We start from the raw sequence: 57671 nt of genomic DNA, 5'->3' as shown, positions 1-57671 counted from the left end.
TTCCTTACGTCGCCGTCCTAGCGGTGTCCTTATCATCCTGATAGCTAACATTCCCCGTTAGCACACATCACTTGTTCCTTGAGCGGTGTCCCTTGCATCTTCCTGACGCTGTCCATAACCTCTATCCTAGAGGGGTCCATTGTCTATCCTTAGTCATCAACATCCTATTGATGATAGTGTCCTTACAATGTCCTACGCTCCATGCTTGATTAATCATCCTGACCAACCAAATCGTCTTCCTGACGATAACCAAATCCTTGGTGCTTTCCTGTTCCATGTCTGCTTCCTGCTGACAACTCTCAATTTACGCCTTTCCTAAAAATTGACAATCTATCCTAGATAAATATTTATACGCCACATTGGTTAAATAGTTGTTAAATCATTATTTATCAATAACTTGATGATTGTAACTTCTATTTTTCCGCTCACGAAATCGTTTTCTCTCACAACCCATGTAAGAGATCTCTCACACCACACATTCCAAATTGCTATTCGCCAAATTAGGGGACTCAACGTATGATGATAGATATATCGTTGTTAAGGATTAAAAATGTTAACTCAAGACGTTACTAAAGAATTAGAAGCGGTAATGGAACAACTGCAACAACAAGGAAAAGAACCAACCGTAGCGTTAGTAAAAGCACGCTTGAAAACGCCCGTCCCAATGCCTGCATTAATCACCGCAATAAAAAGTTGGAAAAGTGCTCAGCGTGTTCCCAAGGTTGAAGTCGCAGCGCAAGCGCATACCGATAATGATCGTCTTGCAGCGCTAGAAAGCACGGTGAAAAAACTAGTCGCTCGTATTGAAGAGCTAGAAGCCAAGCTAAGTGAGAAGTCATCATGAAGTTATGGGTAGATGCAGACGCGTGTCCGAAAGTCATCCGCGAAACCATTGTGCGTGCCGCCGAACGCACGGGGATTGAATGTACGTTTGTCGCCAACCACGTTGTCCCGGTGCCCAAAAGAGACAACATCCACTCGCTGCAAGTTCCAGCTGGATTTGACATCGCTGACAACGAAATCGTTAAGCGTGTGGAGGCCAACGATTTGGTGATCACATCAGATATTCCGCTTGCAGATGAGGTCATCTCTAAAGGCGCTCAAGCCCTCAGTTCACGTGGCGAGCTTTATACGAAAGACACCATCAAAGCACGTCTAAATATCCGCGACTTCATGGAAACCATGCGTTCAAGCGGAATTCAGACTGGTGGTCCCGCTGCGCTTTCCCAAACCGATCGCCGCGAATTTGCGAACCATTTAGATCGTATTTTGGCTAAATTTAGGAAGTAATCCTCACTCTATTCATATTGAGCCAGCAAATCAAAGCCTGGCTCATTCCTGAAAATTCATTTTCAGCATTGCACCCAAAGCGTGCTCTTACTCCCATTTGTTTTGTTCTGTTTATTTTTCATCTCGCTCGCCATAGCTTCAATATGCAACGTGGTTTATTTTGAACGACGTTTTTAATAAATGTATAGAGAATAATGGGCTTTAACATCGTTTCCAGTGGAAGCTACCTGCCAACGAATCAATGGTCAGATCGAGAGATGGATCGCTTCCTAAAATTGGCGCCTGGGACCTGCCGAAATAAATTCGACGTTGAATATCGTCATGTAGCCAATACAAAAGAGACCGCTATTTACATGGCGGTGCAGGCGATAGAGCAGTGTTTAGGAAACATATATACCTTGGGCTCCATTGATCTCCTTATCTACGCCAGCGGCACTCACCACCAGTCTCTGCCCTACGACGCCTCAGCGGTTCTCGCCGCGTTAGACGCTCCAACATGGCTAGAAAGTTTTGATTTGAACAGCACCTGTTTATCATTTCTTTCTGCGCTTGATCTTGCTCAGAGTCTATTCTTCGCAAAACGATACCGTCGGATTCTCATTGTCACCAGCGAACTCGCTACTGGCATCACACTGAATCGAAATTTTACACTCAAACCAGAAGTTGCAACCCTATTCGCAGACGGTGCCGCCGCATTTTTGCTCGAAGAACACAACGGTGATGGATTGCTCACCAGTCACTTTGAAACGCATCATACCGGGTATTCATTTTGTCAAATTAAGGGCGGAGGTAGTCATGTCAACCCTCACACCTCGGAGCATCAAGCCTATTTAAAAAGCTGCCAGTTTGAGATGGAGGGCAAAGCACTCTTTAAACATGTGCGTAAAACCTTACCGGCGTTTCTAAAAAAAGGCTTTGACGCCTCTCCGGTAACACTCAGCGATATTGATTATTTTCTTCCGCATCAAGCCAGTGCGCACGGATTAAAAAAACTGCCATCACTCACCGGGTTACCAACCGAGAAAACAGTTAATCACTTTTCGACTTTGGGAAACCAAGTCGCCGCCTCACTCCCAATTAACTTACACTGGCTGCGTAATCAGCCAGAAACAGCAGGAAAACATGTGTTATTAGCTGGCACCGCCGCAGGGTTGTCACTAGGTATGGGAGTGCTAAAACTATGAAGATATTAGTCACTGGCGGCAGTGGGATGTTGGGTAGCGCAATTCTAAGAATGTTTCACCAGCAGCATGAACTGCATTTTACAGCACGAAACACAGTCATCGCTAAACAACTCGCCGAGCAATTCGATGTTATCCCACATATAGTCGATTTAAGAGACCACTCAGCAGTTCATGCGGTATGCCAAGGTACGGATGCAATCATCCATTGTGCCGCTCTCTCAAGCCCATGGGGAAAGTGGCAGGCGTTTTATCAAGCCAATGTAGATGCCACCAAAAACCTCGTCAATGCGGCTAATACGCATCAAATCTCGCGTTTTATCCATATTTCCTCCACCAGCGTCTATTTTGACCATCAAGACCGTTGGAATATTCGAGAAACCGACGCCATTGCTTCACACTGGTGTAATGATTACGCACACAGCAAATACCTATCTGAACTTGAAGCCGTAAAAGGCCAAAGCAAAGCGATCATTTTAAGACCGCGTGGCATTTTTGGCCCCAACGATCGCGCGATTATCCCAAGAGTGCTTAAGGCGATAAAAAACAACACTCTGCTTCTGCCATCGGGTAGAAACCCAGTGGTTGATCTGACCTATGTCGACAATGTTGCCCATGCGGCGATGCTCGCTTGCACTCAGGCAGACCGGCTTCAGCATGGTGATGTCTTCAATATTTCCAACAACGAACCAATGCCAATTGAGACTGTTCTACAAGCTTTATGTGTGGGGTTGAACCTAAAAGTAACGTTACAATCATTACCATACGGTGTGGTATCACCATTATTAAAGCTCAGTGAGCAAATACGAAGGCGCTTACCACATCAGCCAGAGCCAAGGCTCACCTCATACAGCGCAGGATTGTTTAACTATCATCAAACTCTGGATATCAGCAAGGCGAAACAAACACTGAATTACCAACCGCTTTTTTCAATTCAAGAAGGAATACAGCAGTATGCAAACTGGTCTAAAAATAAAAATCTTTGAGGCTGGACACTGCGTACACCCAGGCTTTGTTGTCAAACCAGGCTCTGGTATAAAGCCTAGAGCATTTCCTGCAGCCGTTGCGTTAATTCAGCACCCGACACAAGGCAACATCCTGTTTGATACGGGATATCACGAGCACTTTTTTAGCGCGACTCGTCCCTTCCCTGAACGTTTTTATGCTTGGACAACACCTTGCCGCTATCAACAAGAACATGGGATTGTTGCGCAGTTAGCAAAAGAAAATCTCAAACCTCATGATATTGAGCATTTAGTGCTCTCCCATTTTCACGCTGATCACATTGCCGCCGTGTCTGAGTTTTCTCACTCTCAATTGCATTGCCAACAAAAAGGGGTAGATGCGATTACTAAAAGTGGTCGAATTGGAGGCGTAAGAAAAGGCTACCTAAAAGCTCTGCTTCCTCCACAAATAGAATCTAACTTCATCATTCATGGTGATTTTTCTGTGCCAATCAGCCAACTTCTTCCTCAGTGCCAAGGGGTTAACTTGCTCTGTAAAGACATGTTCGACGATGGACTTATTTATATGGTTAGCTTGCCAGGCCATGCAGCTGGCCAAGTGGGCTTGCTGGTTAAAAGAGACCAAAGTTGGCTGTTCTTACTCGCCGATGCATGCTGGTTAATCGAGAGCTTGAGTGAAAATATCGATCAGCATTGGCTGGCGAACATGCTTTGCGATGATACAAAAGCCTATAAAAACACCCTCTCCGAGTTGAGAAGTTGCTACCAACAAGCCCACCACGTTGTTCGCTTCGTACCTTCACATTGTCAGGAAACTATCCAGCAGCTAATCAAAGAAGGATGGATGAAGTGAGAACGCTTATCTCAGAATTCTGGCGAACCCGCTACCGCCCTTTCGGCTCAAGGGAACAAGTCGAAACATGGCAGCAACAACACTTAACGCAACACTTGGATTGGGTATGCCGTCATTCACCGTATTACCGCTCTTTTCAAGGTGCACCACTCAATGATTTCCCTATCATGAATAAGCAAACCATGATGGAGAACCTTTCAGAGTTAAATACGAAGGGCTTAGATGCTGAACAGTTAATGCAGCAGGCACTCAAAGCAGAGCAGTCACGCAACTTTGCCGCTTCGAAAGTTGGCGATGTTACGGTTGGGCTTTCTTCGGGCACATCAGGCATGCGCGGGCTGTTTCTTGCTGACAAGCAGGAAACACAACTGTGGGCCGGCAATATATTGGCTCGCCTTTTGCCCAACCTATGGCAAAAGCACCGAATTGCACTAGCCTTGCGAGCCAACAGCCCACTGTATAAATCCGTCGCGAAAGGACCTGTCACATTCTTTTATGCCGATTTAACCAAACCTTACCAAGAATGGATAAAAGAGTTGGATGAGTTCCAACCCACGCTTTTGGTTGGTAGTGCGCAAGCTCTTCAGCTCTGCGCCCAGTTCAGCGGTCAATTTGGTCAACCCGCAATTCAACCACAGCGGATCATTTCTGGGGCAGAGGTTCTAACCGAGAGTGACCGTCACTATATTTCTCAACGGTTCGACAGCGAACTCCATGAAGTCTATCAATGTACTGAAGGTTTTCTTGCATGTACTGATCAGCATGGACAAATGCGCTGGAATCAAGATGTTGTTTACATCCAAAAACATTGGCTGAATACCGAACGTACTCATTACAGCCCAATCATTACCGATTTTCGTCGTAAAACTCAGCCAATTATTCGTTATCAGCTCGACGATATTATTGAGAATAAACAGGATAATGGCGTATTTGAACCTCTTGGCGCAATTGCCGGACGATGTGGTGATCGCCTCACACTAAACGCAAACCACGTCCCAGTGACGGTGTTACCAGATCTCATCTACCGCGCTATAACACTATCAGCCCAAGGTCGCGTGGATTACCGAATCACCCAAACAGGGTCACAAACCATTCAAATTGAAGCGGATGTTCACCACCATAGGGTTATACATCAAGCCTTGATAAGGTTGTTTGACCAATTACGGCTTGATCCTGTCAGATTTAGTTACCGCCCTGCGCCTATTTGGACGCCAATGAATAAACAACGACGTGTGGTGAACATATGCGGGTCTTAATCACCGGAGCCCGAGCACCAGTTGCACTAGAGTGGGCAACCATGTGTATGCATCATGGGCATGAAGTAATTCTCACCGATTCGCTAAAAAAGCCTCTGGGATCATTTTTGCGAGGCATCGAGTCTTATATCCCCACCGCTTCACCTCGATTTGCGTTTCCCACCTACCAACAGCAGATCCTAAAAATCATTACTCAGATGCGTATTGATATGGTGATACCCACTTGTGAAGAAGTTTATTACTTGGCCCATGTTGCCAAGCAATGCCCAGAAGTAGATTTTTTTCTGCCCAATGTGGGACTACTCAATGCCCTGCACAACAAGTTGACCGTTTTTGAACAGCTTCAAGGCTTGCCAGAGATTACACTTCCAAAAACTCGTTTGGTCGCAGATAAAAGTGAGATTGAAATTAATAAGAGAACCGTTCTAAAGCCAGTTTACTCTCGGTTTGGCGGGCAAGTCATACGAGATGTGACTACTCAGTCTATTTCAGCCGCCACGATATCGACCCTTTATCCTTGGGTGCAGCAACAAAAAATCCACGGAACGCCAATGTGTAACTATGCGATTTTTGAACATGGTGACCTTAAAGCACACCAAGCTTATGTGCCGAAATACTGTGTAAACGGATCGGCCGCCAGTGCTTTTCAGCCGATCTCATGCGAACGACTAGATACTTTTATCGCAGCTTTTGGTGAGCGTCATACTTATCATGGGCAGGTGTCGTTTGACTTCATCCAATCACAAAATGATCTCTACGTGATTGAATGCAACCCAAGAGCCACAAGTGGTTTGCACCTACTCTCATCTCGATGCAATCAACTGCTTCCTAATATGGAGTTTACCAGTCCTTCCAAGCAGCGATTGCATCATTTAGGTCCAATAACACTCATCGCTGAAGGTGGATTATCCCTATTTAAGGCTCGAACTTGGCAAGATTGGTGGTCTGGAGTGAATGTAATGCAACAGCATAACTTGCCGGTAGGGAGCCAAATCCGGAGTGTGTTTGAATTACTCCGGTTAGCTAGGCAGAACAAGGCAAAATGGAGCGTCGCTTCTACCGTTGATATTGAGTGGAATGGAGAAGCGTTGCCATCATGACACTTTCCTCTCAAGAATGGCATAAAACCTTTATCACTCTTATGCAATCGAATCCTATTAATGAATGCACAGCAAGCTTTGGTTGCTACTATATCAATGATGTTGCCATTCCCTACTCCGTAACACCAAAAATACCAAACAACTGTTATGCCGTGTCCCCTATGACACTGCTTAGTGGCTACGCCGAAGAAGAGCTTCACAAAGTCAAAAATGTGGCTGTTCGATGGGTATGTAAGCTACTTATTAATATGACTAAACCAATCTTATCATTGGCTGGATTGGATCAAGTCCAAACGCTCAACAATCAGTGCTTGTCCACCAATATGTATAGCGAACAATGGGAATCCTTAAACCTTGATGAGCTGCGCCGCGTGGCACTCGATCAATACCCCACCTTTCCCTTGGTGCTTCGCTCCCTCAACCAACTTCAGCACTCACACTTAATTCAGCGATTAGAACAGCAACAATGGCAAAGCTTGGTAACACGACAAGTGTATTTACTTGAGGATTGGCAAGCATTCAGCTTCAACCGAGATTTAACAAAAGATTTCAAGCTGTTTAATGATAAAGATTGGCAGTTTAAGCCACTGGCTACTGATGAAGAGTTTCAGCGCGCCAAAGTGTTATATGACATGCTTTACCTTGATAAATACAGCCGGAATAACATCCAGTTTTCAACCCAATATTTAAAGCAGGCTAGCCAGAATAACTTAGTGCATTTAGTGGGACTGTTTTATCAAGACGAGATGCTGGCTACGTTAGGCATAGTAGAAATTGATAACGACATGACTTGCCCAATTTTTGGCTACGATACCAATAAGCCGCAGAGTTTTACGCTGTATAGAAGAATATCTGCTTATACCATCCGCCACGCAATGATATGCCAGCGTCGCTTTAATATGAGCTCAGGGGCACCAGCTTTTAAACGCAACCGAAAAGCCCAGCCAGAAATTGAATTTAGCTATGTTTATATTGCGCACTTACCTTGGTACAAACGCGTAATTTGGCAAAGCTTGTGCTGGCTCACTCAGCACTTTTATCGCCCTTTGTTGATGCGTTTTCAGCTATAAAACGACATCGATAGCCAAGCAAGCCTGCGTGCACACAATCTGGATCGATAAAAAAGCCTGCGACGTTCGCAGGCTTTTTATAATGGAGCTGTGTGAGGTAACCGTTTTTTACGGTGTGTAGTATGTTGCTGCGCCAGGGCCTACTGGTAAACCAAATACGAATACCCACAGATAGAACAACACACTCCAACCTACAATGAAGCAGATTGAGTAAGGTAGCATGGTCGCGATCAGCGTACCGATACCTAAGTTCTTCATGTAACGAGTTGCTACCGCTAGGATCAAACCAAAGTAGCTCATCATTGGAGTAATGATGTTTGTCGTCGAGTCACCAATTCGGTAAGCAGCCTGAATCGTTTCCGGTGCATAACCAACAAGCATCAACATAGGAACAAAAATCGGTGCCGTTACTGCCCACTGTGCCGATGCCGAACCAATCATTAGGTTGATAAAGCCACACATCAGAATGAAGGCAAAGAACAACATCGGGCCAGTTAAACCAATTTCTTGCAGGAAGCTTGCACCAGCAACCGCAAATACCTGACCGAAGTTAGTCCATTTAAAGAAAGCAACGAACTGAGCAGCAAAGAAAACCAATACAATGTACATGCCCATAGAAGACATAGATTTCGCCATTGCATCAATCACATCGCGATCCGTCTTCATCGTGCCAACAACTTTACCAAACACAAAGCCTGGGATAGCAAAGAACACAAAGATGAATGCCACGATACTTTTCAGGAATGGAGAGCCTGCAATTGTACCCGCATCAGAACGTAAGATGCCGTCTGCTGGAACAACCGTCCAAGCAAGCAACGCAGAAACAACCAGTACAGCAACACCTGCTAGTTTTAGGCCTTTCTTCTCAATGTCTGTCAAGCCGCCCATTTTGTCGTTAGACAAATCTTCTGAGGCTTCTTCTTCACTATATTTGCCAAGCTTTGGCTCAACAATTTTTTCAGTAACAAACGCACCAGTGATTGCAATGAAGAACGTCGACACAAACATGAAGTACCAGTTAACTTCTGGACCAACAGTGTAAGTTGGGTCAATCATTTGCGCTGCAGTTTCAGTAATACCTGACAGTAGCGGGTCAACCGTACCGATAAGTAGGTTTGCTGAATAACCACCAGATACACCAGCGAATGCTGCAGCAAGGCCTGCAAGTGGGTGACGACCTAGAGAATGGAACAGCATTGCTGCCAGTGGAATAAGTACCACATACCCCAGCTCTGATGCCGTATTTGAAATGATACCAGCGAAAACAACAGTCACTGTTACCATGCGTTGAGATGCGCCCATGACCAAGCCACGCATAGCTGCAGATAGCAAACCAGAGTACTCAGCAATAGCAACACCCAACATCGCAACCAAAACCGTGCCTAAAGGCGCAAAGCCAACAAAGTTTTTCACTAAATTGGTAACGATAAGTTCGAGTCCATCAGCGTTAAGTAAGCTGACGACATGAATCATGCCATCTGCGGCACGACCTTTTGCGCCCTCAGGACGAGGGTCTACAACGGAAACTTCGAAGTATCCTGCAATGCCCGACATCACCAGAATGGCTAAACAGAAAATGGCAAATAGTGTGATCGGGTGAGGTAATAAGTTCCCCAAATATTCGACAGTATCCAAAAAGCGCGTAAACAGCGGCTTCTTAGGCGAGTTTTGTTTAATTGAATCAGATGAACTCATCTGTTCCCTCCTTGTTTTTATTCCTGTGCAAATGTGACAAAAATGTCAAAAAAGCGAGCGAAGGGTACTTGAGTAGAAGGTTAAAGAAAAGCCCTAAATGTTACAAACTGTGACCATTAGAGAGTTTTATAACCAATAATAAACAAAAACGTAGATATTTCATCCATGTAAAACAGTTAAGTCAAAATTATCAATTAAACAAAACCATAAGCCAGAAATATGCAGAACGATTACTTCTGCACTGCTTTAAACCTCGGATTCGCCTTACAAATGACATATAGACGCCCTCTTCGTTTTACGATCTGGCAATCCGGATGACGACTTTTTGCACTTTTTAATGATTTCAATACCTTCATGATTTATTCCTTTTCGCTCTTAAATTGACCAAAACGACGGTTGAAGTTCGCAATACGACCTTCTGTTTGAACCACTCGCTGTTTACCGGTGTAGTACGGATGGGATGCTGACGACACATCTAACGTAAAGTAAGGGTAGGTTTTGCCATCTTTCCATTCGATGGTTCTCTCTGTTTTCAACGTAGAACCAACAACGAAGTATTCATCTACGCTGGTGTCGTGGAACACCACTGGACGATATTCAGGGTGGATTCCTGGTTTCATAATACTTTTCCTCTTAATTAAAATGTTATGTTATAACGTTTAATTAATAATCATTATCAACAAGAAAAGCAAGAGAAATTTGTGATACTTTTCATCTCAATGAATTCTTAAAGACGTCCACCATGTATTCCATTGAACCCATCGGTGTCATTGAGACACCGTACAAAGAAAAGTTTGCAGTACCGCGCCAGCCTCGCTTAGTTCCAACTGCGAAAGCACGCGTAAAACTGTTAGGTGCAGCGAATAGCCCCGAAGCAGTACGCGGGCTAGAACAGTTCTCTCACGTTTGGCTGTTATTTTTGTTTGATCAGAATTTGGGAGCAGGTTGGAAGCCAACCGTCCGTCCGCCACGACTAGGCGGCAATGAACGAATAGGTGTCTTTGCCTCACGCTCGACTTTCCGCCCAAACGGAATCGGAATGTCAGCCGTTGAAGTAAAAGGAGTCACTAAGCAAGGCGATCAAATCTATCTTGATTTAGGCAGTGTAGATCTCGTGGATGGCACACCGATTGTGGACATTAAGCCCTATATACCCTATTCAGATTCTATTCCAGAAGCACAAGGCGGATACGCAGACCAAGAACCAGAAAAGTCACAAGTCAACTTTTCTGCTCAAGCATTAGCAACGATAGAAAATCGATCCGATACTGACTATGTAAGATCAGTCATTGAACAAGTTCTGGCTCAAGATCCTCGTCCTGCATACAAGAAAAACAAGCCGGACGACAAAGAATATGCGGTAAATTTGTTCGACTTGAACGTAAAGTTCACAGCAACAAGCAACTTAATAACGGTTACCGCTATTGAAAGCTTTTGACAAACGCAATTGGCTGATATTATAGACGGCTAACAAATTTCCCTTTAGGGAACTCCCATACTCCAGCTTATTCAAGCTTGAGTATCTAACTTAAATAAACGGATAAATTTAATGCGTACCAGTAATTATCTTCTTTCTACTCTGAAGGAGACTCCAAACGACGCAGAAGTAGTGAGCCACCAGCTCATGCTACGTGCAGGTATGATCCGTAAGCTGGCTTCAGGTTTATACACCTGGCTACCTACTGGTCTACGTGTACTGCGTAAAGTCGAAAACATCGTTCGTCAAGAAATCGACAATGCAGGCGCAGTCGAAACTTTGATGCCCGTTGTTCAGCCGTTTGAACTATGGGAAGAGACAGGCCGCAGCGAAAAGATGGGCCCTGAGCTACTTCGCTTTACTGACCGTCATGTTCGTCCGTTTGTACTTAGCCCAACCGCTGAAGAAGTGATCACTAGCCTTGTTCGCAATGAAGTGAGCTCTTACAAACAGCTTCCGCTAAACCTGTACCAAATCCAAACCAAATTCCGTGACGAACGTCGTCCACGCTTCGGTGTAATGCGTTCACGTGAATTCTCAATGATGGATGCGTACAGCTTTGACATTGATAAAGACGGCCTACAAAAGTCATACGACGCAATGCACGATGCTTACTGCAAAGCATTCGATCGCATGGGTCTGGATTACCGTCCTGTACTAGCAGATAGCGGTGCTATCGGTGGTAGCGGCTCTCAAGAGTTCCACGTACTGGCTGAAAGTGGCGAAGACATCATCGCATTCTCTACCGAGTCAGATTACGCAGCAAACATCGAAAAAGCAGAAGCACTAGCTCCAGCCTCTGAAGCAGCGGCACCAACGCAAGAAATGACGTTGGTAGATACGCCAAACGCAAAAACAATCGCTGAATTGGTTGAACAGTTCGAGCTGCCAATTGAAAAAACAGTGAAAACTTTGTTTGTGAAAGCGTCTGACGAAGTTGATGCACCAATCATCGCGCTTATCATTCGTGGCGATCATGAGCTGAACGAAGTGAAAGCAGAGAACCTTCCTCAGGTTGCAGCTCCACTGGAAATGGCATCTGAAGAAGAAATTCGTGAGCTTATCGGTGCTGGTCCTGGTTCTCTAGGCCCTGTTGGCCTTAAACTGCCGTTCATCGTTGACCGCAGCGTAGCGGTAATGAGTGATTTCGGTGCGGGTGCGAACATCGATGGCAAACACTACTTCGGCATTAACTGGGGTCGTGACGCAGAGCTTGGTCAAGTTGAAGACCTACGCAACGTGGTTGAAGGCGATCCAAGCCCATGTGGTAAAGGCACTATCCAGCTTAAGCGTGGTATCGAAGTTGGCCATATCTTCCAACTTGGCAACGCTTACTCCGCAGCGATGAACTGTGGTGTACTTGGTCCTGATGGTAAGAACGTCATCCTAGAAATGGGCTGTTACGGTATCGGTATCACTCGCGTCGTAGCGGCTGCTATTGAGCAAAACCATGACAAATACGGCATCATCTGGCCAGATGCAATCGCACCATTCCAGGTTGCGATCGTTCCAATGAACATGCACAAGTCAGAAGAAGTAAAAGAAGCCGCTGAGAAGTTGTACGCTGAGCTAACGGCAATGGGCATCGAAGTACTATTTGATGATCGTAAAGAACGCCCAGGTGTAATGTTCTCTGATATGGAGCTTATTGGTGTACCGCATACCATTATTATCGGTGACCGCTCGATGAAAGAAGGCAACTTCGAATACAAGAACCGTGCTACTGGTGAGAAAACGCCAGTCGCAATGACTGATATTATCGAGCACGTAAAAGCTCAACTAAAGTAAGCGCTCGACGAGTTCGCATTTGAAGTAATTTCAAATAATTAGAAAGGGTTGGCTTCGGTCAGCCCTTTTTTATTACTGGGCAACCTTACTACTCCCCTTTAGATCTATTCACTTTGTTAATCTTTGGTTCAGCTTCTTGCTATTAAACTGATTTCATCATCTAAAGGAGGTCAGTTATGGATTTAAAAAGTCTTCTAAACCAAGCACTCAAATCAGACTTACTCAAGCAAGGGGCTGATGCGTTAGGTAAACAAACTAACAACATCAAATCCTCATCAAACTCAAGTAGCCTGAAAACGCTAGGAGCAGGTGCCGTTGGCGGAGGCCTTATCGGTATGCTGATGGGCTCGAAGAAAAGTAAAAAAATTACCAAGAAAATAGGCTCGGGCGCATTAAAAGTCGGTGGCGCTGCTGCGCTTGGAGCATTAGCCTACAAAGTTTATAACGACTGGCAAGCCAAACAGTCCGGTCAAGGTGTTCATGAGACCTTTGACCCCGATGACAGCAAACACAGTGTACTAATTTTAAAAGCAATGATTGGAGCCGCAAAAGCCGATGGCCATGTCGATGAAGAGGAAATGGCCCGCATCGAGCAAGCCCTCGCGGATATGGGCGCAGATGAGCACGTACGTCAACTCGTTCAGCAAGAACTAAACAAACCGCTCGATCCTGCTGAAATTGCTAATCAGGCGACCTCTCCCCAGCAAGCGTCAGAAATTTATCTCGCGTCTTTGATTGTTGCTGATGAGCAAAACTTCATGGAAAAAGCGTATTTGCAAGAACTGGCAAAACAGCTTCAGCTTTCACCAGAAGTCACTCAGCAGTTAGAAGTACAAATGCAGTGATTAAATCTCGCTCAAGCAACTCCTCAACTTGAGCCAAAACAACTCTGCACTTTGAGTTTCAAATCTGCTGTGTGTATATTGAGATAAGTTATCATTTAGTGGAAAGAAAACATGCAAGTATACGGCTGTTGTGAACTGGTGCGTGAGCTTTATGCTCAAATTGGTAGTGGCGATCAAGCTTACATTCCCCAAGCAATTTCATGTGCTGTTAAAGCGCTGAACGATGTTGCGGCGGATGAGTCTCTGCCTAAAGAAGTGCGTGAAAAAGCGGCATTTGCTGCGGCAAACCTACTGATTTCAGATTTTGAGGACAAGTAATGAATCTAGCGAACTTTGAATCCATGGATCCTGTCATGCTCATGAGCATTGTAAATATGAAGCTACGCGACGACTTCGGTGGTGACTTAAATAAACTGGTAGCTTTCTTCGATATCGATCGCGCGGCACTAGAAGCAAAACTGGCTTCTGCTGGTTTTGACTTTCTTCCAGAAGCAGGACAATTCCGTTAACCCGCAGCAATCACCGCGGGTAACTGAAACGGGGAATAATCAACATGAAAAAGGGCTTGATGATCACTCATCAAGCCCTTTTCTTTTGTCCAATAGACGTTTCGGTTAGCCGAATGAAGCCCAGATGACCGTAGCCACAAGAATTGGACATACAAACTTCACATACGCAGGCCATAACTTACCAAACCAACCTTGCGTAAACTCCGGGCAACCTTGCTCAAGCTCTTTGATTTTTGAGTTGCGATTCCATACCCAACCACCAAATAAGCAGAATAAGAGCGCAGCGGTTGGTTGTAGATACTGAGTAGCAACCGTCGCGACCATACCAAATAGAGCACCAAAGTTATAAACAATCACCACACTGAACAAGGCAATGATACCACCTAAAACCCAGCTCGTTGCGCTACGCTTGGTGTTGAAACGCTCACTCACTAACGCCACTGGACACTCTAACATTGAAATGGAAGACGTTAGCGCCGCAATCGTCAGCAATAAAAAGAACACAATAGAGAACAATTGACCAAGCAAACCTAAGCTATCAAACATCAACGGCAATACGGTAAATACCAACGTATCAGAGCTTAATAGAGAGCCATCTTCAGCATAGATTTGAACGCCTTTTTGCATCGCAACAAACATCGCTGGCATCACCACTAACCCTGCAATGAAAGCAACGGCAGTATCTACCATGGTCACGTTCATCGCCATCTTTGGTAGGTTCTCTTTCTTACTCAAGTAAGAGCCATAAATCAGCATTGAACAGCCACCGATCGTAAGCGAGAAGAAGCCCTGCCCCATTGCAGCAAGAATCAACTTGCGGTCCCATACCTTTTCGAAATCCGGTACCAAGTAATGCTTTAGCCCTTCCATCGCACCGTTTTGCGTCATGATGTAAGCAAACAGTAGAGCAAACAAAACAAACAATGCTGGCATCAAACGTGTGGACCACTTCTCAATACCTTGTTTTACGCCACCTTGTACGATGAGAATCGTTAGCACATAAAAAGTAATGGTTCCGAACAAGTTACGTTCAACGCTAAAGCCCTTTAGCCATTGAGTTGCAGCTTCTAACCCCATTAGATCTGTGATTGCACCCAGTAAAAAGCAGATCAACCAACCACCGACAATAGAGTAAAACGCTAAAACAGCGCTTGGTACGCTTAAACCAATCCAGCCCACAATACCGCCGAGCTTTTTACCTACCGGATGATTGGTAAGCGAACGCATACTATCCACCGGGTTGGCTTGACCATGACGACCAATCGCCATTTCAACCACCAGCATAGGAAATGCGACGATAAGAATCATCACCAAATAAACCAACAGGAAAGCACCGCCGCCATTACTGGCAGCTTGGGTTGGAAAGCCCCAAATATTGCCAAGGCCAACTGCGGCACCTGCGGCTGCTAAGATGAATCCGAGACGAGAGCCAAAATGCTCACGAGGCTGAGAAGAGGTTTGCTGTGTCATACTACTCACACAAAATATCATTGAACTAGCTAACTAGTACACTATAGCAATATTCACTATTCAACAAGAGCACTCCGGTTAAATACTCGACAGTTGAAACAATTCACAGTCATTCAGCTTGTAAATTTTAACGTACATCTCACATTCATCATTCTAAGACCTGGCGACTTTTGTCTTTTTCACACGCCTAGAATTTGTGATTCTCCCATCGTGAAGTGAGCCGAAAAATAATGAGCTTTGGTGTAAGGAACGAATAGTTCCTCGTGATACTGTGTCGAAAAGCAGAATATTGTGCTTCGCTTTTTCCCCCTTATGTCTATTTATCAGCTAGTTATTACTCTGTTCTCATTTATATCCATGACTCAAGGAGAGGAAAATGAAGGTCACTCTACTTCACGGAGCGATGGTTGCAGCACTCAGCGTCAGCTACCAAGCTCAAGCCTATAACTGCCAAAGCTTACCCGACTGGGACAGCACTGCGACTTATACATCGGGCACTTTAGTAAAAACGCAAGGAGCCGCTTACGAGGCCGCGTATTGGACGCAAGGCAATGACCCTGTTACCAATTCAGGGGCTTGGGAGGCATGGAAAGCGTTAGGGCAATGTGATGGTGGAAGCAACAATCTAGAGCCAACAGTGTCATTCTCCTCTCCAACAAACAACGCACAAATTCCCGAAGGCAGTGCGATCACCTTGCTAGCCAACGCAGCCGACGAAGATGGCCAAATCGCACAAGTTGAGTTTATTGCAGGCAACCAAACGGTTGCTGTGGTAACTCAAGCACCATTCGAAGCATCTTGGACCGCTATTGAAGGTGTCTCGCAATTGACCGCGATTGCAACCGATAATGAGGGAGCCGTTACCACCACGACGATTTCTATCCAAGTTCAACCACAAGTCGAATTACCGCCACCGAGCATTTCATTGACAAGCCCAGTAGGCACAGAAGTGCTTAATGTAGGCGATAACCTAACCGTAGCCGCTCAAGCTGATGATATTGATGGTGTGGTCACACAAGTTGAGTTCTTCGTGAACAATCAATCCGTTGCGATTGATACCAGCGTACCTTACGAATATCAATGGACCGCGAATGCTGGTACACATTCGTTTAAAGCACAAGCGACTGATGACACAAACCTCGCAACCATGAGTCAAGAAGTAACGCTTGTTGTTAGTAATTCAGAAACAGGGACGGGCGGATGTTCAGATGCAGTGCCTTACGCGGCGGGAACGAGTTATCAAGTTGGCGACCTGGTTTCTCACTTCAACCAAAAATATCGTTGTGATGTTGCTGGTTGGTGTTCCTCGGATGCGACATGGGCTTACGAGCCTGGTGAAGGGCTATATTGGCAAGATGCTTGGAGTGGCCTAGGTGCTTGTTCGACGCCACCGCAAGTTACCATTACGGCACCAACGGATGGACAAGTCGTGCTCGCTGGCAGCAATAACGAAATCACGGCTAACGCAAGCGATGCTGATGGCACAGTCACGCAAGTTGAGTTTTTTGCGAACAACACCAGCTTAGGGGTCACCACTCAAGCACCATATTCCGTTACTTGGAACGCCACACTTATTGGCGCTAACCAGCTTAAAGCCGTCGCAACCGATAATGATAACAACACGTCAGAGTCCTTGGTTGGTGTGGAAGTCAGCGATAAAGATTTGGTCGTCTCACTGACTTCACCAAGTAGCGGTCAAACCGTCGGCTTAGGCAAAAACCTCGCATTAAGTGCCGATGCAACGTCTTTAACCTCAGGCATTAAACACGTTGATTTCATGATCAACGGCTCTATTGTTGCAACCGATACCACGGCACCTTACACAGCCAACTGGACACCAACTGCACTTGGTAACTTTACAGTTAGCGCCCAAGCTGTGGATTTGTCAGGAAGCAATGCATTGTCTGACGCAGCAGCAATAACGGTGGTTGAGCAAGCAGAGAAACGTCATAAACTCATCGGTTACTGGCACAATTTTGTAAATGGGGCTGGCTGTCCAATTCGTCTAGCAGATATGGCTGATGCGTGGGATGTGATTGATATTGCCTTTGCCGAAAATGACCGCAACAGTGATGGTACCGTGCACTTTAATCTATATTCAGGCGATATTTACAGCGATTGTCCAGCACTCGATCCAACACAATTCAAGCAGGACATGGCAGCGCTTCAAGCTAAAGGTAAGAAGTTTGTTCTCTCTCTTGGCGGCGCAGAAGGCACGATTACGCTGAATACCGATCAAGACGAAGCCAACTTTGTCTCTAGCCTAACAGGTCTTATCGCTGAGTGGGGCTTTGATGGTCTTGATGTGGATTTAGAGAGTGGATCTAACTTGGTTCATGGCTCGCAAATTCAAGCTCGCCTTGGTCGTGCTTTGCTTCAAATAGAGCAAAATATGGGTGGCGACATGTACCTAACCATGGCACCTGAGCATCCTTATGTTCAAGGCGGCTATGTGGCTTACAGCGGTATTTGGGGTGCTTACATTCCTGTGATAAACGAGACACGCAGCACGCTCGACCTACTTCACGTCCAGCTATATAACAACGGTGGCTTGCCAAACCCATATCTGCCAGGCAGTGCACCAGAAGGCTCTGTGGATATGATGGTAGCGCAATCTAAAATGCTGATCGAAGGCTTTGAATTGGCCGACGGCACTCAGTTTGCACCACTACGTGATGATCAAGTCGCAATCGGCTTACCTTCAGGTCCTAGCTCGGCAAATTCAGGTCAGGCTCCGACACAGAATATTATCAGCGCACTAGATTGTTTAACCAAAGGCACTTCATGTGGCACCGTTAAGCCAGCGTTCAATTACCCGAATTATGCAGGGGTAATGACGTGGTCTATCAACTGGGATAAGCACGATGGTTTTAACTTCTCAAAACCTGTCGGCGATAAGCTCACCGAGATGAACGCGCAATAAGCTATCAAAGAACAAGCGGGTAAAACGGAAATATCGTCTTGCTTTCATTACTTGTTCAAGTATGTAAAAACGAAAAGAGAGCACAATAGTGCTCTCTTTCTTTATACCATTGAGTTCTACTTTTTGAAGGGTAATTAAATCGTAAATACTCGGTAATCTTTTAGCTCAGGGATTTTCTTCAACAAATCGTCTTCTTGCCCTGCCATGTCATCCAACGAGTCGCACAAGTCTTCTGCTTGTTGCTCTACCTCTTTCGAATGCTCAGCTAAACGCTCTTCTACTTTCGCGCTGAGTTCAGCCATACTCTCCGATAATGCAGTGAGGTTTATTCCCCCCTCTTCCTTCATTTTTTTCGATAAAGCATCCAACGAACTCGCTAAAAACTCTTTATTGAAGATCTCTTGTGCTTTTGCAAAGTCTTCAGTCCACCCTTGTGTCATGGACTCAAAACTCTCCGCCGGCAGGATGAAATCACCATCTTTGTAGTAACGTGATTCAACATCAGCGAAAAAGTCCTTTACTGCGACTTTTACATTATCAAACGCACCAGGTGCATCGAGGCTTTCCGCAACATCATCAATAATATCATTCGCAAGCGCTAAACCATCACTCGCCAATTGCTTTGCTTGTGGAATATACGCGTTCATTTTTTCGCGATAGTCTTCAATTGCCGCTTTCTGGTCAGAATTGAGTTCAATTAGCTCACCTTTGATGAAGAGGTTGTTATCCTCATCCACGACAGCTTTATCACCTGTCGTTTGGCGAATTTCCAAGCTTTGCCCATCCATACGGACTTCATTATTGATGTCCACACGACACTGCGCTGCATAACCAGTAGCACTGACCATCAGCAATGAGAGTGTAAAAAGCTTTTTCATGTCATTCTCTTTTATTTAACATTACTCGTGTTAAACATAACACTGAGTGATACATGAGATGTCAGCAAACCGTCACGACTTCGTAACAAGTTGTTTTTTTCTCCTATTTTTACATCAATCTCATCGCCTTCTTCTTTCCCGAATAACGCTCGACCAAGAGGAGATTTTGCTGTTAAGACAAAGACTTCCTGAGCCTGATGTTTAACAGTCAGACCACCAGAACAAGGGCCTACAAAGAAGTGCTTTTCAAGCAAATTCTCATCTGCGAGAACGACGTAAGCACCTACACCAACAGGTGCGCCTTTAAAGTCGCGAGTCACTAGAGCGCGATATTGACGCAGCTCGTCTTCACTCTCTTGGATTCGCATGGCTTGTCCATGAGCAAGATATGCGGCTTCAAGTGCTAACGTATCGTACTTATGCTCGGGAACAGTTTCTTCATCTGTCGCGGCATCAATGGCTCGCTGAGCCGATGCATGGGCCACTTGAAGTTTTTCTTCCAGATGTTGGATGATAATTTGGACTAAGTCAGCTTTGTTCATACTTTTAGGACGCGCGTTTGGCACTCAGGGTGTGTTAATGTACCTAAGTTTACCATCAAAGAAAGGTTTCCCTATTATGCAAAGTGACTCGCTGCATCAAACACTTCAATCCGTATTTGGTTTTGACTCATTACGCCAAGGTCAACAACCTGTTATTGAAGCGGTTATGAATGGTTACTCTGCTGCGGCCATCTTTCCTACAGGTTCGGGTAAGTCTCTCTGTTACCAATTGCCAGCAACCGTATTGCCCAATCTTACGTTGGTGATCTCGCCGTTGTTGGCGCTAATGAAAGATCAGCTGAACTTTTTGCAAAGTAAAGGGATCCCGGCCGCTTCTATCGATAGCAGTCAAAGCAGAGAAGAGTCACAACGCGTCATGGCAGGGGTAAAAAATGGACAGATCAAAATATTGATGATTTCTGTTGAACGCCTAAAAAACGAGCGTTTTCGTGAGTTCATTCGCCAAGTACCGATCTCTTTGATGGTGGTTGATGAAGCGCACTGTATTTCCGAATGGGGACATAACTTCCGCCCTGATTATCTCAAGCTACCGCAATATCAACGTGAACTGAACATTCCACAATCTTTGCTTCTCACTGCAACAGCAACGCCCGCAGTTATTGAAGACATGCAACAAAAGTTCGATATTGCCAGTGAACATATTACCGTTACAGGCTTCTACCGCCCCAATCTGGATATCTCGGTGATCCCATGCGAGGAAGCAACGAAACAAGAAAGGCTAAGTGAGATCATCGCCTCTTCTCCTAAGCTTCCGACTATCGTATACGTGACACAACAGCAGACAGCAGAGCAAGTAGCACAGTCACTAATCCATATTGGCATTAATGTTCACGCGTACCACGCCGGCATGAAAAGCGACATCCGTGAACAAATCCAACAGCAGTTCATGGATAGCCAAATTGACTGTATTGTTGCAACGATTGCATTTGGTATGGGAGTCGATAAATCTGATATCCGCCGCGTCATTCACTTCGACTTACCCAAATCGATCGAGAACTACGCACAAGAGATTGGACGTGCAGGCAGGGACGGGCAACGTTCTGAGTGCATTCTGCTGGGCAATACGTCCGGCTTAACGGTGTTGGAAAACTTTGTCTATGGTGACACACCTGAACTAACCTCGATTAACTATGTAGTCGAGCAAGCGAAAGAACATGCTCCACAATGGGAGGTAGTGCCACTGCGTTTATCGCGTGAAAGTAATATCCGCCAATTGCCACTCAAAACCTTGTTGGTTTATTTGGAGCTACATAAACTCATTGAAGCAAAATACAGTTACTTTGCGGAATATCGCTTTAAGTTTTTGCACGATCAGCAATTTATTGTGAATCAGTTTCAAGGCGAGCGACGTCAATTCGTGGAGGCTATTTTCTCCTGCTCGCAAAAAGCCAAAGTGTGGTGCCAAGTTGACCTAGAAGCGTTATGGATGAACTATCAATCGGAACGCAGCCGAGTTGTCGCAGCCCTCGACTATTTTCACCAGAATGGTTGGATAGAGCTAGAGAGCAAACAACTGACCGACGTGTACTCTGTTTTGCCAACCACACAGAGTTCTGATGTTTTAATCCAACAACTGTATGAACTGTTCCAATCCAAAGAAAGCAAAGATATCGAAAGAATTCACACCATGCTGCGCTTGTTCCAGTCAGAGCACTGTTTGAGCTCACAATTGGCGAACTACTTTGCTGATCACAATGCACCAAAGCAATGTGGTCACTGCTCCGTGTGTCGTGGTCAAGTCGCTTCGTTCCCAACACCACAAAGTGAGGATATTGAGCCACCTCAAGTAGCAATGTGGGTGCAGGAATTTATTCAGCTCTCCCCTTCAGCTATCAGCAATGATGCTGTCGCCCGCTTCTTGTGTGGCATTAGTACCCCTTTAATTAGCCAGCTAAAAGCTTCAAAACTGTCAGGTTATGGTGCGATGGCCAACACAAGCTTTGAGCAAGTATTAGATCAGGTAGAAGCAGTAAGAGCCTAGAAAAAGCTCAATTGACGCGCTTGGTTCTCGGGCTTGAGCATCACGTTCAAGCCTAAAAGGCGTATTTCCCGTCCGTTTTGGCGCTTAAGAATATCTCTTAACAAGATCTTGAAGTCCTCAAGCTCTAATTGCGGATGGATATGCTCAATTGTTGTCAGTTGAAAGTCGGCAAATTTAACTTTAATACCTTGTTTAATAATCGATTTATCTGGGCTTGCACGCTCTAAGCGTTTCTCGAGTTCAGGATAAAGTTTATCCTCGATCACTTGCCAACATTCATCATAGCTCGAGATATTCTGGCTGAATGTTCGTTCCACACCGACGGATTTTCTCTCTCGCTCAACGACGACCTCTCGATTATCAATTCCATGGCTACGCTGCCATAAAGATGCTCCCTGACGACCAAACTGTCTCAGCAATTCACGATAGTCGCTGTTTTTAATATCCTCACATCGATAAAAGCCCGCTTGATGTAGCTTCTCAAGACTCACCTTCCCAACGCCAGGAATGTTTTCCAGCGGAAGTGTATCGATAACTTCCTGAACCTTATCTGGCGGGATAACAAACTGACCGTTGGGTTTATTCATATCAGAGGCGACTTTGGCAAGAAACTTAATCGGTGCAATGCCCGCCGATGCCGTCAGTCCAAGCTCATTCCAAATGTCGCGTCGAATAGACTCTGCGATCAACGTTGCGGAGCCACGACAAGCTGTCGAGTCCGTGACATCGAGGTATGCTTCATCTAATGATAGAGGTTCAATGATAGGCGTATAACGCTCAAAAATAGCACGAATCTGCCGAGAGACTTGTTTGTACACGTGCATTCGACCGGGAACGACTAGTAAATGGGGGCAGAGTTGTAATGCACGCGCCGTTGACATTGCACTACGAACGCCATATTTGCGCGCCTCATAATTACAGGTGCTAATCACGCCACGCTGTTTTTCATGACCGCCAACGGCGAGTGCAATGCCACGGTAACTAGGATTATCTCTCATCTCAACGGCAGCATAAAAACAATCCATATCGACGTGAATGATTTTTCTGATTCGGTCTGACATAGCCATTAAACACTGTTCAAAAACACAGTATAAATTAAATCTGCCTTGATAGAAATGAGAGTTTGTAAACGTGCTTTAATCTCGTAACATCACATCAAGCTGATCGACCAACTCTGCCCAGTCTGCGTCTTCTTCAATGGCTTGTTTGAGAAATGTGGCCTGCGAACTTGTCCAAAAGCTGGCTTCATGCAGAGGGGCTGAAGCTCTTTTGTGCCGATGTTCGTTAATAAAGTCCTTTATCTCTTGAGGAGAGCTGCCGAGGCCTAGTTGTTGAAACAATTCAGCCATACCGTGTTGATGCATTTCCATATTTCCTCCTAAGTTAACGCGCTTTAGTTTGAGTATATAACCAAATAACAGTTAAGTACGGTGATTAAAGGGAAATGACTTGGCTGTGAAGTCTGCACCGACTTAAGCTTCCGGTCATCCTAGATTAAACGTAGCAAGCAAAGTATAAACTCTCAGAGAAGTAGAGCGAGAGATATAAAAAAACCCAGCTTTAGCTGGGTTATTTTGTATTACTCTTTGGATGACCGATACTTAAGCAATTCGATCTTTTTCCCATGCAGCCAATTTCTCAGCTCGCGCCGCTTCACGTGCTTCACGTTTCTTACGCGCGTCACATGGTTCTGGACAGTTACATACTTTCTCAATACCTACTGCACCAAGACCGCCACAGCTACCCTTCACTACTTTCTTCTGGAAGATGTAGCCAACAGCCATCGCTGCGATTACCGCAACAAAAACTGCAAACGTAATTAGAAATGTACTCATAAGAACATGCTCACTTCTGTTGTTATTTCTTCATGAACGGCTTGTATGCTTCCGAAGCCAGCTCTTTAAAACCATTTTCCGTCTTCACAATCATGAAAACAGGAATATTATTTTCGTTCGCAATTGCCATGCCTTTGTCTTCACCTAGCACCATAAGACCAGTTGCAAGACCATCAGCAGTCATCGACGATTTATCTAATACCGTTACAGACACCACTTTATGATGAATAGGTTTGCCTGTTCTTGGATTAATAATATGAGAGTATCTCACACCATTACTCTCAAAGTAATTACGATAGTCACCACTTGTTGCAATTGCCATGTCCCCTGGCTCAATAATTTCTTGAATTGAGCGCTCATCAATAGTCGGCTTTTCAATCGCTATGCGCCACGGCACGCCTTCACGATTCACGCCTTTGAGGCGCATTTCGCCGCCCACTTCTACCATGAAGTTATGAACCCCTTCAGATTGAAGGTAGTCAGCAACCACGTCAACCCCCCAACCTTTAGCAATAGTTGATAAATCGACATACAAGTTAGGAATATCTTTGGACAATTTATTGCCATCAACAGATAGGTGGTGAATGCCAGTATTGGCTTTGCGTGCCGCTAGCTCTTCATCTGTAGGAACGACATCAGGGCGAGCTTCTGGGCCAAAGCCCCACAGGTTAACTAAAGGGCCGACTGTCACATCCAATGCGCCTAAAGTAAGACCGTTGAGACGAATCGCTTCTTTGACTACGGTTGCTGTTTGTATCGATACAGTAAATGGCTCACTCGTTTGATGCTGGTTAAAGCGACTTAATTCTGAGTCATCACGGTAAGTCGACATTTGATCATTAACCTCTTCCAGTAAGCGATCAATTTCCGTCTGCATCGCTTTTGGCGTAGGAATACCATCTTGCTCGATATACTTGATGTTATAAGAAGTCCCCATGGTAGGGCCACTTAGATGAATTTGATCTGCTGGCTGCTCACAGCCAGCCAAAATCAATAGAGAAGCGAATGCAACAAGCCACGTTTTCACTTGTTAACTCCCAATGTTGTTGAATTGATATGGGGAATGGGACCGATTACTTAAATCCAATTACCTATATCAACTGTTGAATATTATTTTTACTTCTACAAAAAATAATGGCTAGCTCTTAGAGAGCTAGCCATAGATTCAATCACTTGGAGGGATTAACCACCGAAGTCATCTAGTAGGATGTTTTCATCCTCTACACCTAGATCTTTTAGCATGCCGATAACAGCCGCATTCATCATAGGTGGACCACACATGTAGTATTCACAGTCTTCTGGCGCTTCGTGATCACGTAGGTAGTTCTCGTAAAGAACGTTGTGAATAAAGCCAGTGTAACCATCCCAGTTATCTTCTGGAAGTGGATCAGACAGTGCACAGTGCCATACGAAGTTGTCATTCTCAGCTTGTAGCATATCGAAGTCTTCTACGTAGAACATTTCACGCTTAGAACGTGCGCCGTACCAGAAAGACATCTTACGCTTAGAGTGTAGACGCTTAAGTTGGTCGAAGATGTGTGAGCGCATCGGAGCCATACCAGCACCACCACCAACGAATACCATTTCTGCATCTGTATCTTTCGCAAAGAACTCACCAAATGGACCAGAAATAGTACACTTGTCGCCTTCTTTTAGAGACCAGATGTACGAAGACATGATGCCTGGTGGTACGTCTGGGTTGTTCGGCGGCGGAGTCGCGATACGAACGTTAAGCATGATGATACCGTGCTCTTCTGGGTAGTTAGCCATTGAGTATGCACGGATAGTCTCTTCGTTAACTTTAGACTCGTAACGGAAAAGGTTGAACTTCTCCCAGTCTTCACGGTATTCCTCAGGAATATCGTAGTCTGCGTATTTCACGTGGTGAGCAGGTGCTTCAATCTGGATGTAACCACCAGCACGGAAAGGTACTGATTCGCCATCTGGAATTTGTAGCTTAAGCTCTTTGATGAATGTCGCTTTGTTATCGTTAGAGATAACGGTACATTCCCACTTCTTAACGCCGAAGATTTCTTCAGGAAGCTCGATGTCCATGTCAGTTTTCATAGCAACCTGACACGCTAGACGCTCACCTTCACGTGCTTCACCTTTAGTAATATGGTCAAGCTCGGTTGGTAGGATGTCGCCACCACCTGATTTAACTTTTACGCGACACTGACCACATGAGCCACCGCCACCACAAGCAGAAGATACGAATACGCCAGCACCGGCTAGAGCACTCAGTAGCTTACCACCTGGTTGTGTAACGATCGCCAGAGAAGGGTCATCGTTCACAGAAATTGTAATGTCACCTGTTGGTACAAGCTTAGACTTAGCGAAAAGAATCACTAGTACTAGTGCAAGTACGATCAGAGTAAACATCACTACACCAAGAATAATGTCCATTGACTATTCCTTAATTGTTGCGGTTTACCCGACTTACAGTTGAACACCAGAGAAAGACATAAAGCCTAACGCCATAAGACCTACAGTGATAAATGTGATACCAAGACCACGTAGACCTGGAGGTACGTCAGAGTACTTCATCTTCTCACGGATACCTGCAAGAGCAACGATTGCCAGCATCCAGCCCACACCAGAGCCGAAACCGTAAACGATAGATTCAGCAAAGTTGTAGTCACGTTGTACCATGAAAGATACACCACCGAAGATTGCACAGTTTACTGTGATCAGCGGTAGGAAGATGCCTAGCGCGTTGTACAAAGGTGGGAAGAAACGGTCTAGAACCATCTCTAGAATCTGTACAAGTGCTGCAATTACACCGATAAAGGTGATGAAGTTTAGGAAGCTAAGGTCCACGCCCTCAACTAACGCGTTCTCTCTCAGAACTAGGTTGTATACTAGGTTGTTCACAGGAACAGCGATAGTCAGTACTACCACAACTGCAACACCTAGGCCGAAAGAGGTCTTAACCTTCTTAGATACGGCAAGGAAAGTACACATACCTAGGAAGAAAGACAGAGCCATGTTTTCGATGAAAATCGATTTAACTAACAGACTAATGTAATGTTCCATGACGTCCTTACTCCTTCGCTTCTACTTGTTCTGGTTTCAGAATACGGATTACCCAGATAAGGAAGCCGATTAGGAAGAATGCTGATGGTGCTAGTAGCATTAGGCCGTTAGGCTGGTACCAACCACCGTTGCTCACTAGAGGTAGAACTTCTAGGCCAAATAGTTTGCCTGAGCCAAATAGCTCACGGAAGAAACCTACAGTGATAAGAACGAAACCGTAACCTAGACCGTTACCAATACCGTCAATAAGAGATGGTACTGGCGCAGACTTCATTGCGAATGCTTCAGCACGACCCATTACGATACAGTTAGTGATAATCAGACCAACGAATACAGATAGCTGTTTAGAGATATCGTATAGGTAAGCTTTTAGCACCTGGTCTACCACGATTACTAGCGATGCGATAATTGCCATCTGAACGATGATACGCACACTGTTAGGAATGTGGTTACGGATCAATGAAACAGAGAAGTTAGACAGCGCAGTTACAAATGTTACCGCTAGCGTCATTACAAAAGCTGTTTCTAGTTTAGTTGTTACTGCAAGAGCAGAACATACACCAAGAACTTGTAGCGCGATTGGGTTGTTATCCAATACTGGCGCTAGAATGCTCTTTTTAACGTTTTGTGCACTAGACATTAGTTAAGTTCTCCGTCACGAACTTTTGCTAGGAAAGGACCAAAGCCCTTGTCACCTAACCAGAAGTCAAATGTGTGTTGAACACCATTACTAGTGAGCGTTGCTCCTGATAGACCATCAACACCGTGCTCAGAACCTTGCGGTGCGCCGCCTTTCACGACCTTAATCGCTGGCTGATGATCTTCATTGTACAATTTCTTGCCAATGAATTGATCGCGCCATGAAGGGTTCTCTACTTCACCACCAAGTCCAGGAGTTTCACCTTGCTCGTAGTAAGTAATAGCAGACACAGTGTTACCATCAGTTTCAACGGCTACAAAGGCATACATCATCGACCATAGTCCTTTACCGTGCATAGGCAAGATAACTTTTTGGACTTCATCTTGGTCTTTTACTAAGTACACCACTGCTGTATTCGCACGACGACGGATATCAGCGACATCTTCTTCTGGTGTCAATGCGATTGAACGTTCTGCATCTTTTGATGCTTCACGCTGATCGTACGTAGATGCATTACCCTCAGTAAAGTTACCTGTTTCAAGGTCTACCAGACGAGGTTCGATGTACTCAGCAAATAGCTCTGGTACTTTCTTACCGTTCGCGTCAATGCCTGCAACTTCAACGATCTTTGATTGCTTATCTAGGACAGCGTTAGCTTTTTGCTTATCACGCAGACCTACTGCTGCTGTTGATACGATGATTGAACAAACAAGGCTCAACCCGATAACAACACCCAGCGTCTTTTTAATGCTGTCGTTATTACTTGCCATAGCGTGCTAGTCTCCGCTTGATGTTCTTCTCAATCACTACATGGTCGAACAGAGGTGCGAATAGGTTCGCGAATAGAATCGCCAGCATCATACCTTCTGGGTACGCCGGGTTAACTACACGGATCATCACACACATTGCACCAATCAGGATGCCGTACCACCATTTACCTTTGTTAGTAAATGACGCTGATACTGGGTCCGTTGCCATGAAGAACATACCGAATGCAAAACCACCTAGAACTAGGTGCCAGTGCCATGGCATGTTGAACATTGGGTTAGTGTCAGAACCGATCACGTTAAACAGAGTCGATACTGCAATCATACCGATCATTACGCCCGCAATGATGCGCCATGAAGCAATTCGCATGTAAACGATCATCGCTGCACCGATCATTAGAGCTAGAGTCGATACTTCACCAATAGAGCCTGGGATGTTACCGATGAAAGCGTCCATCCAAGTGATAGGAGAACCAGTTACTGTGTTAACTAGAGCACCGTTACCACCTTGAGCCCATTGGCTAAGAGCAGTTGCACCAGAGAAGCCGTCAGCCGCAGTCCATACTACGTCACCCGAGATTTGCGCTGGGTAAGCGAAGAATAGGAATGCACGACCTGCAAGTGCAGGGTTAAGGAAGTTACGACCTGTACCACCGAAGATCTCCTTCGCAACAACAACACCAAATGTGATACCTAGTGCCGCTTGCCATAGAGGTAGCGTTGGTGGAACGATAAGTGCGAACAAGATAGAAGTAACAAAGAAGCCTTCGTTTACTTCGTGCTTACGCACCATACAGAAAAGCACTTCCCAGAAACCACCAACAAGGAATACTGTTGCGTAGATAGGTAGGAAGTAGGTCGCACCTAGTAACATCTTACTGCCAACCCCTGCATCAGCGGCAATCGTTCCGCCCAGCATTTCAGTTAGCCAGTAGTGCCAGTTACCAGAGATAACTGTCGCTAGTTGATCACCAGCGTACATGTGGTTAAGCGCTGCAATAGCTTGGCCACCTGCGTTGTACATACCCCAGAACATTGCTGGGAATACCGCAAACCAAACCATGATCATGATACGTTTTAGGTCAACGCTATCACGAACGTGCGAGCTTTTATTTGTTACGATACCTGGAGTGTAAAAAACTGTTGCTACAGCTTCGTACAGGGCAAACCATTTTTCGTGTTTACCACCAGGCTCAAAATGATGCTCGATGTCTTCAAGAAACTTTTTAAGAGCCATGAAAATTACCCTTCCTTCTCGATAGTATCTAGGCATTCACGAAGTAACGTACCGTACTCGTACTTACCTGGACATACAAAGGTACACAATGCTAGATCTTCTTCATCCAGTTCAAGCGCACCCAGTGCTTGAGCACTGTCTGTATCACCTGCACATAGATCACGAAGCAGCAGAGTAGGCTCCATATCTAGAGGCATTACGCGTTCGTAGTTGCCAATTGGAACCATTGAACGATCACTACCATTGGTCGTCGTTGTCATATTGAACAACTGACCTTTGAATACGTGACCAAGGAAAGAGCGAGTTACCGAGAACTTATTCTTACCAGGCATTGCCCAGCCAAATAGTTCTTTCTCACGGCCTTCACGTAATACAGAAACCTGTTGATGGTAACGGCCAAGGTATGCGTGTGGACCAGTTGCATGTGTACCTGTCAGTACAGAACCAGAAATCACACGAACTTCGCCAGGCATCAGCTCGTTATCTGTTAGGTCATCCAAGCTTGCACCGATTACGGTACGAACTAGACGAGGGTTATTCACAACTGGACCAGCTAGAGACACAACACGATCTGTGTATAGCTCACCAGTTAGGAACAGCTTACCGAACGCGATAACGTCTTGGTAGTTGATGCTCCATGCCACATTTTCTGCATTCACTGGGTATAGGAAATGCATGTGGGTGCCAGCAAGACCTGCTGGGTGAGGGCCATCGAAGACGTGTTCTTCTACGTTAGACTGTGAAGAGCGTGGCAAACTAGTGCCAGATTTACATACGTAAACCTTGCCTTCTGTCAGGGCTGAAAGAATGTCTAGACCAGCAATGAATGCTTCTTGTTGCTCATTAATGATCAACTCAGGCTTAGCTGCTAATGGATTAGTATCCATTGCAGTTACGAAAATAGCCTTAGTAGAAGACTCGATTGCAGGAACCTTGCTAAACGGACGAGTACGTAAAGCGGTCCATAGGCCAGAGTCAACCAACTGAGTCTTGATCACTTCACGATCTAGACCTGAAAGTTGAGCGGCTTCGAACTTATCAAATGTCACCTGCTCTTCACCTGCCACTTCAATCACTACAGATTGAAGGACACGTTTAGCGCCACGGTTAACTTCGATCACTTTACCGGCTGCTGGTGCAGTAAATTTCACGCCAGGGTTCTTTTTATCTTCAAAAAGAACTTGCGCTTTTTTCACTTCATCACCAACGCGGACATGCATGGTAGGACGCATGCCAACGTACTCTTCGCCAAGCAAGGCGACTTTTTTGATGGTCTTACCATCATTAATCACCTGGGATGGAGTTCCTGCGATAGGAAGATCCAAGCCCTTCTTTATTGTAATCATACGCACTTGCACTACTTTTATCGGGAAAAAGATTCTTTTGATTGCGTAACTTTTAGACACGACATCAGTGTCCGGTTTTGATGTTGTTTTAAACATCAAAATCGCAACATCCTATTAAAAATCTCGTCACAAGGAATACGCGAGATTTATCAGGTGCCGTAGTCTAGCATTTTTTAGGAACTTGATGCCATGACCAATCATTAGAATAGAGGGGTTATTTCGGTAGAATCAGGTCTAAAAGGTCAAAGAATAGTCATAACTTTGACCGATCGCACAAATGCCATATTCCATACATATCTTATGGAAAAGTCATATTCATCGCCTGAAATATCCTGCAATTTCTATTCATTTGTTGAAACACTGTTAACACATTTTTTAACCAGAATTTGTGCCACATCAATGCCCCTAAAGAATGTAAAACGAAAAAAGATGGCCTTAGCCACCTTTTCTCTGCACCTTTATATTTTGCGTCTTTAGTGACCGCCACCCATACACATAGGGCTATCAGGAGCGCCATCTTGTTCTCGCTTCCACTCTTCATCAGTGTATGTATGAATAGCTAGTGCATGAATGTGGTTATCTAGCTCATCTGCCAAAATTTGATGAACTTGGCGATGGCGTCCAATCAAACGCTGTCCCGCGAACGAATCACTCACAACAATCACTTTGAAGTGACTCTCCGAGCCTGGTGGCACATTATGCATGTAGCTCTCATTAATCACTTTGAGATAGCTTGGTTGCAGCTCACTGTGTAGTTTCTTCTCTATGATTTCTTGGATCATATTCGTTCCTCATTGATGCGAATTCCATAAGTATATACCTAAGTAAAGCAGACGTGTATCACTCAAACATCACTCTCATTATTGATGCATTTTACGTTCAACTGATTTCAAAGCGCTTGACGCTATGAACATGCCTAGAGAGCGAGCACCACTGAACACGTAAAATTTGACAGCTTTTTGTATCTCGACACGTCATCATTTGCGACAATAACACTTAATTTCTAAATCAACTTACATTTAGCTATGAAAACCGAACTGAATCTTCACGAGCGAAGCCTAACACTTTATCGTTTCCCAAAACGCAGCAATGAAACTCTACAAGCGTGGGATGCCGGTGATGAGTATCTTATTAATCATGTTGAAGAACTTGCTTTGCCAAACAATCAAAACATCCTCGTGATTAATGACAGCTTTGGTGCCCTCTCCTGCTGGTTTTCAGAAAAGCACCATGTGACGCTAATGAGTGATTCTTTCATTTCTCATAAAGGTGTGCAGCAGAACCTTGAGCAAAACCAGTGCAATAAGGTAGCGTTTGCAACCACGATGGATCCCGTACCTTCCAATACTGATCTCGTATTGCTGCAACTGCCAAAAAGTAACCGTCACCTCGTTTGGATACTCAGTCAGTTAAGAAAAGCACTGCCTGCATCCTGCCCCGTCATTGCAGTTAATAAAGCGAAAGACATTCATACTTCAACGCTAAAACTGTTTGAAAAATATTTGGGTGAGACAAAAACCTCTCTGGCCTGGAAAAAGCACCGATTGGTATTTGCTCAAGCAACGGTTGACCCAACAATTGAAGTAAGCCCTTTCACGACTTGGCGCGTTGATGGCGAAGATATCGAACTCAAGAACATGCCAAATGTCTATTCAGGAGAAAGCTTAGATTTAGGTGCGCGTTTTATGCTTCAGCACCTACCTCAAGATCCATTGGTAGATAATGTTATCGATCTCGGTTGCGGTAATGGTGTTCTGTCTGTGAAGTTTGGTCAGCTGAATCCGAATGCTCGATTAACATGTGTTGATGAAAGCTTTATGGCGCTTGAGTCCGCGAAGCAGAACCTGCTAGATAACCTTGGTGAAGATAGAGACATACAGTGTGTTGCAAACAATTGTTTGGACGGTTTTAAACACAACAGCTGCTCTATGATTATGTGTAACCCACCCTTTCACCAACAGCAGGCAATCACCGATCATATTGCTTGGCAAATGTTCTGTGATGCAAAGCAAGTATTAAGTGAAGGTGGTAAGTTACTGGTGATTGGAAATCGTCATCTTGGTTACGACGCAAAACTAAAACGGCTGTTTGGCGATAAGAATGTGAAACTTATCGCTTCCAACAATAAGTTTGTGATTTTACAGGCCACAAAAAATCCTGCTAAATTAAGCGCAAAATAAGCTTTAGCAAAATAGTTAAAAGGAATAATAAAATGAGAAAATTGGTACTTGCGGCTTCGGTTGCGTTGCTTGCTGCATGTTCAGCGCCTCAACAGCCTCAGCTGAATTTGATGCCAGAAAGCACACTGAGCACCAATCCAATTGTTCAAGGCAAGACTTACAGTTTGACCAGCAAAGATGTACGTGCAGCGCAGTACGTGGCGTTGGTGGATAACGGCCGTTCGAACATTCTTCCTCTTCATGCTAAACAGAATTTACGTATTGCGTTAGAAGAAGCATTAGAGAAGCAGTTTTCATCTCAAGGCTTCCATGCCGATCTAAACAGCAACAATGCAATTGAATTAAACGTTCAAGAAGCATTAGTTAACGTAAAACATTCGGTGATGGAAAATGAGATGGATGCGAAAGTCGTGCTTGAAATCACCGCAGAAACACCAGAAGGAAAACTGGTCAAAACTTACACAGGCACTGCGAAGCGTTCTGGCACATTGAGTGCGTCTGATGCCGACATTGAGCAAACACTGAATGATGTAGTGACATTAACACTTAAAGAAATTGCCAATGACCCAGAGCTTCGTCAATACATGCAGGAGCGTTTCTAATGTTACGCAAGGCAATTATTTCTCTCGCGCTACTCAGCTGCAGCGTTTGGGCTGGACCAAAAGTGGCGTTTGAAACAACGTTAGGTTCATTTACTGTCGAACTGAATGAAGATAAAGCGCCGATTACGGTAGCGAACTTCCTGAAATATGTAGAAGACGGTAGCTATGAAGGCACTATTTTTCACCGCGTTATTCCAGGCTTTATGGCGCAAGGTGGTGGCTTTAACCAAGATATGCAAATGGTGAAGACTTACGCTCCAATCAAAAACGAGGGTAATAACGGTTTAAATAACGACCGTGCGACGATTGCAATGGCGCGCACCAACGCGCCTGACTCTGCTACTCGTCAGTTTTTTATCAATTTAGTCGACAATGATTTTCTAAACTACGGCGCTCGTCCACCGGGTTATGCTGTATTTGGCGAGGTCACGGAAGGATTCGACATTATCCAAAAAATGGCAAAACAGCCAACTACGACGACTCGTGGTATGCGTGATGTTCCCGAGACTCAAATCGTCATCACTAAAGCAACACTACTTAAATAGCCAAAACGATAAGCCCTTTGAATAATCGAAGGGCTTTCTCTTTCAACGGCTTCATTTTATTGGATTGATTTATGTCTTCATTACCTTCCATCACTTGGTTGGAAACGGTAAAAAGTTACCTCGATAAACGACTCATGTGGGTTTTCATGTTGGGCTGCTCTAGCGGCTTTCCGTGGGTACTTATCGGTTCAAATATGTCTGGCTGGCTAAAAGACGCTGGTTTGACCCTATCCGCAATAGGCTACTTTGGTAGTGTCTTTGCGGTTTATGCAATTAACTTTCTCTGGGCGCCACTCGTAGACCGGGTGAAGCTACCAGTGCTCTATCGACTACTTGGACAAAGGCGTAGCTGGATTTTCTTCTGTCAAAGTATTGTACTCGTCGCGACGGTATTTATTGCGGGCGTGAATCCAGCAGAGAACTTGGTGTTTGCGTCTCTACTCGCCTTGTGTATTGCAACCGCATCAGCCACACAAGACATCGCGATTGATGCTTTTCGTATTGATACTTTCCCAAAATCAGAAGAATCTAAGCTGCCACAAGCTTCTGCAATGGCGGTCATTGGCTGGTGGACAGGTTATTCACTACCGGGTTATTTAGCGTTTGTTAATGCTGATAGCGTCGGTTGGAATGGCGTGTATTACGGGATGGCGGTGATAGTCGGCATTCTAATGGTTTTTACGATTTTAGTCGGAGAGCCTAAAACTCAACGCGAACAACTTCAGTCTGCCGCTGAACAACGCCACAAAGAAGTGGTTGGTTCAAAAGTCGTGGCTTGGTTTACTGTGACTGTTGTAGAACCTTTCCTTGACTTCTTTAATCGCAATGGCGTCCGTGTCGCGATTACTCTTTTGCTGTTCGTTTTCCTATTCAAAATTGGCGAAGCGTTTTTGGGCAGGATGTCGATCGCGTTCTATAAAGATATTGGTTTTAGTAACGAACAAATTGGTTATTACTCCAAACTGATCGGATGGGGAGCCACTATCTTCTTTACCTTTGTCGGAAGCATGTTCAACGTCAGGTTTGGTATTGTACGTGGATTAATGATCGGCGGTATTGCTATGTCTGCCAGCAACTTGATGTTTGCTTGGATTGCATCGGTAGGCCCAAATGAGCACCTGTATTTAGCAACCATTATTGTCGATAATTTTACGACTGCTTTCTCAACTGTCGCTTTTGTTTCATTTTTGACGATTCTAACCGGACAAGCATTCTCGGCAACTCAGTATGCGTTGCTTGCCTCTTTGGGCAACTTCGGACGAACGACTCTTGCTTCTTTCAGTGGAGAACTGGTGGACTACCTCAATGACTGGAGCACGTTCTTTGTGCTTACCGCTGTTATGGTCGTGCCAAGCTTGATTATGTTGTACTCGCTACGACATTACTTTGATGCTCTATTGGAAAAAGCACGTCACAAGCACTAAGAAGCGCATCAAAAAACCACCGAATTCGGTGGTTTTTGTTTTGCGAGATATAAGATAAGAGGTCTATGGGTATAGCCCTTTGCCAAACATATTAAATATACGTGCCACACCTTGAGTAAAGATCATCGGCTCGGTCAATACGGTTAAACACAAGCAATCTTCACCGGCCTTAGTGTAAGGGCTGTGCTTCACTGACGCGTCTCTAATCATCAAATCGCCCTCTTCATATTGGCCATCCTCATCACTAAACCCACCATGTAGGATCAATGTAGATTCTAAGCCTTTGTGCGTATGTTGAGGGATTTGCACATCTTCTCCGATGTACATTAAGCTAACACGAGCATCTTCCCCTAGATCAATCTGAGCACTGAAAACCTTGCCACCGTAACTTCTCCATGACCCTACAAGGTCAGAGAAACGCGCTAAGGTTTTGGGAAGCTCAAAGCTCTTTCCTGCAACATTCACTGCGGCAGGATCTCGGATAACGATGTTATCTGTCGCTGGCTCCGCATTGATAATATCATTGAACATATCGTCGAATTCAGGGACATATTCAGAGGGGATGTCGCTCACGATATTCGCTTGGCTGGCTTCGACTTGGTTCACATAAGCTCGGCACTTGGTGCATGTTTCTAAATGGGTTGCGACCACAAGACCAGAAACTGCATCAATGCTTCCCGAAGCGTATGCTTCTAACAAGCTGTTATCTGGGTGTTTGTTCATAGTTGCTCCGTATGCATTGAATGCCTTAGCTTTTCTACTGCAAGCCTCAGCCTGGATTTTACGGTACCGAGGGGTATATCAAATAATTCAGCGACCTGCTGATGAGGTAGCTCTTCAAGATACACCGCTTGTAAAACGTCTCTCTGATTTTTCGGTAAAATATCTAAAAATTTAACCACCTGTTCTTTCAACATGTCTTGCTCTGGTGAATAGTGATCAACAAGATCTGGTGGATAATATTCTGACGGCCAAATGTCATCAGAATGAATGTGTAACTCCTTACCTTTCTGCTTTCTCAACAGATCAAAGCATAGGTTTCGGATTATGGTGTATATCCAAGTCGATAACGCGCTCTTTTCCCCATCATAGAGGTGCGCTTTCTGCCAAACTGTCGCCATGGTCTCTTGCACCATCTCCATAGCAACTTGCTCATTACCAACATGTTTGTAAGCGAATTGCTTCAGCTTGGGTGCGTAGAAACGGAATACAAAAGCGAATGCGTCTTTATCTCGAGCCTTCACTTTGTCCATGTAATCGTTCCAATCACTGCGCCCCAGTTTTTTTGGGCTATCACTCATCATAATCGGCCTTAATTTTAGGGAGGAGTCATCTCCTCCCATTCGTCCTAATCGGTCACGTCATCAACCAACAAGTTGAAGCCACCGTTGTTCCCATCATCAATGGCAACCACCTGATACACAACACCATTCATCACATTGACTGGTGCTGAATCAACAGCAACCGTACTTGGATCGCCTGCCACTGTCACGGTTACATAATAGGTACCTTCAGCGACATATAATCCCTGAACGCTATCTTTGTACGCAAAATTAGCAATAGTTGGATCACTTCCATCTATTCCAGCGCTTGTAGTGAGATAAATATCCACCATTTCCGCTACGGGATTCGCCGCCGCATGTGTCACATTCAGCGTCGCGCTAGTTGCCACTGCACGTCTCATGTCTTCAACAACCAGAGGTTCGATATCAATCGCTGGGCTAACAACACCGACTGCGTAAACACTGTAATCCATTCCGCCCGCAACCATTAATCCGTCAACATCGATAATAGGATTGGTTGTTGTGCCATCCACGTAAACGTCAATATCGTAAGCGCCAGCATCGAGATCCAAATAACCACGAATCTCTTTGAACGCTAAGTCGGCAAGAGGACCGAAGGCCGCCCCGTTAACGTTGACATCGACGATTGGCGCTCCATCGACAAGATGTCCAACTCTGACTTCAGCTTGGCTGCCCATATCCTCGATTATAGAAGATCCTGAACCATCCAATACCAACAACTTAACTGGTGACGTGCTATTTGAATCTCCGGTACTGATAGCGGCAATCGTCAAGTTTGAATTAGCAGCAAGAGATATTGTGCCCGAGTCAAAAGCAACGCTATCCCCAACAGCAAGTCGAACTTGGTACTCACCAGCGGGGATGTTCAATACGTCTGTAGATGCTTTATATGCAAGATTCATAAGCGGTGTCGCGCTAGCAAGATCAGCCCCTGGCTCAGTGACGTAGAGATCAACGGCAGGAACGCCAGACGCGGCATGAACAACTTGAACATCTAAACTATTGGCATCAGCCATTGAATCGGCGCTGCGAGTCACAACTAAAGGTTCTACTGGGTTTGGCGAACCATCGGCATCACCAACAACGAACACGTTGTAATTGAGGTCTGAATCAAGGTCTAGTTCTGTTTTAGGTATTACGGTCGCGGTTTCATCGCCTGGAAGTTGAACATCAACTTGAATTGAGTTCATGCCCTCACGTAACTTCATGTAACCAGAACCCATACCATAATCAACACCTGTCAATGATGATTTATCGTTAATCCACACATTTGCAAGCGGCGCATCAGAAGACGCATGTACTGCTTGCAAATTGGAATACTCGATGGTGTCGCTGTCGGAGCCACACGCCGCCAGTCCTAATGCCGCCACCATAGTTAGCGCAGCTCTGCTAAATCCTTTCATATCCTTGCCTCTTTGTTAGTCGGGGCTTCTATGGCTTCTGTCAGAAATTGCAACGCAGGAATGCAGTTCTCTGCGCCAACGAGCTGTTCGAACAGATTGCAGTCTAAAGGAAGTAATTCAAGCCAGCGCTGGGTCACCCAAGCTGAGTCATCGTAAAAACGATGCTGATAGAGGTTTCCAAGTTGAGGAAACTCTTCATAAACATGGGATAACTGCTGGCTTAAATAGAAGAAATCTGGTGAGTTGTCTGGATGTTGCCAATTCTCTAACCATTCGACCTCTGCATGGCGTAAGCCGTCCGCATCTGCACGAACTCGTTTGACAACAAAGCGTTTCTCACCAGCGACTGTAATACCAAGAAGACCATCACTGAGTGTTTCAAAATCAACGATCCTGACCAAAGTTCCGATAGATGAAACATTTCCCACGTCTTTAGGATCACCTTCACTACCTACTAGGCAAACTCCAAAACCCACATTTTGTAGGCTGCATTCCTTTACCATTCGTTTATATCGTGGCTCAAAAATGCGCAGATTCATTTTACCTTCAGGGAGTACAACTGAAGTGAGTGGGAATAACATGACTTCTTTCATTCAAACGTCCTCTTTGATTCACCGATACATACGAATCCCTTATCACTCCGATCACTAACGATTTATGTTGGTTAATCGACTGGCTTAAAAAGTCATAAAATCGCTTACGCAAACGATCCAAATCACATATTTATTGCAATTAAATGCAACAAACAAAAAGTTCCGTAAATAAAGATAATTTCGTGACACAACTCACCAAAAACGTTCAATTTTGCACCCTTTATCACTTTCATTTGGGATTTTTATCGCTATTATTCCCGCCAATTGGAAAGCGCAGCACAGATTGCGTGTTCTGAATCATTACAAACATAGAGAGTCCCCTTATGCGTAAATCACTTTTAGCTCTTAGCCTTCTAGCGGCTACTTCAGCTCCAGTTATGGCGGCAGATTACTCTGACGGCGATATCCACAAAAACGATTACAAGTGGATGCAATTTAACCTAATGGGTGCATTTGACGAACTTCCAGGTGAGTCTTCACACGACTACCTAGAAATGGAATTCGGCGGCCGCTCTGGTATCTTCGACCTTTACGGTTACGTTGATGTATTCAACCTAACTTCTGATCCAGGTAGCGACAAAGCTGGCGCAGAGAAGATCTTTATGAAATTCGCTCCACGTATGTCTCTAGATGCGGTAACTGGTAAAGACCTATCTTTCGGTCCTGTTCAAGAACTATACGTTGCAACTCTAATCGAGTGGGGTGGTAACTCTGGTGTTAACTCTCAAAAAATCGGTCTAGGTTCTGACGTAATGGTTCCTTGGTTTGGTAAAGTTGGTGTTAACCTATACGGCACTTACGACGGCAACAAAAAGGATTGGAACGGTTTCCAAATCTCGACTAACTGGTTCAAACCATTCTACTTCTTCGAGAACGGTTCATTCATTTCTTACCAAGGCTACATCGATTACCAATTCGGTATGGATGATGATGCAGGTAACAAATTTGGTTCAACCGCGTCAAACGGTGGTGCAATGTTCAACGGTATCTACTGGCACTCAGACCGCTTCGCAGTGGGTTACGGTCTAAAAGGCTACAAAGACGTGTACGGTATCAAAGATACTGATGGGTTTAAGTCAACTGGCTTTGGCCACTACCTAGCTGTAACTTACAAGTTCTAATTGAACCACTAAGTTTGATCAAAAATGGCGCCTTTTGGCGCCATTTTTATTTGCTTTCCTTTTTTCCCTCATTATCCTTGCAGCAAACCTTTTTAATGAGAGCGTTTGGTGAATATCCTTATCCTCGGTCCAGGTGCGGTTGGCTCACTCTGGGCAACAAAATTTAAGCTTGCCGGGCACAATGTTTCATTGTGGGGAAGAAGCTCTGAAAGCCAACAATCACTTCAGTTGGATGACACACCCGCAATCGTATTCAGTAATCAAGATATTTCCTCAGTAAATCAAGCGGATCTCATTTTGATCACGGTAAAAGCTTGGCAATTGGAAGACGCCATTCAACCTTTACTGCCTCATATCAACGCAGACACGATTATCATGCTGATGCACAATGGTATGGGTACCGCCGCTGGCGTGGAGAAGGCTCTGCCAAACAATCCGATAGTGCTCGCCACAACGACGCACGGCGCATACAAACCAGATAACCAACACGTACTGCATACCGGTCACGGAACAACGCAAGTGGGTGGTTATAATGACAAAGGAATGCAGTGCGCTTTTCTGCAAGATGTTATGCATCATGCCCTTCCAGAGGCCATTTGGAATCCACACATCCAATCTGCGTTATGGACTAAGTTAGCGATCAACTGCGCGATTAACCCACTGACTGCGATTCACCAGTGTAAGAATGGTGAGCTTGCGCAGCCCGAGTTTAAGATACAACTCGAAAGCATCACTCAAGAACTGGTTGAAGTAATGAGTAAAGAAGGTATTGCTATCGAGTTTCGCTCTCTTTTCGATACGGTAATGCAAGTGGTGAACGCCACAACTGAGAACTATTCTTCAATGAGACAAGACGTATTCCATCAGCGTCGAACGGAAATTGATTTTATAACCGGATACTTGTTAAAGGCTGCCGAGAAACATCGCATCAATACGCCTGAGAATTTAAAACTTTACCAACGCATCAAACAAATAGAACAAAGCTGGACAGAACAATGAGTAAGAAAATCTTAGTGCCAATCGCTCCGGGCACCGAAGAAATGGAAGCCGTCACCGTTATCGACATGATGGTTCGCGCGGGTTATGACGTTACGGTAGCGAGTGCTGCTTTTGATGGCTCATTGACGATGAAAGCTTCTCGCGGAGTCACACTAACAGCCGATTGTAAGCTGGTCGATATCGCTGATGATGAGTTTGACGCCATAGCGCTTTCTGGTGGTGTTGGTGGTGCAGAAATTTTTCGTGATAGCACGGTGATGATAGAAATCCTTAAGCAGCACATCTACGAGGGAAAGTTGGTCGCTGCTATCTGCGCAGCACCGGCGTTGGTATTGCAACACCATGATCTTTTCCCACAATCACTGATGACCTGTCACCCGAGCTTTCAGTCACATATCCCGGAAGAGAAGTGGCGCAGCAAACGCGTGACCTTTGATATCAACCACAACCTTATCACCAGTCAAGGTCCGGGCACTGCTTTAGAGTTCGCAATGGAAGTAATCATTCAACTCTCAGGTAAAAAACACGCATGGTCAGTTGCTGAACCAATGATCCCTCTGCCTACTCTGCATTACCATAAGCTTGGTGAAGAATAATGTTTGACGTAAATGCTGTACGTGAGCAATTTCCCGCTCTAAATCAATCCGTCAACGATACGCCCTTAGTGTATCTAGATAGCGCAGCGACAACGCAAAAACCGCAATGTGTGATTGATGTCATCAGTCATTACTACAGTGCGCAAAATGCCAATGTTCACCGTGGCAGTCATAGTTTAACGGCTAATGCCACCAGCCAATTTGAAGCGGCACGAGAACGAGTGGCAAACTTTATTGGTGCAAACAGCTCTAAAGAGATCATTTGGACACGGGGCGCAACCGAAGCACTGAACTTAATTGCTCAGACTTACGCCCGCAGCACGTTACAACCGGGTGATGAGATCTTGATTAGCGAGATGGAGCACCACGCTAACATCGTGCCTTGGCAAATCGTGGCAGAGCAAACGGGCGCCAAAGTCATAAAAGTTCCATTGACATCAGATTGCCAGTTTGACATCAGCGCATTTAAGGCGCTTCTGTCTGACCGCTGTAAAATTGTTGCTTGTGCGCAAATCACCAACGTCACGGGCACACGACAACCTATCGAAAAAATCACTGAACTAGCGCACAGCGTTGGCGCGGTTGTTGTGATTGATGGCGCTCAAGGCATCGTCCATGAGCAGCTTGATTTATCGGTATCAGATATCGATTTTTACGTTTTCTCAGGTCACAAACTTTATGCGCCAGCAGGTGTTGGCGTTTTATACGGCAAGCTTGAACTTTTGGAAGCCATGCCACCATGGCACGGCGGTGGTAAAATGGTTGAACGCGTTTCGTTCGAGAAAACGACGTTTTCTGCACTTCCTGGTAAATTTGAAGCGGGCACACCAAACGTTGCGGGCGCGATTGCTCTAGCGAAAGCCATTGAGTGGTACCAAGGTTTTGACCATCACGAAGTAGAGGATCATCTCCATGTGCTTCAGGATAAGGCCTACCAAGCACTAAGCGCGTTGGATGACATCCATATTCTAGGCTACCAACCGAACGCCTCTGTACTGACGTTCGTCATGGACGGCGTTCATCACCAAGACATGGCAACGCTGCTCGATCAACAAGGCATTGCGGTACGAGCAGGACACCACTGCGCTCACCCATTGATGGATGCGCTAAATGTGAAAGGCACGGTACGCGTCTCTTTTGGTATTTATAACACGACGAACGATGTGGAAAGACTCATCGCCGCCGTAGAAAAAGCCGTCGACATGCTATAACGCCAACGGTTTGATTTGGAGTAACCAACAAGGTTACTCCATCTGCCTATCCAGAGTCGCCACGCAATTTCTGCCATTTCTTTTCGCAGCATAAAGCGCTTTATCTGCATGCGCATACAAACGTTTGGTGGTTTCATTTCTGCCTATTTCCACCACGCCTACACTCACCGTGACCGGAATTTCAATCTTTTCAAATTCGAACTGACAATTTTGAATGTGGGAACGTACTTCCTCTCCTACCTCTTTCGCCGCCGACAGAGAAGTTTCTGGCAAAATAATCGCAAACTCCTCCCCTCCGACTCTTGCGAAAATTTCGTCTTTGACGAGTAAGTGAGAAACCAAATCAGCTAACGTCTCTAAGACATAATCCCCCGCATCATGACCACGTTTATCATTGATGACTTTAAAAAAATCCAAATCAAATAATAACAACGCGGAGTGATAATCCGGAGCTTGGGATTTAATAACTTCTTCTGTGAGCTTTTCGAAAAAGACACGTCGATTGTAGATGTTGGTAAGAGCATCAATTTGGCTTTGATGGCGAAGAAGAGTTTCAACTCGGTGGCGATTGGAGATGTTACGTGTAAGAATAAGGACAACGCGACGACCTCGGTATTTTATAGCGAGTGGGCAGATCTTGCCTTCGTAGTATAGGTCGCCTCTTGGCCCACTGTTAGCATCTATTCCCTGAATGCTGTCGGCGCACATCTTGTACTCGATCGTCACAATACTGTCTTGTTTCAGTGACCGATTTATCTGTTCGATAAACCAGTCAGCTTTATCTTTCTCAAGTACGCTGTGCAGCGTCTCACCTATCAAATTACTTCCATCGTGATAGGCTTTTTTGTCTGTTCCTCCAAAAACATCAATATAGATACCATCTTCACTCAGAATAAAAGTGGGGTCTGGCATTCCGGATAACACGTCTTGCGCATGTTCCAAGGTGAATTGCATATAGGGAGGTTCCTAGCATTTGTATCTAAGTAACCCAATCGCTTCCAAGTGTGTTTCCACATTGGGGAATAGGAGCGAATGGGGCATATGTCTATTATCTAATATAGACAAATTTTAAATACAATTGAGTTTATAAAAACCAAGTGGGCAATATAATGAACCAGGATCAATAGAATGGTTCATTAACGCTAAAATAGTCGACCATTTGCATATTTTTTATCCATATGCAAAAAATATCTCAACTCAGATACAAAAAACGCCAAACAGCTAGGCTATTCGGCGTTTTTTAAGAATTGGGAAAATGACTCGTTACACGGCGGTTTGCTTAATCTGCTCTACAATAGCTTTCAAGCCATTACCACGTGACGGGCTTAAATGGGAGACAAGCCCCAGTTGATCAAAATAAGCATCAATATCAAATGCTTGAATTTGATCGGTCGTTTTACCGTCATAAGCTGCCATTACCAAGGCAATCAATCCACGGACGATACGCGCATCGGAGTCCGCACAAAAATGCCAAACGCCATCTTGCTCTTGGCTCACTAACCACACCAAGCTTTCACAGCCCGAAACGGTAACTTGTTCTGATTTCAGCTCTTCTGGCATTTGTGGCAGCTTTTTACCCCACTGAATAACCTGACGGTAACGATCTTCCCAGCCTTTAAATTGCTGCATAGTCGCTACAATGTCTTCGCTGGTGATATCTGTACCAAATGGAGAAACGGGAAAATCTGTCATGATGCGCTCTTCTTCTAGTTTACTTCTTATATTTTGAAATCAACTTCTCAACGATTCGCGATACCGCGACAAAGCCAAACGTTGCAGTTACAACAGTCGCCGCACCAAAACCGCTAGCACAATCCATACGTTTTGGGCCTTCCGCTGTCGACTTCACACCACACACTGAACCGTCTGCTTGAGGGTACTTCAGCTGCTCGGTTGAAAACACGCAATCAATACCAAACTTACGCGCCGGATTCTTAGGGAAGTTATGATGACGACGCAAGGTGTCTTTGATTTTCTTCGCTAGAGGATCTTGGATCGTTTTCGTTAAGTCAGCGACCATGATCTGCGTTGGGTCAACCTGACCACCAGCGCCCCCCGTAGTGATCACTTTGATCTTGTTGCTGCGGCAATACGCCAACAAAGACGCCTTCGCTTTTACGCTGTCAATCGCATCTAGCACGTAATCAAACTCTTTGCTTAAGTACTCATGTTGATTGTCTGGCGTGATGAAATCATCAATCAGGTTGACTTTACACTCTGGGTTGATCAATTTGACACGCTCGGCCATCACTTCAATTTTGCTTTGGCCAACGGTGCCCGTCATCGCATGAATTTGGCGGTTAATGTTCGTGACACAAACATCGTCCATATCAATCAGAGTTAGCTCACCGATCCCTGTACGAGCCAGCGCTTCCACCGCCCATGATCCCACGCCACCAATACCAATCACACAAACGTGTGCAGCGCGAAGAATGTCCACTTCGCTGTTGCCATAAAGACGACGAGTGCCGCCAAAGCGTTGATTGTAGCTGTCAGATGCTGGGGTATCGAGTTCACGCATATTGAAGTCCAGATGATCGATAGAAAAACAAAGAGTGCGATTTATACGCACTCTTTGATGAAATGTCTAGATAAGAGAGTGTTCCTCTCTCTTGGACGACTATTGTAGCTTTTCTGGCGGTAAAGCCCAAGGCGCTTGAGTTGGTGAGTTTTCTAACCCAAGTTTCCACACTCGACCAAAATGCTTGTAGTGCCCTGCTTCCGTTCCTGCTCTCGCACCAATGCCATGATACAGATCCAAATGGTTTTGTTTTACCGCACCACCAGTGTCTAAAACGATCAGCATTCGCAGTTGATGCGCACCGCTCCACGTACCATCGGCATTCAACAGCGGCACTTCCGCCAAGATTGGCGTACCCATTGGTAAGATAGAACGGTCACCCGCGACGGCGGCCATTGGCAACAACGGAATACCAGCCGAGCCTGTTACTGGCGCTTCTGCTTTTGGCGCAAAGAAAACGTAAGAAGGGTTTTGCTCCAACAACTCGCGCACTGTCGCATCGTCGTTGTCCATCACCCACTCTTTGATTGCTTTGAGGGACATTTTTTCACGCGGGACTTCACCACGTTCAATCAGAATGCGGCCAATGCTGACGTAAGCTTTATTGTTTTTACCCGCGTACGCAAAGTACTCCAACGTATCATCATCTTCAAAATGCACGTAGCCACTGCCTTGCACTTCCATCATAAATGGGTCGATACGATTAGGCGCGTAACCTAGCACCAAACCTTGTCCATCTAGTGCTCCATTGTAGATCTCCGCGCGAGTCGGACAATCTGATGAGCAGTTTGGCTTGCCATAAACTGGGTACTTAAAAATGTCGTTTGGTGTATGACGCAGTTCCATCACGGGAGAAAAGTACCCGGTAAACAACACATTACCTTTTTTATCACCACCACCCAATTGCGCGGCTTGAATGCCAAACGCACTCAACGCACTGGTATCTCCGCTCTGTTGCGTCCACTCACTTAATCGTTGATATAGCGGTTGGTACATCTTCGCCATGGATGGTGACTTTATCACCACTTGCTCAGCTTGCTTGTTAAATTCAGTAAAATCGCGTGGTTTGTTAGACTCAACCACATCCACTTGATTGAGGATCTGAGGAAACTCACCATCAAGATATTGCTGAGCACGATCATTTTGTTGAGCACAGCCAAAGAGTAGGCTCAAAGAGATAATAGGAAGGAGTTTTTTTAACACGTGTCTTTTCCGTAAAAGAGAATAGCAAAAGGATGGCAAACAAATGCATACGACGCAATTGAAAAGCAACGACAAAATGTTTCAACGCTAAGCCAATCCGTTTACTCGTTGTGAATTCATTCAGTTAATGCAACATGATAACAGCGGAAGAATTACGGAATTGTCCGGATTATGTTTGAAAGTAAGATTTACCTATTGAGAGATGAAATTGTGATCATCCATGTGACTCACAGACGCAAGGACTCTCAGCTTAAGAGACAATAATAAAAACGACTATCTTACCGCAATCCTTGCTCGACCCTCTAAACGGAATACAGGTAGATAATGAGCATTGGCATCCAGCTTCATTTCTGCATGCTGCTTACCCACAAAATTGAAGTGCCGCTCATTTGAACCCACTCGATATGAAAACGAATCCCCATCGAATTCAAAACTGGTCGCCACTGTCGAACCATTTACGGTAACACCGCGCTCACTCAACACAAATTCTTCACGAGCATAAGGCGCAACATCTTGCTCAACCCAGCGACCATAAATTGTCGATTTAGGAATGGGCGGATTAATGGTTCGAGTAATCAAATCACTATACAGCATGCACACGACAACGGTTCCAACTATCGCTATAAGCATGAGAGAACGCTCTAGCCACTTACGAAGCATTGATTTAGATGACGTTTTTGACAGATTTGAAGCAGTGATCGCAGCATTCTTATTAACAGCAGAAGACATGAGGTTCACGTATTGAGAAAAGACGCGCTCATTGTAACTCTCCCCCTCAACGGTACCAAGAACCTACCTCAATATGTTTGTGCTTTATTCCAAAATTTCACCTTGCCACCAAGTGAATAAAAAGGCATTATTTTGACATAATTAAACAAAGGAATGGCTGTAGTGAAAATTCGTAGTACTGCTCTCGTAAAAGGATTCCGTCAATCAACACCTTATGTCAATGCTCACCGCGGAAAAACCATGGTGATCATGCTGGGCGGAGAAGCCGTCGCACACAAAAATTTTGGCAATATTATTAATGATATCGCACTCATGCACAGCCTCGGAATTAAAGTCGTGGTGGTGTATGGTGCACGTCCTCAAATTAATCAGCTGCTAGAAAAACAAGACCTCACTACGCCTTACCACAAAAATATCCGCATTACGGATGAATCGGCTTTATCTGTTGTTATGCAAGCTGCCGGACAACTTCAACTTGCGATTACTGCGCGCCTATCAATGAGCCTCAACAACACTCCGATGGCAGGCACCCAGCTCAATGTCGTTAGCGGAAACTACATCATTGCTCAGCCACTCGGCGTTGATGACGGGGTGGATTATTGCCATAGTGGACGTATTCGCCGCATTGACACCGATGCTATCAACCGCACTCTTGATCAAGGCTCTATTGTGCTACTTGGCCCCATTGCGAGCTCTGTGACTGGCGAGTGTTTTAACTTACTTTCTGAAGAAGTTGCGACACAACTGGCGATCAAATTAGGCGCAGACAAACTGATTGGTTTCTGTTCAGAACAAGGTGTCATTGATGACAACGGTAATGCTGTCGCCGAGTTGCTGCCAATTGAGGCGGAGCATGTCATCAAAACGCTCTCTGAAAATACGTCTCCTGACCTAGATTACAACACTGGGACACTGCGCTTTCTTAAAGGGTCTATTGCCGCTTGCCGTGCCGGAGTACCTCGCAGCCACTTGATCAGTTATAAAGTAGATGGAGCCCTAATTCAGGAGTTGTTCTCTTTCGACGGTATCGGAACCCAAGTCGTTATGGCGAGCGCTGAACAAGTGAGGCAAGCCAATATTGACGATATTGGCGGTATCTTAGACCTCATTCGTCCTTTAGAAGAACAAGGTGTACTCGTTAGGCGCTCTCGAGAGCAGCTAGAGCAAGAGATTGGAAAGTTTACCATTATCGAAAAGGACGGTCTGATTATTGGCTGTGCAGCCCTTTATCCATACCCAGAAGAGCGCAAAGCAGAGATGGCTTGCGTAGCGATTCACCCTGACTATCGTGATGGGAACCGAGGTTTGTTACTGCTCAACTACATGAAACATCGTTCTAAATCCGAAACCATTGATCAGATTTTTGTCCTCACGACACACAGTCTGCATTGGTTCAGAGAGCAAGGTTTTTACGAAGTCAGTGTCGACTATTTGCCCGGAGCCAAACAAGGGCTATATAACTTCCAGCGTAAGTCAAAAATCTTAGCGCTAGATTTGTAGCTTAACCTTAAATCAGGAAGAGAAATTTAAGGTTCCGCTATACCAACACCTCAAGGTGCGGGATTCAGCTCATTGACGCTCAATCCCACACATCAAGTTTGTTTTGGAGTAAAGCCTCACATAAATCCTGCTTCGAGCTAGTGAGTCATCATGTAAACACCAACTTAGAAATGCGCAAACCATTGCTTAATTTTCGTTCCAATTTTATCTTTTAAATATACATTTGGTTGGCTATACTCTGCTCGCTAGTGATTGGTTTTTAACCAATACGAATGGATCTAGGTGATGTAATGTAGCCTTCACCCTAAAATACTGGGCAATTGAAAAACTAGTTAGCTCCGTATTGCACACCAAGGACAGTTGTTAATCTGACTTTAAATAAGCCGAGACGAGCACTGTTATGAGAACAATCATTTGTAATTCGCTTCAAAGCTTCTGGGATATGGCTGACAATCAGTTTTTAGAAGGCCTAGACGTCCACTGTGTTTTCCCCGTAAATGACGCTGTCCGAGATTTTATTCTTGCTTATCAACAGCAATACAAAATACGCAGCGTGTCTTTTACCAACGCGTTCGCAAAACATGCATAAAAGAAGACCGAGCCATAAGCTCGGTCTTCTTGTTTTAGTTAGTAAGCCGCTGTACTAATCCACTCGCACGAGTGGTTTTCACCTTAATGCCTCGCTTCAGAACATTGAGTTCGGCGTAAAGAGCTAAACGCTTTTTCGCGCGGGTAATACCTGTGTAAATCAACTCACGGGTTAATATCGGGCTAAAGTCTGGTGGTAATATCATCAGAGTGTAGTCAAATTCACTGCCTTGCGATTTATGGATGGTCATGGCGTAAGCCGTTTCATGCTCTGGAACTCGGCTCGGTAAGACTGCTTTCACACTACCGTCAGGTAACTCGAAAAAGACTTTCAAACGTGGTTCTTCTTCACTGTCATCTCGCATGCAAATACCGATATCACCATTATACAAACCTAGACCGTGATCATTACGCGTAACCATGACGGGTCTGCCGTGATACCAAATTTCATCGTGAACCTGAATTAACTTGCGCGCCGCGAGCGCTTTCTCGATGCGTTGGTTTAGCCCAGCCACACCGAAGTCACCTTCACGGATCGCGCACAGCAGTCGGCATTGGTTGAAGGTATCTAACACCGCTTTGGCTTTTTGCGTTAGCGACTCTGGCTCTCCGGTTTTAGGATCAGTTTCCTGTTGTCCAATGCGTTTGAGGTAACGACCGTATTCCTGCACCAACGTCTGCGTCATTTGGTTGTAATGTTGACTACTTAGTGCGAAATGTTCGATATCGGAAAAGTCACGCGCCCAGACGTTATCTACGCTCGCAGCAGAACCTGAGTTAACCGCTTTTGCCAACTGACCAATGCCTGAGCGAGCGTCAAATCGGTAGCTCTTTTGCAGCATACATAAGCTATCGGCAATGCTGGAGGCACTGTTCCCCGTATGGGTTAAAGTATCGAAACCCGTCAGTTTTGCGATGGCTGACGCCTGCTCTTTGCCATAACCCAATGCATGGAACGAACAGATATCACCCAACACAGCCCCTGCTTCAACTGAGGCAAGTTGATCTTTATCACCTAACAAAATCAGCCGCGCATGTTTCGGTAAGGCATCGACCACTTTATACATCATTGGTAAATCGACCATCGACGCTTCGTCGATAACTAAAATATCCAAATGCAGTGGATTTTGCTTGTTGTGACGAAATTCTGCGCTATTAGGAATCGCGCCCAGCAACCGATGTAAGGTGCTCGATTCAGTCGGAATTTTGGCTTTTAGCTCCGGAGAAACTGGCAGCTCTTGCACTGCTTTACCAATGGACTCGGTTAATCGCGCCGCCGCTTTCCCCGTCGGGGCCACCAGCTTGATGGTTAGATTTTTCTCTTGCGTCGCCTGTTCAATCAAAGCAGCAAGCAATTTGGTTACTGTCGTCGTTTTACCCGTACCAGGGCCACCAGAAATCACAGCAAATCGACGAGTTAACGCAACCGCCGCCGCGACTTTTTGCCAGTTCACACAAGCTGAGAGTGGTACGAGTTCATCCAGTGTTTGCAAATCTTGAACCTTGCGCGCATTGCTAAGCACGGAATCAATCGCAGGCCAATCCAACGATTCGCTTGCGACCACATCAAGGTGGTCACACACCAATTGTTGACGCAACACTTGGTTGCTGTTTCCCGCTTCTACTGCTTTGCCTAACGCGTTAAACAGAAAATAGTATTGGCGTGCAAACAAATGGTTGAGCAACTCGGATAATCGCGCTAACTCTTGCGACTGCAAGTTCACTACAGCGCCCAACTGATTGAGCTTTTCCGCCAGTGTCACTTCATAATGCCAATAGCGGTGCAGATACAGACGCTCACCATCGAACATCAGCGGCAAGGCTTCTCCTTGCGCGCCAACCACGCTGGAATTTTGTAATACTTCAATCCAGTCTATGCCTTGCAACTGTGTGTTGAGCGCCAATGCCGACTCACCAAACAGCCCTAGCTTACTGGCTAAATCCGTAGATTGCCCTTGTGCATCGAACAGAGACAGACAGATATGTCCTTTGCCAAGCTCACTACTGACAACACCAGCGATAAACGCCAGTGCTTGGCTATCCGACTGTTCATCATGCGTTTGAGAATCAATAAAACAGGCAAATTGATAGTCGAGCTGACGAATAGCACCTTTGTGCGCCAAGCGTTCTAGCACTACCAATAGGCTATCTTGGTCAGAATGAAGATTGAGATTTGTCGTCATTAAAGTAGCTCCATCTGCCCGGCTTGAGTTGAGCGCGTTTCAAGTGCTTGACCATCAATCAAACGATCCATCTCTTGTAAGAACTCGAAAGTTGGTTTCGCGGCAAAAATGCCGTGGTCACTCTGCCCATCCATGCCGCGCAAGAACAAGTAATACACGCCACCGAAGTGCTGCTCATATTGATAATTCGCCAATCGGCTGCGTAGGAAACGATGCAGTGCTAACGCATAAATCTGATACTGCAAATCGTAGCGGTGATCCGCCATGGCCGATTTCAGAGCCTCACCATGGTAGCTCGTTACATCGTCGCCAAGATGATTCGATTTCCAGTCAAGCACGTAGTATTTACCTTGATGTTCAAACACCAAGTCGATAAAACCTTTGAGCATGCCTTGCACGGTTTGGAAACCTAAATCCCCCGCTTTCGCCGACAACGGATCGTGACGTTGAATGACTCGGTTTAACGCCGGTGCAGACAACACTTCAATCGGCAACAAAAATTCCATCTCCACCAAACGTTGCGACGGTGCTTTTTGATTCAGCAGCAAAGACTTACCATCCAACGGCGTTGCGAGTACGGTATCAATCAATTGTTGTAAAATGGGCAACCACTCTTCATCGAGCTGTTCGCTTTCCATCAAACCAAGGATGATTTGTGTATTCTCTTCAGTAGTGGCTGGCTGAGTAAATTCAATTTCCTCAAACAAGCTGTGCAGGAACGTACCCGGACGCGCACCACGAGGGAAGGTAAAAATAGAGCGCTCTGGCTCCACCAAATCCGCTTCGTCTTGCTCTTCAGATGAGTCGATATCAAAACCCGTAATCTCAATCGTGGCATCATGCTCGGCGTGATGAGAGCCTTGCTTGACCAAGCCAGAATAACTGGTGATGCGCCAGTTTCTGTCGATAGGGTTTTGCAGTTCTTTCGCGCTAAGATCGTGTATTTCTTCTTGTGGCGCTACGTACTTCTCTTCGAGTTGCTGCGGCAGATCGGCCACAACGACACAATCAAGCTCGTCTTGTTGCTTTGTTAAACCTTGGTGCAAATCGTTAATGCCACCTTCTTGACCATTTTGAATCAAATAGCCAATCGCACTGCGGTGTACGCCGGTTGGCTCTTTGGTCGAACGGCCATTACGTAAAGGTGAGGCACCGATAAAACACGCATACACAGCACGCGTTAACGCCACGTATATCAAGCGTAAGTCTTCCGCCAAACGCTCTTTATCCGCTTGCTTCATGGACGCATCGTTGCCAGTGATATCCAGTACCGTGCGGTCATTGGCTGCATCGTAATATTTGGCTTCACTGGCTTCTCGATAGCTGAACACAAACGGCAGAAATACGAGGTCATACTCCAAGCCTTTTGATTTGTGAATAGTCACGATCTGCACTAAGTTACGTTCCGATTCTAAACGTTGGATTTGGTCATCACAGCCACCCAAACCATTTTCCGCATCACTGATAGACTGAGCGAGCCAACGCAGCAGACCGTGATCGCTGTCCAGTTCATTACTGGCTTGTTGAAGCAGTTCACCGATGTGCATTAAATCGGTAAGCACTCGCTCACCATTCTCACCCTGTGAACTCGCGCCTTCTTCTAGTAATCGCTCGGCAATATGGCGTTTGCTGATCACCGCGCGCAGCATCGGCAGCACACCACGCTGAACCCAAAGTTTGCGATATTCTTTGAATTCGTTAACGGCGTTTTCCCACACAATTTCATCGTTATTAAGTGCATCCAAACTTGCTGCGTCGAGGGCAAACAGCTCAGAAGCAAGACTTGCACGCAGTGCACGGTCATTTTCTGGCGTCAGCACCGCTTGCAGCAGGCGCTGTAAATCCTGCGCCACCGAACTGGTAAACACACTGTCTCGGTTAGACAGATACACACTAGCAATGCCTTGGTCTGCCAACGCTTGTTTGATCATTCGACCTTCACTACCTGTTCGAACCAGCACTGCGATATCGCCAGCTTGAACTGCTTTCTGTTTTTCGCCATTCACCAGACACGCTTGCCCCTGTTGAGCCTGCGTCAAAATGGTTTGGATTTGGCTTGCGGTCGCCTCCGCCATTCGAGTCAAATACTCGCCTTTTGGTAGCGGTTTATCGTCCGCTTCTTGCAACCAATAAGTCAGCGCTGGTTGCTTTTGGCCACCCATAATCCAAATGCGTTTTTCGGCATTGGGACTGTACTTTACAGGTAAAAACGGAATATCCGAATCATAGATAAATGGACTGTCTGGCAAAGCAAATACTTGGTTTACCGCCTGCACCATATCTGCGCTAGAACGCCAGTTGGTTCCTAACGTGTAGTGGGCACTTACTTGGTTACGCGCTTTGATGTAAGTGAAAATGTCTGCGCCACGAAAGCCATAAATCGCCTGCTTGGGGTCACCGATCATAAACAAACCACATTCCGGGTTGTTCAGATAAATACGGCTGAAAATACTGTATTGAAGCGGGTCGGTATCTTGGAACTCGTCAATCATTGCGACAGGATACAAAGTACGAATACGCGCCGCTAAAAGCTCGCTTTCGTCAGTATCGATAGAAGCAGAAAGTTGCGTTAGCAAATCATCGAAAGAGAGCCACTGTTTTTGCTTTTTCGCGTTAGCCAGCATCACACGACAATGTTCAATTGCATGAGCAAGCAGTGGCGCTTTTAAGCTGATTGGGTTGGTAAGAAATGTTTCAATGGCTTCAAATACCGCATGCTGCGGCGCACTGCCTTTCGGTGTTTTTTCCAACAAGACGTTTTGCGCGAATTTCTCCAGCTTGTCTGGATAATCGTAACCTGTAGTTTCCGTTGCCGCCCAAGCGTTTACCGCCTCCAACCACGTCGGCAGAGACTTTTTGGTGTAGCTACGTTTGTTAATATCTGAATCTGAAATCAGCGTTAAGAAGTCATCTTGGCTTTCTCGCCACTGTGCTTTTAATTCATCAATTTTTTTCAGATTTTCAGTATGAAGATCAGCCAAACTGCCTTTCATTACCGGAACAGAAAGGCTTAACGGCGCACCAGTTAAGTAATTGCTGATGTCAGACAATAACGCAGATGGAGAGCTCCATAGCTGGCGAATTTCCCCAGCCAAGGTAAACGGCAACGGGTAGAAATTGCGACGCCAGTAATCGGCTACAACTTGCGCTTTTAGGTGACTTTCATCGGTCACAAACTCGTTATTAAATCGGCTGCCAGATTCAAACGCATTTTGCGTTAGCATACGTTGGCAAAAACCGTGAATGGTGTAGACCGCCGCCTCGTCCATCTGACGCTCTGCCTGCAATAAAATTTCTGCGGCTTGCTTGTGATCGTCAAACTCATTAAGCAAAGGTTGGATCACCGGATCGGAACTCTGTCCACGCGCAAACGCGATTCGCGCGTCATGGATCCTTGCCCTGATACGATCTCGTAATTCCGCAGTTGCCGCTTCGGTAAAGGTTACGACCAGAATTTGGTCGACTGTAAGCGGTACGCGATGTCGAGTTTCCTCGCAGCCGTGACCAAGCAAAAGGCGCAGATATAAACCTGCAATAGTGAAGGTTTTACCTGTACCTGCTGATGCCTCGATTAACCTCGCGCCATGCAGAGGAAACGTCATCGGTTCTAGTGGCGTTGGTTGAGGTTGCTCTGTGCGGTCTAACGTATGTAGAGGACACTCTGCACCTGACATTTGATCCATAACGCTGAATCTCTCCGGATTATTTACTAGGACGTATCACCTAATAAATGTGATCTATAGTTAAAAATTCTATTAATATGTTTAACAAGTTGGATAATTTAGAGCTTTGTGAGATCTTTCTCACGGTTATCCATAAGACGTACCGTTAGTATGCGCCCCACGAGATAAGCCAAACCTTTTTGGCGGCACAACTCAAATGAATTAAACAAAAGTATCATGGTCCCTCTGACCTTGTGGCCGTACAGCGAACGCCCTACAAAAAATAATGATTTTCTGGCGGCCACCCTACTCTTCCTTCTCTTTATCCAACTGTCTTTATTACGCTTTTACGTCATCAGCGTCTTGAATCGCTAAGCGCGCACCTTGCAAAACTAATGCTGTCAGCAAACGAACTTCTGAGGCCAACTCATCATTCCAAGCTGGCCAAATTCGAGAGATGTACGCATTATTGCCTTCGCCTGGGCTCATGAAGCCATCATTGAATGCGTCAGCCATTTTCTTCAAAGATTTCTCTTCGTCATCGACCCACTGACCGCGGCTAAAGCCCGCTTCAACACAAGCCAACGCCGTTTTCGGGAAATAAGGCAAAGGCTTAGTCATGCCTTCGAAGAATAAGCGAACTAATTCAGTCAGTAGCTGTTTGGCATACTGCGCATCGGCAATTTCTGGGTAGATTAAATGCAGCGCACCTTCTTTACGATCGTAACCAATGATGTGGGTTTTCTTAGCATGACCCGACGCCGAAATGGCAAGGTGATCGATCCACACTGCAAGGTAATCCTGCGCTCGAATCTTACCGCTTCGGTAGCGAATCAAACCGGATTGGTAGTATTGAGTTAGCCAACCTGTTAGGCGAACGTTTTTCTCTTCGCCTTCATTTCGCTCAAACAAGGCATCAAACGTCAGGTCGATTTCCAGATCGTCTTGAGGCGCACCAGATAAAAACGCCAGTTTATCCACTAGCTCTTCCGCCTGAACTCGGTTGGTTTCAAATTCGATATCACCAAACGCTCCCACCGGCAGTTTGCCTTGAGCGCGCTGTTGACTCATAAAGTGTTTAAGCACTTCTGCTTTTTTCTCTGGCTGTATCAATGTCGTTTCAAGCAAGGTTTCTAACAGCTCATCACGCATTTGATAACTTTCCAAACCACCTAAAACAAAGGGTTCGTCGTCTTCCATCACCGGCAGTGGCGGTTCAAAGATTACTTTTAAGCGACGATTGAAAAAATACTGCACCGGTAAGCGCCAGAAACGTTGCAATTCGACTAAGTCGAGCTCAAGTGGGAACGTCGCTCCTAACAGATAGTCGTCTAATGCACGGTTAAAATCACGACGAACATAGCCTTGCGATTGACTACTTTGAGTCAATGCCGCTGGAATCCACTCTTTCGCGTAGCTGGCGTGCATGCCTTGGAACGCACTTGGGCTAAACGGCACCATGGCGTGGGTATTCACCAACGCGTTTAACAAGTTGTCGCCAGACTCATCAACGGGCAACGCTTCATCACCACTTAAACAATAGTTTTGGTGGCAGTATTCCATCAGCTCAGAAACCAATACCGAGGGCACTCGCTCGGTGTTGTCTTGGATTGAACGGCCAACATAACTGATGTACAGCGTTTGCTGTGCAGACAACATCGCTTCGAGGAATAGGTAACGGTCATCATCTCGGCGTGAACGGTCGCCCGGCTTGGTTCTTCCCGTCATCAAGTCAAAGCCTTCTGGCGGCATGGAGCGTGGATACACGCCGTCATTCATCCCCAGTAGACAAACGGTTCTAAACGGAATAGAGCGCATCGGCATCAGGGTACAAAAGTTCACTTGACCAGCCAGGAAGCGCTGGCTGACTCGTGTGCCAGATAATTTGTTTTGAAGGTATTGGCTGATGATCGACGGCGACAACGCATCATCAAATGCGGCATCAGCTAATTGCTCTTTGAGTTGGCTGAGCGTATCGCGAATGGATTTGAGCGCCATTTCGCCCTCTAACTCAACTGAGAAGAAGTCATCCAGCAGTGAAACCAAAGTCTCTCGCCAACCATCAATAGTCTGAACATGAGAAAGTTTGCTTCGATAAGTGCTAATTTGTTGGATAAAGTGTGCCAACTTGCCCGCCAGCTCTGCGCCCATGCCTTGCACTTCGTTGTACGGAGATAAACTGCCTTGCTCGGTTTCAAACAAACCTGCGGATTCTGGCATCGCGTAGCCAAGCAACATGCGTTGAATACCAAATTGCCACGTGTTTTGACGGGTTTCCGGCAGTTCAAATTCGCGTCCGGTATTGGCATCCAACCCCCAGCGAATTCCCGATTCCTCAACCCATTGTTTGGCTTGTAAGAAATCATCTTCGCTGAGTTCAAAACGCTTTAATATCGCTGGAGTTTCCAGAAGTTCGAGTAGTTCTGATGCCAAACAGCGCGTATTGGGTAAGTTCACCAACTGCATAAATGCGGCCAGAATTGGGCTCTCTTGATCGGCGGTTCGGTCAGAAATCGAATATGGAATAAAACGCTCACCCGGTGCGTTACCAAAGACCGCCTGAATCGCAGGGCTGTAAGCGTTGATGTCCGCGACCATCACG

53 protein-coding genes and 1 pseudogene (1 of these 54 only partly in view) are annotated in these 57671 nt (G+C 45.4%); 25 read left to right on the top strand and 29 right to left on the bottom strand.

Annotated features, from left to right (window positions below; genetic code table 11):
* Positions 1-550 precede the first annotated feature (550 nt).
* From FR741_RS04100 to FR741_RS04065, 8 genes are all read left to right on the top strand, one after another.
* Complete coding sequence (locus tag FR741_RS04100) at positions 551-844, top strand: hypothetical protein (protein WP_012841496.1); 294 nt, start codon at positions 551-553, stop codon at positions 842-844.
* Positions 841-1290: a YaiI/YqxD family protein gene (locus tag FR741_RS04095; RefSeq protein WP_012841495.1), complete on the top strand. Its 450-nt coding sequence runs from the start codon at positions 841-843 to the stop codon at positions 1288-1290. The genes FR741_RS04100 and FR741_RS04095 overlap by 4 nt, the downstream gene beginning before the upstream one ends.
* A gap of 194 nt (positions 1291-1484) precedes the next feature.
* Positions 1485-2474, top strand: coding sequence for a ketoacyl-ACP synthase III (locus FR741_RS04090; protein WP_006742535.1), 990 nt, complete (start codon positions 1485-1487; stop codon positions 2472-2474).
* Complete coding sequence (locus FR741_RS04085; RefSeq protein ID WP_167426309.1) at positions 2471-3457, top strand: NAD-dependent epimerase/dehydratase family protein; 987 nt, start codon at positions 2471-2473, stop codon at positions 3455-3457. Before FR741_RS04090 ends, FR741_RS04085 begins: the two co-directional genes overlap by 4 nt.
* Entirely contained in the window at positions 3426-4289 is an 864-nt protein-coding gene (locus FR741_RS04080) for an MBL fold metallo-hydrolase (RefSeq protein ID WP_167426308.1), read from the top strand. The genes FR741_RS04085 and FR741_RS04080 overlap by 32 nt, the downstream gene beginning before the upstream one ends.
* Positions 4277-5545 (top strand): F390 synthetase-related protein, encoded by a 1269-nt coding sequence (locus FR741_RS04075; protein ID WP_174856089.1) that lies wholly within the window; start codon positions 4277-4279, stop codon positions 5543-5545. The genes FR741_RS04080 and FR741_RS04075 overlap by 13 nt, the downstream gene beginning before the upstream one ends.
* Positions 5533-6645 carry an ATP-grasp domain-containing protein gene (locus tag FR741_RS04070; protein WP_167426306.1) on the top strand — a complete coding sequence of 371 codons (1113 nt, stop codon included), beginning with the start codon at positions 5533-5535 and terminating at the stop codon, positions 6643-6645. Before FR741_RS04075 ends, FR741_RS04070 begins: the two co-directional genes overlap by 13 nt.
* Complete coding sequence (locus tag FR741_RS04065) at positions 6642-7715, top strand: hypothetical protein (RefSeq protein ID WP_167426305.1); 1074 nt, start codon at positions 6642-6644, stop codon at positions 7713-7715. Before FR741_RS04070 ends, FR741_RS04065 begins: the two co-directional genes overlap by 4 nt.
* Positions 7716-7823: 108 nt before the next feature.
* On the opposite strand, the gene FR741_RS04060 is transcribed toward FR741_RS04065, so the two are convergent.
* The 3 genes from FR741_RS04060 to FR741_RS04050 all read right to left on the bottom strand — a co-directional run bounded on the left by FR741_RS04060 (position 7824) and on the right by FR741_RS04050 (position 10030).
* Positions 7824-9410, bottom strand: coding sequence for an AbgT family transporter (locus FR741_RS04060; RefSeq protein WP_006742541.1), 1587 nt, complete (start codon positions 9408-9410; stop codon positions 7824-7826).
* 230 nt (positions 9411-9640) lie between these two features.
* Complete coding sequence (gene ykgO / locus FR741_RS04055) at positions 9641-9766, bottom strand: type B 50S ribosomal protein L36 (protein ID WP_005593337.1); 126 nt, start codon at positions 9764-9766, stop codon at positions 9641-9643.
* 3 nt (positions 9767-9769) lie between these two features.
* Entirely contained in the window at positions 9770-10030 is a 261-nt protein-coding gene (locus FR741_RS04050) for a type B 50S ribosomal protein L31 (RefSeq protein WP_012841491.1), read from the bottom strand.
* 122 nt (positions 10031-10152) lie between these two features.
* Between FR741_RS04050 and tsaA the strand changes: the two genes are divergently transcribed.
* From tsaA to FR741_RS04025, 5 genes are all read left to right on the top strand, one after another.
* Entirely contained in the window at positions 10153-10848 is a 696-nt protein-coding gene (gene tsaA, locus FR741_RS04045; RefSeq protein WP_053809825.1) for a tRNA (N6-threonylcarbamoyladenosine(37)-N6)-methyltransferase TrmO, read from the top strand.
* A 111-nt stretch (positions 10849-10959) separates the two neighbouring features.
* Positions 10960-12675: a proline--tRNA ligase gene (locus FR741_RS04040; protein ID WP_046874977.1), complete on the top strand. Its 1716-nt coding sequence runs from the start codon at positions 10960-10962 to the stop codon at positions 12673-12675.
* A gap of 176 nt (positions 12676-12851) precedes the next feature.
* Positions 12852-13520 (top strand): tellurite resistance TerB family protein, encoded by a 669-nt coding sequence (locus FR741_RS04035; RefSeq protein ID WP_167426304.1) that lies wholly within the window; start codon positions 12852-12854, stop codon positions 13518-13520.
* Positions 13521-13631: 111 nt separating this feature from the next.
* Positions 13632-13838: a YaeP family protein gene (locus FR741_RS04030; RefSeq protein WP_005391765.1), complete on the top strand. Its 207-nt coding sequence runs from the start codon at positions 13632-13634 to the stop codon at positions 13836-13838.
* Complete coding sequence (locus tag FR741_RS04025) at positions 13838-14029, top strand: DUF4250 domain-containing protein (RefSeq protein ID WP_167426303.1); 192 nt, start codon at positions 13838-13840, stop codon at positions 14027-14029. Before FR741_RS04030 ends, FR741_RS04025 begins: the two co-directional genes overlap by 1 nt.
* Before the next feature lie 105 nt (positions 14030-14134).
* Here the strand turns inward: FR741_RS04025 and FR741_RS04020 are convergent, their stop codons facing one another.
* The gene (locus tag FR741_RS04020) at positions 14135-15499 is read right to left on the bottom strand and encodes a sodium-dependent transporter (RefSeq protein ID WP_167426302.1); all 1365 of its coding nucleotides are present in this window, start codon (positions 15497-15499) and stop codon (positions 14135-14137) included.
* 376 nt (positions 15500-15875) lie between these two features.
* Here FR741_RS04020 and FR741_RS04015 point away from each other — a divergent pair, with 376 nt between their 5' ends.
* Entirely contained in the window at positions 15876-18422 is a 2547-nt protein-coding gene (locus FR741_RS04015; RefSeq protein WP_167426301.1) for an Ig-like domain-containing protein, read from the top strand.
* A gap of 134 nt (positions 18423-18556) precedes the next feature.
* Here the strand turns inward: FR741_RS04015 and FR741_RS04010 are convergent, their stop codons facing one another.
* Positions 18557-19300 (bottom strand): YggN family protein, encoded by a 744-nt coding sequence (locus FR741_RS04010; protein WP_017820767.1) that lies wholly within the window; start codon positions 19298-19300, stop codon positions 18557-18559.
* Between the two features lie 61 nt (positions 19301-19361).
* Positions 19362-19842: pseudogene (locus tag FR741_RS04005) on the bottom strand (GreA/GreB family elongation factor).
* 76 nt (positions 19843-19918) lie between these two features.
* Here FR741_RS04005 and FR741_RS04000 point away from each other — a divergent pair.
* Positions 19919-21844, top strand: coding sequence for a RecQ family ATP-dependent DNA helicase (locus FR741_RS04000; RefSeq protein ID WP_167427065.1), 1926 nt, complete (start codon positions 19919-19921; stop codon positions 21842-21844).
* Here FR741_RS04000 and dinB read toward each other — a convergent pair.
* From dinB to bolA, 11 genes are all read right to left on the bottom strand, one after another.
* Positions 21841-22905: a DNA polymerase IV gene (dinB, locus tag FR741_RS03995; RefSeq protein ID WP_167426300.1), complete on the bottom strand. Its 1065-nt coding sequence runs from the start codon at positions 22903-22905 to the stop codon at positions 21841-21843. The genes FR741_RS04000 and dinB overlap by 4 nt on opposite strands.
* 75 nt (positions 22906-22980) lie before the next feature.
* Positions 22981-23214, bottom strand: coding sequence for a DUF2789 domain-containing protein (locus FR741_RS03990; RefSeq protein ID WP_012841486.1), 234 nt, complete (start codon positions 23212-23214; stop codon positions 22981-22983).
* A gap of 231 nt (positions 23215-23445) precedes the next feature.
* The gene (gene nqrM / locus FR741_RS03985) at positions 23446-23679 is read right to left on the bottom strand and encodes a (Na+)-NQR maturation NqrM (RefSeq protein ID WP_005436655.1); all 234 of its coding nucleotides are present in this window, start codon (positions 23677-23679) and stop codon (positions 23446-23448) included.
* A 22-nt stretch (positions 23680-23701) separates the two neighbouring features.
* Complete coding sequence (locus FR741_RS03980; protein ID WP_046874982.1) at positions 23702-24706, bottom strand: FAD:protein FMN transferase; 1005 nt, start codon at positions 24704-24706, stop codon at positions 23702-23704.
* Positions 24707-24861: 155 nt separating this feature from the next.
* On the bottom strand, positions 24862-26085 hold the full coding sequence (gene nqrF / locus FR741_RS03975; RefSeq protein ID WP_005380271.1) for an NADH:ubiquinone reductase (Na(+)-transporting) subunit F: 1224 nt from the start codon (positions 26083-26085) through the stop codon (positions 24862-24864).
* A gap of 33 nt (positions 26086-26118) precedes the next feature.
* Entirely contained in the window at positions 26119-26715 is a 597-nt protein-coding gene (gene nqrE / locus FR741_RS03970; protein ID WP_005380270.1) for an NADH:ubiquinone reductase (Na(+)-transporting) subunit E, read from the bottom strand.
* Between the two features lie 7 nt (positions 26716-26722).
* On the bottom strand, positions 26723-27355 hold the full coding sequence (locus FR741_RS03965) for an NADH:ubiquinone reductase (Na(+)-transporting) subunit D (RefSeq protein ID WP_005380269.1): 633 nt from the start codon (positions 27353-27355) through the stop codon (positions 26723-26725).
* A complete protein-coding gene (locus FR741_RS03960; protein ID WP_006742550.1) occupies positions 27355-28125 on the bottom strand; it encodes a Na(+)-translocating NADH-quinone reductase subunit C in 771 nt (256 codons plus the stop codon). The genes FR741_RS03965 and FR741_RS03960 overlap by 1 nt, the downstream gene beginning before the upstream one ends.
* On the bottom strand, positions 28115-29359 hold the full coding sequence (locus FR741_RS03955) for an NADH:ubiquinone reductase (Na(+)-transporting) subunit B (RefSeq protein WP_006742551.1): 1245 nt from the start codon (positions 29357-29359) through the stop codon (positions 28115-28117). The genes FR741_RS03960 and FR741_RS03955 overlap by 11 nt, the downstream gene beginning before the upstream one ends.
* Positions 29360-29364: 5 nt before the next feature.
* A complete protein-coding gene (locus FR741_RS03950) occupies positions 29365-30705 on the bottom strand; it encodes a Na(+)-translocating NADH-quinone reductase subunit A (protein ID WP_041853022.1) in 1341 nt (446 codons plus the stop codon).
* A 473-nt stretch (positions 30706-31178) separates the two neighbouring features.
* Complete coding sequence (bolA, locus tag FR741_RS03945) at positions 31179-31487, bottom strand: transcriptional regulator BolA (protein ID WP_005380262.1); 309 nt, start codon at positions 31485-31487, stop codon at positions 31179-31181.
* Between the two features lie 243 nt (positions 31488-31730).
* Here bolA and FR741_RS03940 point away from each other — a divergent pair, with 243 nt between their 5' ends.
* The 4 genes from FR741_RS03940 to FR741_RS03925 all read left to right on the top strand — a co-directional run bounded on the left by FR741_RS03940 (position 31731) and on the right by FR741_RS03925 (position 35456).
* Entirely contained in the window at positions 31731-32885 is a 1155-nt protein-coding gene (locus FR741_RS03940) for a methyltransferase (RefSeq protein ID WP_150919300.1), read from the top strand.
* A gap of 32 nt (positions 32886-32917) precedes the next feature.
* Positions 32918-33487: a YajG family lipoprotein gene (locus FR741_RS03935; protein WP_012841484.1), complete on the top strand. Its 570-nt coding sequence runs from the start codon at positions 32918-32920 to the stop codon at positions 33485-33487.
* A complete protein-coding gene (locus tag FR741_RS03930; protein WP_167426299.1) occupies positions 33487-34032 on the top strand; it encodes a peptidylprolyl isomerase in 546 nt (181 codons plus the stop codon). The genes FR741_RS03935 and FR741_RS03930 overlap by 1 nt, the downstream gene beginning before the upstream one ends.
* Positions 34033-34103: 71 nt before the next feature.
* Positions 34104-35456 (top strand): AmpG family muropeptide MFS transporter, encoded by a 1353-nt coding sequence (locus FR741_RS03925; RefSeq protein ID WP_006742554.1) that lies wholly within the window; start codon positions 34104-34106, stop codon positions 35454-35456.
* A gap of 63 nt (positions 35457-35519) precedes the next feature.
* Here FR741_RS03925 and FR741_RS03920 read toward each other — a convergent pair whose 3' ends face one another.
* From FR741_RS03920 to FR741_RS03905, 4 genes are read right to left on the bottom strand one after another with little or no spacing between them, the layout of a single operon-like run.
* On the bottom strand, positions 35520-36179 hold the full coding sequence (locus tag FR741_RS03920; protein ID WP_048625904.1) for a ChrR family anti-sigma-E factor: 660 nt from the start codon (positions 36177-36179) through the stop codon (positions 35520-35522).
* A complete protein-coding gene (locus FR741_RS03915) occupies positions 36176-36760 on the bottom strand; it encodes an RNA polymerase sigma factor (RefSeq protein ID WP_005380255.1) in 585 nt (194 codons plus the stop codon). Before FR741_RS03915 ends, FR741_RS03920 begins: the two co-directional genes overlap by 4 nt.
* A 44-nt stretch (positions 36761-36804) precedes the next feature.
* On the bottom strand, positions 36805-38163 hold the full coding sequence (locus FR741_RS03910; RefSeq protein WP_167426298.1) for a DUF4397 domain-containing protein: 1359 nt from the start codon (positions 38161-38163) through the stop codon (positions 36805-36807).
* Positions 38160-38756 (bottom strand): LON peptidase substrate-binding domain-containing protein, encoded by a 597-nt coding sequence (locus FR741_RS03905; protein WP_167426297.1) that lies wholly within the window; start codon positions 38754-38756, stop codon positions 38160-38162. Before FR741_RS03905 ends, FR741_RS03910 begins: the two co-directional genes overlap by 4 nt.
* Before the next feature lie 323 nt (positions 38757-39079).
* Here FR741_RS03905 and FR741_RS03900 point away from each other — a divergent pair, with 323 nt between their 5' ends.
* From FR741_RS03900 to csdA, 4 genes are all read left to right on the top strand, one after another.
* Positions 39080-39877 carry a nucleoside-specific channel-forming Tsx family protein gene (locus tag FR741_RS03900; RefSeq protein ID WP_005385292.1) on the top strand — a complete coding sequence of 266 codons (798 nt, stop codon included), beginning with the start codon at positions 39080-39082 and terminating at the stop codon, positions 39875-39877.
* A gap of 108 nt (positions 39878-39985) precedes the next feature.
* On the top strand, positions 39986-40876 hold the full coding sequence (gene panE, locus FR741_RS03895) for a 2-dehydropantoate 2-reductase (protein WP_048625908.1): 891 nt from the start codon (positions 39986-39988) through the stop codon (positions 40874-40876).
* A complete protein-coding gene (locus FR741_RS03890; RefSeq protein WP_006742560.1) occupies positions 40873-41472 on the top strand; it encodes a DJ-1 family glyoxalase III in 600 nt (199 codons plus the stop codon). Before panE ends, FR741_RS03890 begins: the two co-directional genes overlap by 4 nt.
* The gene (csdA, locus tag FR741_RS03885) at positions 41472-42683 is read left to right on the top strand and encodes a cysteine desulfurase CsdA (protein WP_167426296.1); all 1212 of its coding nucleotides are present in this window, start codon (positions 41472-41474) and stop codon (positions 42681-42683) included. The genes FR741_RS03890 and csdA overlap by 1 nt, the downstream gene beginning before the upstream one ends.
* A gap of 33 nt (positions 42684-42716) precedes the next feature.
* On the opposite strand, the gene FR741_RS03880 is transcribed toward csdA, so the two are convergent.
* The 5 genes from FR741_RS03880 to FR741_RS03860 all read right to left on the bottom strand — a co-directional run bounded on the left by FR741_RS03880 (position 42717) and on the right by FR741_RS03860 (position 47136).
* Positions 42717-43637 (bottom strand): GGDEF domain-containing protein, encoded by a 921-nt coding sequence (locus FR741_RS03880; protein WP_046874992.1) that lies wholly within the window; start codon positions 43635-43637, stop codon positions 42717-42719.
* A 309-nt stretch (positions 43638-43946) separates the two neighbouring features.
* Positions 43947-44375: a cysteine desulfurase sulfur acceptor subunit CsdE gene (gene csdE, locus FR741_RS03875; protein WP_167426295.1), complete on the bottom strand. Its 429-nt coding sequence runs from the start codon at positions 44373-44375 to the stop codon at positions 43947-43949.
* 19 nt (positions 44376-44394) lie between these two features.
* Positions 44395-45204, bottom strand: a complete 810-nt coding sequence (gene tcdA, locus FR741_RS03870; RefSeq protein WP_005380241.1) for a tRNA cyclic N6-threonylcarbamoyladenosine(37) synthase TcdA — start codon at positions 45202-45204, stop codon at positions 44395-44397.
* Between the two features lie 99 nt (positions 45205-45303).
* Positions 45304-46407, bottom strand: coding sequence for a murein transglycosylase A (gene mltA / locus FR741_RS03865; RefSeq protein WP_167426294.1), 1104 nt, complete (start codon positions 46405-46407; stop codon positions 45304-45306).
* 273 nt (positions 46408-46680) lie between these two features.
* Positions 46681-47136, bottom strand: coding sequence for a DUF2850 domain-containing protein (locus FR741_RS03860; RefSeq protein WP_005380234.1), 456 nt, complete (start codon positions 47134-47136; stop codon positions 46681-46683).
* A 162-nt stretch (positions 47137-47298) separates the two neighbouring features.
* Here FR741_RS03860 and argA point away from each other — a divergent pair, with 162 nt between their 5' ends.
* Positions 47299-48636, top strand: coding sequence for an amino-acid N-acetyltransferase (gene argA, locus FR741_RS03855; RefSeq protein ID WP_012841478.1), 1338 nt, complete (start codon positions 47299-47301; stop codon positions 48634-48636).
* A 400-nt stretch (positions 48637-49036) separates the two neighbouring features.
* The gene (locus FR741_RS03850) at positions 49037-49225 is read left to right on the top strand and encodes a hypothetical protein (protein WP_074191720.1); all 189 of its coding nucleotides are present in this window, start codon (positions 49037-49039) and stop codon (positions 49223-49225) included.
* 34 nt (positions 49226-49259) lie between these two features.
* On the opposite strand, the gene recD is transcribed toward FR741_RS03850, so the two are convergent.
* From recD to recC, 3 genes are all read right to left on the bottom strand, one after another.
* Positions 49260-51407, bottom strand: coding sequence for an exodeoxyribonuclease V subunit alpha (recD, locus tag FR741_RS03845; protein WP_167426293.1), 2148 nt, complete (start codon positions 51405-51407; stop codon positions 49260-49262).
* Entirely contained in the window at positions 51407-55081 is a 3675-nt protein-coding gene (recB, locus tag FR741_RS03840) for an exodeoxyribonuclease V subunit beta (RefSeq protein WP_408646617.1), read from the bottom strand. Before recB ends, recD begins: the two co-directional genes overlap by 1 nt.
* Before the next feature lie 327 nt (positions 55082-55408).
* On the bottom strand, positions 55409-57671 hold the 3' portion of the coding sequence (recC, locus tag FR741_RS03835) for an exodeoxyribonuclease V subunit gamma (protein WP_167426292.1). Its footprint extends 1229 nt past the window's final position; only the last 2263 of its 3492 coding nucleotides appear in the window; its start codon lies off the right edge, out of view; it ends in the stop codon at positions 55409-55411.

This window comes from Vibrio diabolicus (assembly GCF_011801455.1).
Taxonomy (GTDB): domain Bacteria; phylum Pseudomonadota; class Gammaproteobacteria; order Enterobacterales; family Vibrionaceae; genus Vibrio; species Vibrio diabolicus.
The sequence above is the reverse complement of the archived record's forward strand: the minus strand, read 5'-3'. Positions and strand labels throughout refer to the sequence as shown.

Bases quoted from the DNA above. Each gene is read 5' to 3' on its own strand.
- FR741_RS04100 (WP_012841496.1), top strand. From the start codon at position 551: ATGTTAACTCAAGACGTTACTAAAGAATTAGAAGCGGTAATGGAACAA.
- FR741_RS04095 (WP_012841495.1), top strand. From the start codon at position 841: ATGAAGTTATGGGTAGATGCAGACGCGTGTCCGAAAGTCATCCGCGAA.
- FR741_RS03910 (WP_167426298.1), bottom strand. From the start codon at position 38,163: ATGAAAGGATTTAGCAGAGCTGCGCTAACTATGGTGGCGGCATTAGGA.
- nqrF (WP_005380271.1), bottom strand. From the start codon at position 26,085: ATGGACATTATTCTTGGTGTAGTGATGTTTACTCTGATCGTACTTGCA.
- nqrM (WP_005436655.1), bottom strand. From the start codon at position 23,679: ATGAGTACATTTCTAATTACGTTTGCAGTTTTTGTTGCGGTAATCGCA.
- FR741_RS03890 (WP_006742560.1), top strand. From the start codon at position 40,873: ATGAGTAAGAAAATCTTAGTGCCAATCGCTCCGGGCACCGAAGAAATG.
- FR741_RS04065 (WP_167426305.1), top strand. From the start codon at position 6,642: ATGACACTTTCCTCTCAAGAATGGCATAAAACCTTTATCACTCTTATG.
- FR741_RS04060 (WP_006742541.1), bottom strand. From the start codon at position 9,410: ATGAGTTCATCTGATTCAATTAAACAAAACTCGCCTAAGAAGCCGCTG.
- FR741_RS04020 (WP_167426302.1), bottom strand. From the start codon at position 15,499: ATGACACAGCAAACCTCTTCTCAGCCTCGTGAGCATTTTGGCTCTCGT.
- FR741_RS04050 (WP_012841491.1), bottom strand. From the start codon at position 10,030: ATGAAACCAGGAATCCACCCTGAATATCGTCCAGTGGTGTTCCACGAC.
- FR741_RS03900 (WP_005385292.1), top strand. From the start codon at position 39,080: ATGCGTAAATCACTTTTAGCTCTTAGCCTTCTAGCGGCTACTTCAGCT.
- FR741_RS04080 (WP_167426308.1), top strand. From the start codon at position 3,426: ATGCAAACTGGTCTAAAAATAAAAATCTTTGAGGCTGGACACTGCGTA.
- tcdA (WP_005380241.1), bottom strand. From the start codon at position 45,204: ATGCGTGAACTCGATACCCCAGCATCTGACAGCTACAATCAACGCTTT.
- FR741_RS03950 (WP_041853022.1), bottom strand. From the start codon at position 30,705: ATGATTACAATAAAGAAGGGCTTGGATCTTCCTATCGCAGGAACTCCA.
- FR741_RS03935 (WP_012841484.1), top strand. From the start codon at position 32,918: ATGAGAAAATTGGTACTTGCGGCTTCGGTTGCGTTGCTTGCTGCATGT.
- FR741_RS04010 (WP_017820767.1), bottom strand. From the start codon at position 19,300: ATGAAAAAGCTTTTTACACTCTCATTGCTGATGGTCAGTGCTACTGGT.
- FR741_RS03905 (WP_167426297.1), bottom strand. From the start codon at position 38,756: ATGAAAGAAGTCATGTTATTCCCACTCACTTCAGTTGTACTCCCTGAA.
- FR741_RS03940 (WP_150919300.1), top strand. From the start codon at position 31,731: ATGAAAACCGAACTGAATCTTCACGAGCGAAGCCTAACACTTTATCGT.
- FR741_RS03965 (WP_005380269.1), bottom strand. From the start codon at position 27,355: ATGTCTAGTGCACAAAACGTTAAAAAGAGCATTCTAGCGCCAGTATTG.
- FR741_RS04090 (WP_006742535.1), top strand. From the start codon at position 1,485: ATGGGCTTTAACATCGTTTCCAGTGGAAGCTACCTGCCAACGAATCAA.
- nqrE (WP_005380270.1), bottom strand. From the start codon at position 26,715: ATGGAACATTACATTAGTCTGTTAGTTAAATCGATTTTCATCGAAAAC.
- FR741_RS03930 (WP_167426299.1), top strand. From the start codon at position 33,487: ATGTTACGCAAGGCAATTATTTCTCTCGCGCTACTCAGCTGCAGCGTT.
- csdA (WP_167426296.1), top strand. From the start codon at position 41,472: ATGTTTGACGTAAATGCTGTACGTGAGCAATTTCCCGCTCTAAATCAA.
- dinB (WP_167426300.1), bottom strand. From the start codon at position 22,905: ATGTCAGACCGAATCAGAAAAATCATTCACGTCGATATGGATTGTTTT.
- FR741_RS03880 (WP_046874992.1), bottom strand. From the start codon at position 43,637: ATGCAATTCACCTTGGAACATGCGCAAGACGTGTTATCCGGAATGCCA.
- FR741_RS04040 (WP_046874977.1), top strand. From the start codon at position 10,960: ATGCGTACCAGTAATTATCTTCTTTCTACTCTGAAGGAGACTCCAAAC.
- recB (WP_408646617.1), bottom strand. From the start codon at position 55,081: ATGTCAGGTGCAGAGTGTCCTCTACATACGTTAGACCGCACAGAGCAA.
- FR741_RS03955 (WP_006742551.1), bottom strand. From the start codon at position 29,359: ATGGCTCTTAAAAAGTTTCTTGAAGACATCGAGCATCATTTTGAGCCT.
- FR741_RS04070 (WP_167426306.1), top strand. From the start codon at position 5,533: ATGCGGGTCTTAATCACCGGAGCCCGAGCACCAGTTGCACTAGAGTGG.
- FR741_RS03960 (WP_006742550.1), bottom strand. From the start codon at position 28,125: ATGGCAAGTAATAACGACAGCATTAAAAAGACGCTGGGTGTTGTTATC.
- csdE (WP_167426295.1), bottom strand. From the start codon at position 44,375: ATGACAGATTTTCCCGTTTCTCCATTTGGTACAGATATCACCAGCGAA.
- FR741_RS04015 (WP_167426301.1), top strand. From the start codon at position 15,876: ATGAAGGTCACTCTACTTCACGGAGCGATGGTTGCAGCACTCAGCGTC.
- bolA (WP_005380262.1), bottom strand. From the start codon at position 31,487: ATGATCCAAGAAATCATAGAGAAGAAACTACACAGTGAGCTGCAACCA.
- tsaA (WP_053809825.1), top strand. From the start codon at position 10,153: ATGTATTCCATTGAACCCATCGGTGTCATTGAGACACCGTACAAAGAA.
- FR741_RS03860 (WP_005380234.1), bottom strand. From the start codon at position 47,136: ATGTCTTCTGCTGTTAATAAGAATGCTGCGATCACTGCTTCAAATCTG.
- FR741_RS04025 (WP_167426303.1), top strand. From the start codon at position 13,838: ATGAATCTAGCGAACTTTGAATCCATGGATCCTGTCATGCTCATGAGC.
- FR741_RS04085 (WP_167426309.1), top strand. From the start codon at position 2,471: ATGAAGATATTAGTCACTGGCGGCAGTGGGATGTTGGGTAGCGCAATT.
- FR741_RS03920 (WP_048625904.1), bottom strand. From the start codon at position 36,179: ATGAACAAACACCCAGATAACAGCTTGTTAGAAGCATACGCTTCGGGA.
- FR741_RS03925 (WP_006742554.1), top strand. From the start codon at position 34,104: ATGTCTTCATTACCTTCCATCACTTGGTTGGAAACGGTAAAAAGTTAC.
- FR741_RS04030 (WP_005391765.1), top strand. From the start codon at position 13,632: ATGCAAGTATACGGCTGTTGTGAACTGGTGCGTGAGCTTTATGCTCAA.
- FR741_RS04000 (WP_167427065.1), top strand. From the start codon at position 19,919: ATGCAAAGTGACTCGCTGCATCAAACACTTCAATCCGTATTTGGTTTT.
- recD (WP_167426293.1), bottom strand. From the start codon at position 51,407: ATGACGACAAATCTCAATCTTCATTCTGACCAAGATAGCCTATTGGTA.
- ykgO (WP_005593337.1), bottom strand. From the start codon at position 9,766: ATGAAGGTATTGAAATCATTAAAAAGTGCAAAAAGTCGTCATCCGGAT.
- FR741_RS04075 (WP_174856089.1), top strand. From the start codon at position 4,277: ATGGATGAAGTGAGAACGCTTATCTCAGAATTCTGGCGAACCCGCTAC.
- FR741_RS04035 (WP_167426304.1), top strand. From the start codon at position 12,852: ATGGATTTAAAAAGTCTTCTAAACCAAGCACTCAAATCAGACTTACTC.
- FR741_RS03915 (WP_005380255.1), bottom strand. From the start codon at position 36,760: ATGATGAGTGATAGCCCAAAAAAACTGGGGCGCAGTGATTGGAACGAT.
- FR741_RS03850 (WP_074191720.1), top strand. From the start codon at position 49,037: ATGAGAACAATCATTTGTAATTCGCTTCAAAGCTTCTGGGATATGGCT.
- FR741_RS03990 (WP_012841486.1), bottom strand. From the start codon at position 23,214: ATGGAAATGCATCAACACGGTATGGCTGAATTGTTTCAACAACTAGGC.